Source organism: Leptolyngbya sp. BL0902 (assembly GCF_016403105.1).
In the GTDB taxonomy this organism is placed as follows: Bacteria; Cyanobacteriota; Cyanobacteriia; order Phormidesmidales; family Phormidesmidaceae; genus Nodosilinea.
On sequence record NZ_CP046155.1, the window covers coordinates 3,668,229 to 3,725,321 of the forward strand.

Here is a 57,093-nt window from a genome sequence, read left to right on the forward strand (position 1 = left end):
GCTAGGGCACGCTGGGCAAGGCCAGAGACGACCTGTTGGCCCATTGTTTGGGTTTCGGGCTTGAACAAAACGGCGGGAATGCGGGTAGCGACCTTAGCGGCATCAAACCCCTGGGTATCTTTCACGATCTCCAGAATCCGCAGCAGGTGGCTGAGGTCACTGTTGGGATTGGGCGCGACCGCAACCGGGGTCTCCTTGGGTTTGAGGCCGAGGCGGCGCTGTACCGAATTGGTGACGGTTTGCAGGGTGTTTTGACCCAGCAGATCCAGGCTGTTCACCAGTTCCGATACGATGCGATCCCGCAGGAAGGAACCCCGGTCGGAAAACAGGAATTCTAGGGTTTGGTCGAGGACTTGATCGAGATCGTAGTCGTCGTTGCCCCGGGCGTTGCGGAGCAGGTTTTCGAGGCGGTTCCAGCGGAAGCTGCCGTCTTTAAATAAAAGATCTTGCAAGGATGACCGCAGTTCGGGGGAGGGATCCGTCAGCAGGCGCTTGGCCACGTAGGGATAGGCTTTGCTGAGCACTTTGAATTCAGGATCCACGTTGATGGCGATGCCCTCCAGCGTCACCAGGGAGCGGATGATTAGGGCGTAGTAGGCAGGAACCCGGAAGGGATATTCGTACATCAGGGCAGAAAATTCGTCGGTGATGCTCTTAAAGTTCAGCTCCGCCACGCTGGCCCCCAGGGCGTTACTAAACACCTCCGACAGGGCGGGGATGATCGGCGTGAGGTCGGTGTCGGGGGTGAGGAATTCCAGTTTTACGTAGTCTCCCGCCAGCCCCTCAAAGTCGCGGTTCACCATGTGCACCACCGCTTCGATCAGGCCATAGCGCTGCTGGGGTTTAACTTCGCTCATCATGCCGAAGTCGAGGTAGGCGAGTTTGCCATCGGCCATGGCCAGCAGGTTGCCGGGGTGGGGATCGGCGTGGAAAAAACCGTGCTCTAGCAACTGCCGTAGGGAGCACTGAACCCCCACGTCGATCATGTGGGTGGCGCTGATGCCGAGGCGATCCAACTCGTCGATGCGGGTGAGCTTGATGCCGTCGATCCACTCCATCGTCAGCACCCGCCGCCCGGTGTATTGGGGGTAGATGTGGGGCACGTAGATGTCGGGCAGATGGCCGTAGAGTTGGCCGAAGCGCTGGGCGTTTTCCCCTTCGTGGGTGTAGTCCATTTCCTCGAAGATGCGCTCGCCAAATTCGTCCATGATGGCGACCAGGTCACTCCGCACGCGGGATACCCGACGGGTGACAAACTGGGCCAATCGGCGCAGGATGAAGAGATCCAGCGTGATCCGGCCCGCCAAACCAGGGCGCTGAACCTTCACAGCCACGGCTTCCCCGGTTTTCAGGCGACCTTTATACACCTGTCCCAAGGAAGCGGCGGCGACGGGATCGGGCGACAGTTCGGCATAGATTTCGTTGGCGGGGGCACCCAGTTCCACCTCAATAAAATGGAGGGCGAGGTCGTTGGAGAAGGGCGGCAGTTGGTCTTGCAGGCGGGTGAGTTCCTCTAAAAACAGGGGCGGCACTAGGTCGGGCCGGGTCGAAAGGGCTTGGCCAATTTTGATGTAGGCGGGGCCAAGGCGGGTCAACATTTCCCGCAGTTGAGTGGCCCGCTGCTGTTGGCGTTCTTCACTGCGTCCGCCACGCCGATCTAGCCAAAGCTGAGCAAAAAAAGTGATTAACGGCAAGAAAATCGCCACAAACCGCGAGATCACCTGAAACGGACGCTTGCGGTAGTAGGCGGCGATGGTATCGGGGTCGTAGCCCACCCCCTCGAAGGGATCCTGGCGGTTGGGCCGTCCGGCGTTGGCATAGCTGGCATTCTGGGATCGCTGGGCCAAGGACAGCACCTCAACCACGGGTTCGCTGTCTACGGTAATGGTGGCTACCGCATCTTCACGGCCACGAATCTTCCCGATGGAAGAGGTTTCTGCTGCCACGGTCTCTGCTGCCACGTTAGAAGTCATAGTTAACCCAGTGCTAGAGCCAGGAGATGCGGAGCTAGGGCAAATCAACTCCGAAGTCTTCCCGTAAACTATTGTAACGGTGTCTTGGCAGGCGGACAGTGTAGAGTACCCAACCATGGGTCGGGCATATCCGCCCTAATGTTCTGAATAATTGAGCCCAAAGTCCCTGATGGCCCTCTCCATAGTCCCTGCTGGCCCTCTCCCTAAATCCCTCTCCCAATTTGGGAGAGGGACTTTGAAAGGCTTCTGGCTCCCCTCTCCTCCCTGGGAGAGGGGCTGGGGGTGAGGGCCAATCCCAGCCAAATCGCCTGTTTATGACCTGCACGATCCCCATCCAAAGTACATTCGCACTAAGTATTCGTACTAAAATCAAGGCTTAGCCTCTCCGTGGCCCTATGCTGACCGCCCTTCGTATTGAAAACTTTGCCCTCATCGACGCCCTGGAAATTCCGCTCCAGGCGGGGCTAACGGTGCTGACGGGGGAAACTGGGGCGGGCAAGTCAATTATTTTGGACGCCATCGACGCAGTGCTGGGGGGCAAGGTGAATGCCCGATTAGTGCGCTCCGGCAGTGATAAAGCTGTCCTAGAAGCCCGCTTTGCCCTGTCGGTGGGGTTAAAGGATTGGTTTACGCAGCAGGAGTTACCGATTCCTGAACAGGCCGTCACCTGTCGGCGGGAAATTACCCTGGGCAAGGCGTCCGTCCGCAGTCGTTCGTTTTTGAATGACCAAGCGGTGACAAAGGCCCAGTTGGAATCCCTGCGGCAGCGCTTGGTGGAAATTACGGCCCAGGGCCAGACGGTACAGATTGGGTCGAGCGACCGTCAGCGGGAATGGCTGGATGGTTTTGGCGGAGAAGCCATCGCCCAACAGCGTCAGCGGGTGATTCAGTCCCACGAAGCCGCAATCCAGGCCAAACGTCGCCTAGAGGCCCGTCGCAAGGCGGATCAAGATCGGCAAGATCGTCTGGAACTGCTGCAACTGCATCAGCAAGAACTCACCCAGGCCGCCCTGGACGACCCCGCCGAACTGGAGCACCTCCACCAAGAGCAGCAGCGCCTCACCCACAGCGTTGACCTGCAACAGAACAGCTACCAGACCTACCAAATCCTCTACGACAGCGACGCCGGGGCCGGAGCCTGTGCCGACCTGCTGGGCAAGGCCGAGGGCATTCTCATCGATATGGAGCGCTACGATCCGGCCATTACCCAAATCCTGACCCTAGTCAGCGAAGCCCTCACCCAGGTGGAGGAGGCCGGACGCGCCATCAACGCCTACGGAGCCAGCCTAGAGGCCGATCCCCAGCGGTTGGAGGAGGTGGAGGAGCGCATTCGCACCCTGAAGGGGCTGTGTCGCCGCTTTCACCGCACTCTGCCGGAGCTGATCGCCTACCGAGATGAGGTGAATCAAGCGCTGGGGGAACTGTCTGGCGAAGGACAATCTATCGAGGCATTGGAGGCGGACTATCAAAAACGTCAGGAAACCCTGATAAAAGCCTGCGCCAAGCTGACCGACCTCCGCCAGAAAACCGCTCAAGCCTTGGAAGCCCAACTGATCGCCGAACTGAAGCCCCTGGCCATGGAGCGGGTGCAGTTTCGGGTGGATCTCCAGCCCGCCGCCCCTGGCCCCACCGGAGCCGATGCCATTCAGTTTTTGTTTAGCCCCAATCCGGGCGAACCGCTGCAACCCCTGGCAGAAACCGCCTCTGGGGGGGAGATGAGCCGTTTTCTGCTGGCCCTAAAAGCCTGCTTTTCTCAGGTGGATGCGGTGGATACGCTGATTTTTGACGAAATTGATGTGGGGGTTTCCGGTCGGGTGGCCCAGGCCATTGCCGAAAAACTGCTGCAACTGGGCCAGCGTCATCAAGTGCTGTGCGTAACCCACCAACCCATGGTCGCCGCCCTGGCCGATGATCACTGGCACGTCAACAAACAGGTGATTGGCGAAGAGGCCACCGCCCCAGATCCCAAAACCGCCAAGTCCCGAAAATCTCGTCAACCCAAGGGCAAAACCAAGGAGAGTGCGGCAACGAAGGATCATGTTCAGGACGCCCTCAACGATCCGAATCCACAGAATCTTGACACCAAAACGAAGGCTGACTCCAAGGCTATCGATCCAGCAAGCGCCAGCGACGAAACCGCGATTCGTACCGTGGTGAGAATTGCGCCCCTCAGCCTCGACCAACGGCGGGAAGAACTGGCCCAACTGGCGGGCGGTGCCACCCATCAAGACGCCCTTTCCTTTGCTGAGGCGCTGCTCTCCCAGGCGTCGCAAATTCGCGCCAAAGTCTCCAGAAACCCGATTCAAGACAAGGTGTGAACTGGGCTACTGCCATTTCAAAGGTGATGGGCTATTATGTCAGCAAATGTTTTGCAAGGATTGTGGAAGGGGTGCATCCTACCCCGGAAGCCGTGCAACATTCACCAACCTGCGACGTTTTGGTTCGGAGAGACTCGTGACTATTTACATTGGGAACTTGTCCTTTCAGGCTTCTGAGGACGATATCAAGGACGTATTTGCCGAATACGGCGAAGTCACCCGCATCAGCCTGCCCATCGACCGGGAAACCGGACGCAAGCGCGGCTTTGCCTTTGTAGACATGGCCGACGAAGCAAATGAAGACAAGGCTATCTCTGAACTTGACGGGGCAGAGTGGCTGGGTCGGGAACTGCGGGTGAACAAAGCTCGCCCCCGCACCGATGACGGTGGCAGCGGTGGTGATCGGCCTAACCGCAGCAACCGATTCTCCCACAATCCGCTCTAGTCTCTGGCCCTAGGGCCATCCTCACACAAGGTCGGGAGTTTTTGGGAAAAGCAGAGGCGTGGTGGATGCGTCTCTGTTTTGTAGTACCAATATGAAACGATGGCGATGGTTGGCGGCGGGGGGCGTGCTGCTGGGGCTGCTGCTGGCGGCGCTGGTGTTGCTCGATTCCCTCTCCCGCATTTATGTGACCCTAGGGGCGGTATCACCTGTGTTGGCCCAGGTTGCCCTTTGGGTCTTTGTTTTGGTGGTGATTGCCTTGGTAGGGCTGGGGATCTACTCCCTTTGGCCCTTTTTGCGTCCCCGGCGGCGGCGGGTGGCCCCTCCCCAACCCCGCAGCGCCACCGAAGCTGCCAGCCTTAACCTAGAGGCGGTGCAGCGACAGGTTGAGCAGCTTCAGGATCAGGTGGCACGGCAAGCAATTTTAGAGCAAACCCAAGCCCTCCAGGACTCCCTCTACCAGGGCGACTTGACCCTAGCGGTGTTTGGGGTGGGTTCAACGGGCAAAACGTCGCTGATCAATGCCTTGGTGGGCGAAACCGTCGGCAAAGTTGGCGCAACCCTCGGCACCACCCAAACGGAACAAACCTACGACTGGCAACTGCCCCAGGTGCCCCGTCCTCTGCGGTTGATTGATACCCCCGGTCTTTCGGAAGCCGGAGTGGCCGGAACCGAGCGGGAACAGGCCGCCCGTGCCACCGCCGCCCGTGCGGATTTGATCCTCTTCGTCGTCGATGACGACCTGCGCCAAAGCGAATACGCCATCCTGCAAGGCTTGCTGAGCCTGGGCAAACGGACTTTAGTTGTTCTCAACAAGGCGGATCGCTACCCTCGCCAGGATTTAGAGGCGTTGCTAGACCGATTGCGCTCTCGCCTAGTGCCGCCCCTCAGCGAAGACGACGTGGTGGCCATTGCCGCCCAGCCCCAACCCTTGCCCCAGGTGGGCGGTGGAGTCGTGCAAATGCGGCCCAACTTTTTCCCCTTAATGGCCCGTTTAGCGGACGTGCTACGCCAGGAGGGGGATAGTCTCATTGCCGATAATCTGCTGCTGCAAAGCCAACAACTGAGCGACCAAGCCCGTCGCCTGCTGGAACAACAGCGCCAAGCCCAGGCCGACGCCATCATCGACCGCTACCAATGGCTTGGGGCCGGAGCCATTGCCCTGACGCCCCTGCCGGGATTCGACTTTTTGGCCACCGCCGCCATCAACGCCCAAATGGTGGTAGATCTCAGCCGCGTCTATGGCTGTGAGGTGAGCCTAGAGGAAGGCAAAGCCCTGGCTCTTTCTCTAGCTAAGACGCTGACCGGATTGGGCTTGGTGAAAGGCACAGTGGACTTGCTGTCGTTGGGGTTGCAACTGAACTTGGCCACCGCTGTCGCCGGACGGGCTTTGAAGGGAGCCAGCGGCGCATACCTCACCCGCATTGCCGGAAAAAGTTTTGTGGAATACTTTCGCCAAAACCAAACCTGGGGCGATGGCGGCATGGGGGCGGTGATCGAAGAGCAGTTTCGGCTGAATCAGCGGGATGCGTTGCTGAAAGCCTTTGTGCAGGAAGCGACCAGCCGACTGGTGCCGCTGATTCAGCAGATGCCGATGGGGAGAGGGGGGGAGTAGGGAGTAGAGGGAGTCGGGCGTAATCGCGCTGGGTATTATTCGTCGCTCGATGGCTCGATTTGGGAGCGGTGGCGTTCGGCCAGTTGCAGCAGGATTTCTTCGTGCTTTTGGCGGGTGATCGGGTAGAAATAGGCCAGCACCAAAGCCAGCACCAGCAGCACCATGGGCACGGGGCCGATGAATACCCGAATGGCGAGCAGGGCCGAATCGGGTTGGATCACGTCTCCGGCCACCTGAGTCACATCCGGGGAAACAAAGCCCGATAGCTCTAGGGCATAGCCCACTAGCAGCAAGCCCCCGGCAAGACCCACCTTTTGCAGCAGAGTCATAAAGGCGTAGAACACCCCCTCGCGCCGTTGCCCAGTTTGCAGTTCGTCCAGTTCAATCACATCGGGCAGCATGGCCCAGGGCACCACGTAGGCCGCTGCGACGCCAAAGCTAATCACCACGCAGAGCAGGTAAAGGGCCGCCACCTGACCGGGCTGTACCAAGAAAATCGCAATCTGAGCAATGATCCACGTACCGATGCCCGCATAGAACGCCTCCTGTTTGCCGTAGCGACGGCTGAGCCAGTTGATCGCTACCATCATGGCGATGGCCGTTCCTTGCACCAGCAGCGCCGCCAAAAAGTAGGACTCCATACCCATCCAAAACGTGGTGTAAAAGGGGATAACGCTGGCAGTCATTTGCAGGGCCAGCCACGCGAACAGATAGATCCCCACCACGTACAAAAAAGCTCGGTTGCTGAGGACGATTTTGATCTGCTGAAGGAAGGGCAGGTTTTCGGCGGCGTTGGGGTCGGCGGCGGGCTGCAAGGCACCCCGATCTGCGGCGTAGGGATAGGTGCCGATCACACACCACAGCAGCGGCAGCACCGACAACACGCTGCACACCGCCGCCAAAACGAGGTACTGCTGGCGAGAATCCTGAATTAGATTGGAGATCACCAACCCCAAGGCTAGGGCCGAAATCGCCCCGGTGAGGGAGGATCCCAATCGAAAGGCGGTGAGTTCCGTGCGTTCATCGTAGTCCTTGGTGAGTTCAGCGGTGAGGGTGGTGTAGGGCAGATTCACCACGGTATAGAACACCTGGAACAGTAGGGACATAATCACGTAGTACCAAAATCGTGCGGCCTCGCTCTGGAAACCGGGGACAATCCACGTCAGGAAAAACGTGAGGCCAAAGGGCAAAGCCCCCAGGGCAATCCAGGGATAGCGGCGTCCCCAACGGCTGCGGGTGTTGTCACTGAGGTAGCCGATCAGCGGATCATTGATGGCATCCCACACGCGGCCAATGGCCAACACCGACCCCGCCGCCACCGGGCTAAGCCCCGCCGTGGTAGTCAGAAAAATTAGAAATGAGAAGGCCAATAAATTTGCGGTCATCCCAGGGCCAATATCCCCAGCCCCAAAGGCCAGCTTCCCCGCCAGGGAAAAGGGCCGAGGCGGTGAGGGTAAATCCGTTGGGTTAGAAAGGTCAGAAGCCATAGCCGCAGGTACCACGCTAAAGAACAGATCCAGAGCGGATCAAGACACCGATCACGATGCAGATTAAGACAGCGACCTCAGTGTATTATTTCCCCATTGCCCGTGGTCGCTGCGCCTGCCAGATTCAAAACCGTCGTCTGGCCAAGGATAGCCAAGTCCGGCGGGAATGACGACCTCATTTTGCTCAACGACTGTCTCGGCAATTAGCTTGACTGACCTGCGCGCAGATCGCCGATCTAGCCCTGATTGTCTTCTTTCTCTGACGTTTTTCTCCGTATCTTCCTAAGCAACGGCCATGGCAGACTTTTACGTAAGTTGGGACGATTATCACCGCGACATTGAAAAACTAGCGATTCAGATCTACGAATCTGGCTGGGACTTTAATCAGATCGTCTGCTTGGCCAAGGGCGGGCTGCGGGTGGGCGATACCCTTTGCCGCCTGTTTGATGTCCCCCTGGCGATTCTCTCCACCGCCTCCTATGGCGGCAGCGATGGCCGCACCCGAGGCCACATCACATTCTCCCGCGACCTCAGCATGACCACCGCTGGCCTGGGCAACCGAGTGCTCGTGGTGGATGATCTGGTGGATTCGGGCCATAGCCTAGATCGCTCCCTGGCTTGGCTAAATGCGAAGTACGGCTTTTGCATCGAAGAAATGCGCACGGCGGTGCTGTGGTACAAAGCGGTCTCCTTCGTCAAGCCCGACTACTACGTGGAGTATTTGGCCGACAATCCCTGGATTCATCAGCCCTTTGAACGCTACGAAATGATGACTCCAGAAGACCTAGTCGCCAGCTACGCCAACCCCGCCGAGCCCACCTAGATCCGCCTCCTACTGCGGACTAAACCACCCCCAGATCTCCCTGCGGAGAAGAGAGAAGAGAGGTCTAGGGGGTACGCTTGGTGCCTGGGTTTAACGCTGCCCTAAGAAAAATCTGGTTCTGAAGGGCCTTAATCTGGAGCGTGCTGCAATACTACTAAATCCGGCTCATGTGCCCCCGATATTATTAGCGAGCCAGGAGACCTTGTCCCTACCGTTGGCGGGGTTAGGAATCGGGGTTCCTAACTCGGATTTGGTAGGACGCCCCAGGTTAAGGCCATGCGTAGATTGAATGCATGACTGTGAAATCCTGGCAATAGGGAAACTTAGGATATTGCCTGAACAAAGCTAAATTCTTTCTGTGGAAGAGCTGCCAGCTTTATGAACGTCTGTTACAATGTGTAACATAAAGCTTCCATAGATAATCCTTTACGCAAACAGCTTAACCTTGCTCTCCATGCTTCTCCTCATCCTGGCTATTGTGATCGCCCTTGTGGCCTGGGCCCTCCGCCTGATGGAGCAAGCCGTTAAAGGTCAGGAATTTTCTTTGATGCTGGCAGGGTTTCTGGTCGCCTCCTCAGCCGCCGCCATGATGGCCGTCTACTTTCTCATGGGCAACTACATGGTCTACCTCCACCAAAGCCCCCTCTCTGCCGCCCATCTAGACTATATCTCCACCGCCTTCGTGGATGGGGACGGCACCATGGCTCCCCTGTGGCTGGTCGAGGCAGATTAGTATCTGTAAGTTAGCCCAGAACGGCCATCCCACCAGGCAATTCTCCCCACCAAGGTAGCCAGCGGCCCCAGGTAGACCCCTGGGCTGGCAAGAGCCCTGTGGGCGGTGTAGGATGCCCACAGGGTGATGCCGTTTATCCAACTTCCCCATGCCCATTGCCGCTACCGTTAAACCCGCCACGATTAAATTTTTGGTAGAACCCACCCGCATGGAATGGGTAGATCAAGCCCTGGCAAACTTTGACACCATCCTGCTAGATCATGCCCAGTGCGAGCGCAAGGCGGCGGGGGTGGCCCTGAGTTTGATTAACCGCTATCCCTCGGATCGAGAACTGATCACCGCCCTGACGGAGATTGCCCAGGAGGAACTGGCCCACTTTGCCCAGGTGCATCAATGGCTGGAGCGGCGTGGCGTGCCTCTGCGGCCCCTGCATCCGCCGCCCTATGGGGCCAAACTGCGGGAACAGGTGCGCCCTGGGGAACCCCACCGTCAGTTAGATATTCTGCTGGTGTCGGCCCTGATCGAAGCCCGCAGCCACGAGCGTTTGGGGCTGTTGGCCCAGCACTGCCCCGATCCGGCCCTGGCGGGGTTCTATCGTAGTCTCATGGCTTCCGAGGCGCGGCACTACGGAGCCTACTGGGTGCTGGCCACCGGGCGCTTCCCTAGGGCTGAGGTGGACGCCCGTTTGGTGGAACTCGCCGAGGCCGAAAGCGCCATCCTCGCCACCCTGCACCCCGAACCCCGTATCCACAGCTAAGCCCAATGTCCCACGATTCCTTAATCCCTGATCCGTCCCTAGTGCCCAGTCATTCCGAACGTTCCAGCGGCTCCGAGGCGTCCGACTATCCCCCAGTACCCGACTATCAGGATCAGTTTCGGCAGTACCACATTCGGAGTTGGCAACCGTTGGATCGCCAAGCTGCCGGATCGGTCATCGCCACCGTGTTAGCGGAATATGGCCTCGGCTGGGAGCCTGAAGGCAGCGACCGAGATGCCCTGGAGGTGGAAGCCCACTATTGGCAAACCGGGGGCGAATTTTGGGTGGTGTTTGACGGCGAAACCCTGGTGGGCACGGCGGGCTACTATCCGGCGCACCGGGGGGAAAAGGCGGTGGAAATTCGCAAAATGTATTTGCGACCCTCGGCCCGTGGGCAGGGTTTGGGGCGATACCTATTGCGCCAACTGGAAGCCCGTATTCAGCAGCGAGGCTTTCGGCACATTTGGGTAGAAACGGCGTCGGTGCTGAAGGAGGCCGTGCAGCTTTACGAAACCAGCTACTATCTGCCCGCCGAAGGGGTGGAAACCGCCCGCTGTGACCGCATCTATCAGAAAACCCTGACCTAACCCCAAGGCGTGGCCCCCTTTTCTCACCCGTCCAGCGCTTCGCTATAATCGCTGCATCGACATTGAGACCGTGCGTTGATTGCCATTTATCCCGGCAGTTTTGACCCCATCACCCTGGGGCATCTGGACATCATTTCCCGTGGCAGTCGGCTGTTTGAGCGGGTGATCGTCTTGATCTCCCACAATCCCAACAAGGTGCCGATGTTCTCCATCGCCAAACGGATTGACCAGATTCAAACCTCGGTGCGCCATCTGGGCAACGTTGATGTAGATCACTTTGAGGGGCTGACCATTACCTATGCCCACCAGCACCAAGCCCAGGTGTTGCTGCGGGGGTTAAGGGTCTTATCTGACTTTGAGAAAGAGCTACAGATGGCCCATACTAATAAAACCTTGGCCGAGGACATTGAAACCCTGTTTTTGGCAACGTCTACAGAGTATGGCTTTCTGAGCAGCAGCCTAGTCAAAGAAATTGCCCAGTTTGGTGGCCCCATCGATCACCTTGTTCCTGACCATGTAGCGCGAGACGTTTACCAATGTTACGTCCAGACCCCACCGCCCTCAGCTCCGGCCAAAATGGATCCGCCGCCGAATCCAGCGCCAATGGCAACGCCGCCCACCTCGTCCCCAGCATCGGAGATGTAGATATTCAGCAGGAGCTAAACAAGCTGGAGGAGCTGATTTTGGGGAGCCCCCGCGTCCCCTTCAGTGGCCGCACCCTGGTGGATGAAGATCAACTGCTGGATCAACTGGATGCCGTTCGGCTCAATTTGCCCCCGGCTTTTCAGCAGGCGGTGCAGATTTTGCAGCAGCGCGACAATATCTTGGCCGAGGCCGATCGCTACGCCCAGGACTTGATCCAAGCGGCTGAACAACAGGCCGCCCAAATTTTGGATGAAATGGGCATTGTGCAGCAGGCCGAACAAATTGCCCGCCAGGTGCAGGCCCAGGCCCAGGCCGAATGCGACCAGTTGCGATCCAGCGTGCGGTCTGAGATCGAACAGTTCAAGCGCCAGTCCCAGCAAGAATGGGATGCCCAGCGCCAAAGTGCCCTCCAAGAGCAGGACATGATCCAACAAGAGGCCGACGCCTACGCCGACCGGGTGCTGTTCCAGGTAGAACAACAGCTCTCCCAAATGCTGAACATCATCCAGCATGGCCGAAGCCAACTCCAAACCGCCCAGCCCCCGGCCCCCGTGCCCAAGCGTCCCAAGGCGATTAAATCCACCTCTCCCCTGGATGCCCGCGCCCGTTCCAAAGGCCCGAATCCCAATCCATGATCAGCTACCTGAAGGGAATCCTGGCGGAGGTTCACAAGCCCGGAAACCACAAAATTATCGTTACCCTAGAGGTGAGCCACATCGGCTACGAGCTTCAGGTGCCTGCCCGTCAGTTATCTACCCTGCCCATCCTAGGCGAAACCACTCAGTTGTTTTGCCATCTGCAAGTGCGCGATGACCAAATGGTGCTGTTTGGCTTTGGCCAGCGACGTGAGCGAGACTTGTTCCTCCTGCTGACCGGGGTCAGCGGCATTGGCCCTCAAATGGCCTTAGCCCTGTTGGACACCCTGGGGGATCAAGACCTGGTACAGGCCATCGTGGCCGGAAATACCCGGCTGATTTCTAAGACCCCCGGTGTGGGCAGCAAAACCGCCGAACGGGTTGTCCTCGAACTCAAAACCAAGCTCCAGGACTGGCAAACTCAGGCGGGGTTCTCCCCCGTGCCCACCGGAGGCCCCATCGCCTCCATCCACGAGGAGGTGGAAATCACCCTCAGCGCCCTCGGCTACACCCAAGCAGAAATCCTCAAGGCCATCCAAACCGTGGCCCGCCACAGCACCGCCTCCAAAAGCAGCGACCCCGAAACCTGGGTGCGCGAAGCCATTACCTGGCTTAGCCAGCAGTCCTAGCCCTTCCTGGCCATTGCGCTTCTATGACCGCAGGGCGATCTATCGGGCTGCTGTGCTATAGTGAAAAATCCTGGCACAAATTCATTCTTAGAGAAGCATCCATCCCATGACTCTGTTGCAAGCGCGCAAGCAGGAACTCATTTCCGATTATCAAGTTCACGAAACCGACACCGGATCTGCCGATCTTCAGATCGCCATGCTCACCGAGCGCATCAACCTCCTCAGCGCTCACCTGCAAAAGAACAAGAAAGATTACTCCTCCCGCCGTGGTCTGCTGAAGATGATCGGCCATCGCAAGCGTCTGATGGCTTACCTGCAAAAGCAAGACAGCGAACGCTACCGGGCACTGATCCAAAAGCTCGGCATTCGCGGCTAGATTCATCCCGGCTCCGCCCTCAGCAACAGGAGCTTGGATACTGGCTAGGATCTAAACTAGGTCAGGAGATAGGTCTCTTGGCCTAGTTTGTTGTAGTTACTCCCAGCGTTAGGTTTTGGTTCGATATGGCTCCAGATTCTTCCTCCCGCCAGCGTCTTCCCTTTGAACCGGGCAAAAAGGGAAAGGGCGCAAAGCTTGATGCCGACGCCCCCAAGGCTTCTACCACCACACCCCCAGGAAAGCCAGGTTCAGGGAAGTCTAAGGCCACCCCTAGCCGCGATCCAAACGCGATTTCCCCCGCCGCTGCGGCCAAGGCCAAAGCCATCAGCAGCAAAGCCAAGGCCAGGGCCGAGAAAAAGACCCAAGCCCAACAGCGGGCCGCCGCCACCGCCATTCCAGAGGTGGTCAGTCAGCGGATGCTGCGGCGAATGCTGGCGTTTTCCGGCGTTCCCACCTTTCTTGGGGTGGCCACGTTCTTTGTCAGCTATGGGCTGATTGTGAAGGGCAATGTAGAACTGCCGCCCTACGCCGTTCTGCTCGTCACCCTGGGCTGTTTTGGCCTGGGCGTGGTGGGCCTTACCTATGGGGTACTGTCGGCCTCCTGGGATGAGGATCGCCCTGGTGATTGGCTGGGCCTAGACGAATTTCAGGTGAACTTTGGCCGCATGACCAGCGCCTGGGGCCAAAAAACTAAGGGATAGACCGATAGACTAGATCCTCAGGGCGAGTCATCCAGGAGGGCCATCCGGGGGAACCGTCGGAGGAACCGTCGGAGGAAAGCCCTTAGCGGGGATCTCGGTTCTCCTGCGCCTGGATGAGTTGATTGATTTGGGTTTCCATGGCCTTGAGCATATTGCTAACGGCCAAAAGCGTGGCGGTGGGCGTTTTGTCGATAGCAAGGTTTTCCTGGGCGCGATCACGAATGGCATGAATCCGTTGCTGGAGGGTTTGGGCAATGCCGAGGGCGTCGCGGCCTAGTTGCTCGATTTGTTGCTGCTGGTAAAACTTCAGCGCCGCTCCCCGAAGCACCTGGAGCGTGGCCTCCTCTCCGTGCTGCCCAGCCATAATGCGGAGGCGCAGCAGCACTCTTTCTTGCCGATATAGTCGCTCAATCTCCACCTGGCGGGTATTGGCTACGGGCAGCAGGGGCAGGTGGGTCAGCCGCTTTAGCTCGTTGATTACGCTTTGGAACATGTCTAGGTTGAGGTCTTCCAGCACAGCCTGCAAAACCCCATCCTGGCTGCGTAATACTCGGCCAACCTGGGCCTGTCGCTCAAAATATAGACGACCAATGCCCTCGCTGAGCACCTGCTGAACCAGTTCCTGCATGAGGGCTTTTGGCGATAGAGCTGTGAGGTTGCTGGCTGCACCACGGGGGAGGGTGGCTTCACTGAGGTCGAGCTGAAGCGGAGGATCGTCTTCCGGAGAGCTGGGTCTGGGCAGCGGATTCGGTGAAGCAGATTCGGCCTTAGGCGAAGCAGATTCGGCTTTAACCGAGGTAGGCGCGATGGGAATTTCCGTAGGGCTATCAACCACTAGGGTGGCCGAATCGTTGACCGCAGCGGTAGGCCATGCTGGAGTTTGGCCCGTGATCAACCAATTTTTCTTTTGTTTGAGCTTGGCGGCATAGCTGAGATACTGCGACAGGGTTTGTCGATGCCAGTCGGAGGCTACGGGCCACGGCACCACCGAGTAGTTAATGTAGGAAACCTGGCGGCGTACATAGTCTAGGGCCACCGTATCCGCTGGATCTACCATGCCCAAGTTCAAGTACCCAGCCTCAATGGAGAGGGGAATTACCTGGTGAAACAAACAGGCTTCAAAGGGGAGAATGCTGTCTACCAAGGACAGCATTTGGTCTATATTCAAACGACGATGGGCTACCGCATCATCACGATTAGCCAAAAAAGAGGGGTTCTCAGACGGCTCCGGGGTATCGGGTTCCGGCATGGCTCTGGTAAGGGGGATTCGGGGGTGAGGAGGGATGCGGTCTATCCTTGAGGCACACCTCTATCCTAGAGGTCGCACCCCAGGGTGAAGAGGATTGCACGCGAAACGTTACTTAACCCAGCGGGGCCTTGACCTAGGTGAAGCACCCAGCCGTCTAGCCTCTTCCGCTGTGCAAAACACTAGGTTCGCAGATCCTGGGTTCGCAGATCCTGGGCTTGGAGATAGATCTTGACCCATTGCCCCTGCACCTGTTTTGGTTTTAACCCCAGTTGCTGCGCCACATCGGACACAGACTGGCTCGACCGGGTGGCTTCAATGATTTGCTGCTGCTCTAGGCTGAGGGTTTGCCAAAAGGCTTGCCACTGGCTGGAGGTGAGGCCAAAGCTGTGCTCCTGAAGGGACGTTTTAAGCCAGTGCAGCACCAAGGTAGGTTGCTCCTTGAGGGCAAAGATTTTGAGGGCGTGGTAGCTGATTTTCTCCCGCAGGCGGTAGACCTGCTGCACAGGGAGGTTCATGGCCTGGGCAATTTGCTCTTGGGTGAGGCCCTGTAAATGCAGTTCTAGCCAGCGCACAGCCTCTTCACTGAGGTGGCGTCGGAGGTAGGTCGATAGGGCTTCCTTCACCTGCTGACGCTGCACCTGCTGTTCTAGGGCTTGCTGCTCCTCCTGATACTGGCTCCAGGCTTCACTGTCTAGCAGGCTGAGGGCATCGTCATCACCGTCGGGGGTGATCTCATCGGAGACTAGGCGCACCAACGTCCCGATGGGCACTTGGGTCATACCGCCCCGCTGGCTGCGACGCAGGTAGTTGACAAAGCGGTACATGATCAGGGGTTGGTTGCGAATGGGCCTTAGGCAGTATTCCTCTAGGCTAGCCAGCATCAGCAGGTTGCGCAGCCGGGGCTGATCGGTACAGATGCCAATCCACTGAATCTCATCCCCCAGGTAGCGATCACTACGCATCATTTCCTGGATGACTTCCTGCACCACGTCCACCACCGTGCGACGGCGATCCCGGCTGAGGGCAATCCATGTGCTAATTTTGCTACGAATTAAAAAAAGACCACTGAGGCGCTTGACCAGGCGACGATAGCCCTGCTCTGGACTCACCCCCCAATAGCGATCCTGCAAAATCCGATAGCGGTAGTCCATCGCCTGCTGGGCCATAGCCCATTGCTCCGGCGCTAGATGCTCTAGCCGTTCCGGCGGATGTCCTACCAACCACTTCGCAACCCCTTGATAAACCACATCCGGCTGATCAGGATAATCTGTTCGCATTCGCGCTAGCCACTGATCCGCCGTCTTATCTGTCATGCTCATGAACCCGCGTTCCTTCCTGCGCTGCTAAGCGCTGACGGTAGGCTTTCATCTTAATCGCTGTTTTGCCCAATGCTGCTTTGATTCCTAGGGCTGAGCCAACAGCGCTGGAATGAGCTTTGCGAACTTTACAACCTTTATTGAACCTTTATACTACCAGCTACCCTTCAAAGTTTTAGCGAAGCTGAGTGATATCACGGCCATCAACAGGGGCAAAACTCGATATCCTCACTGCATCGTATGTAGATATACGGTAGCTTTTCCGTATATATCCATGCGGAGCATCCACAAAATCACGTAAGTCACCATTCCATTGCTGAGTTGCTGTCGGCGGTATCGCCGTGATCCACTTTAGCTACGCTTGCACTACAGGGGCTCTCACCTATGCTAACTCTCCCACACGAACCACTTTCGCAACCCTCCTGGACTCGCTCTCATCCCTCCGTCACCTGCGCCATTAAGCGAACCCTCGATATGCTTGGAGCTATCGTCGGCCTTGCTGTCTTGGCGCTGATTAGCATCCCCATTGCCATCGCCATTAAACTCGATAGCCCAGGCCCGGTGCTCTATTCCCAAACCCGCTATGGTTTGCGAGGCAAGCCCTTCAAAATTTGGAAGTTTCGCTCTATGGTACCCAATGCCGATGATCTCAAGGCAACGGTGACGAATGAGGCCCAGGGGCTAATCTTCAAAAATGAAGCCGACCCCCGCATTACCCGCGTTGGTCGATTTCTCCGCAAAACCAGCCTGGATGAATTTCCCCAGTTTTGGAACGTGCTACGCGGCGAAATGAGCCTGGTGGGCACCCGCCCCCCCACCGCCGATGAAGTCTCCCGCTATCTTCCCCACCACTGGAAGCGCCTGAATGTAAAGCCCGGTCTCACCGGACAGTGGCAAGTCAGCGGACGATCTGCCATTAAGGATTTTGAGGAAATCGTGAAGCTCGATCTCATCTACCAGCGCATCTGGTCGCCCTGGTATGATCTCAAACTGATTCTGCAAACCGTGACGGTTTTGCTCAATCGCAAAGGGGCTTACTAGGGCCTGAACGCCAGATCTAACCCAAGCCCAGAACCCCGGTTTTGCGTCCCCTATGGCATGATGCCGCAGGAGGCGATCCCACAGAAACCGGGGTTTTCCTGTGGTTGCTGGCGGGGTTAGGCTCACCCCATTAAATGAGATCTCGGATTGAGGCTTTCCATTTGGCGCAGTTCTTCGTAAAGCGCCTTTTCTCGATCACTCAACCGTGTCGGAATCACCACCTCCAGCTCAATAATCAAGTCCCCTCGTTCCTGACCGATAGGATAGCCCCGCCCCACTAGGCGAATCCGCTGTCCGGTTTGGGCACCCTGGGGCAGCGTTGTCCGCTGGCGACCATCGAGGGTGGGAATGTCGATGGTGCTGCCGAGGGCGGCTTCGCTGGGGGTGATGGGCAAGCGGCAAAACACATCGCTGCCCTGAAGTTTGAATAACGGGTGAGGCTCTACCTCAATCCGCAGGTACAGATTGCCGCCGCCAACCCCCTGCCCCCGCAGGCGAATCCGCTGTCCGGTGATCATCCCCGCAGGCATTTGCACCTCCAGGGAACGGCCATCCTCTAGGCGAATCCGTTCCCGTCCACCCCGGAAGGCTTTTTCTAGAGGAACCGTAAGGTTGGCTTCGGCATCGCGGCGTCCACCCCGGCGGGGTTCCGGTGGTGGCTCCCGATAGTCGGCCTCGTTGGCATAGGCGGGGGCATCCACCGTTGACTGGGCCGAATCCCCACGACGGTTCAGGAGTTGGTCAACGAAGTTGTTGAAGTCTGGAAATTCCCCAAAGCCAAAGTCTTCTAGGGAAATTCGGCCCCCGCTGCGGTTGGGGGGGGCTCCACGGGTGGCGGCGGCTTCGGGCTGGCGCTGAAATCCCTTTTGCTTCCAATACTGGCTAAACCGCTCGTACTGAGATCGTTTGTCCGTATCCGACAGGATTTCGTAGGCTTCCCCCAGCAGCTTGAACTTTTCCTCGGCTACTTGGTCGCCGGGGTTGAGGTCGGGGTGATACTGGCGGGCTAATTTGCGGTAGGCCTGCTTAATGGTGCTAAAGTCGGCCTCCCTGGAAACTCCCAGAATCTCGTAGTAGTTCCGAAAGTTTTGCATATCGAGCGCTTAGGGATAATTAGGTGATCACAATGATTTGTAGAACGCATTTCGACTTCGCTCAATGCCCCTGCGCAACATAGCCAGGGGGTTGAGCCCAGTCGAAACCCAGAGCCAACATTAATTTTAATTTAGCCATTCTCTTGCGTAAGGATAGGTGATCGGGAAAGACCTGACCTAGAGCCATTCGTCGCGGCTGGCCCAATCGCTGCCATAGTCGGAGTCGGGCGGCGGGCTGGGGCGGCGGCTGGGCGGTTCGCGCCAGTCGGATTCTGGTGGGGTAGGGCGACGTTCTGGGGCATTGCCCTCGGCCCAGGGGTCGTCATCCCAGTTATCAGAACTTTGAGGGTGGTTGGGTGCAGGGCGGGATGGACTCGCTCCGTTGGCGGGGGGCGTTTGTCCAGAGGAACCAGAACCAGGGGCACCGGGGCCGTAGTCAGCCGTAGGTCTAGGGCTGAATCGTTCTTCCCTGGGGCGATCTTCCCTAGGATCCGGGGGCCGATTGGCTGGAGTGGAACCGTACCCGACCTCTGGTGCTAGGGGACGATTGGCAGGGGCGTTGTAGGGACGGTTGTCGTAGGAACGATCCGCGTCTGGGTTGCTGTAGCCCGGATTCGCAGGACGATTACCGTAGCCTAAATCCTGGCCAGGGCGGGCGTCTTGATAGCCCCGACGGCCATAGCCCGGATTGTCGTTAATGCCGGGGCGGTTATCAACAGGGCGGTTCTCGGCAGGGCGGTTGACCGGGGGCTGATTGGTGTAACCGGAAGGCTGGCCGTAGCTGGGACGATTATCGGCGGGGCGATTATCCCCAGGCCGATTGTCATACCCCTGGCGATCCGCGTTTGGATTGCGGTAGGTGTCGTAGGCTGCGCCGCCGTAGGTGGGTCGGTTGCCGCCATAGCTCGGCGGGTTGTAGCCAGAGGGTTGACCGTAACCAGAAGGCTGACCGTAGCTCGGTGGGGTGTAGTTAGAGGGCTGACCGTAACTGGGCGGCTGGCCGTAGTTTTGGCCCCCTCGGCTGCGGCTGTCGTAGTCCCAGTCGTCGTCCCAGTTGCCCCAGGAACCGCCCTGGTAGCCGTAGTTGGGGCGGGCGTCGAGGTCGTCGTCGAAGGCAAAGGTTTTCTTCAGGGTGTTGCCAATTTGGCCCAGAATGCCGCCTTCCTGGTCGTCCTCGGCTTCGTAGAGGTAGGCTTCGCGGTTGAGGTCGTAGAGTTCGTCTTGCAGTTCGGTTTGGGCGATGTCGATACCGCGCTCGTCCCCGCGTTCTAGGCCATCGCGCAGTTCTTGCACCAGGCTTTCGATGCGGCGGCGACGCTCACGGGCAAACTGCATCCCAAAATCCAGCGCTACCTCCCGCAGCAGGCGTTCGGCCTGGAAGGTGAGGGCTTCGGCGCGATTGCGTTTTTCCACCCGTTCCCGCTGCAAACGGTCGGTTTCGGCAAATTCCTCCGCCTCCTGGATCATCCGCTGCACTTCGCTTTCCTCCAGGTTGGCCGCGCCTTGCACCGTCAGGCTTTGCTCGCGCCCGGTGGTTTTGTCCATGGCCGACACCTGCAAAATGCCGTTGGCATCAATATCAAAGGACACCAACACCTGGGGCACCCCACGGGGAGCCGGGGGAATGCCCATCAGCTTGAAGCGGCCTAGGGACTTGTTATCCGCCCCCATTTCCCGCTCGCCCTGGAGGACGTGGACTTCCACGGAGGTTTGATTGTTCTCTGAGGTGGAGAAAATATCCGAACGCCGCACCGGAATGGTGGTGTTGCGGGGGATCACCTTTTTCATTACGCCGCCGATGGTCTCCAATCCCAGGGATAGGGAAGTTACATCCAGCAGCATGATGTCCTGCACCTCCTGGGTGAGGATACCCGCCTGGATCGCCGCCCCCACCGCCACCGCCTCATCGGGGTTGACGTTTTGGCTGGGTTCTAGGCCAATCAGCGACCGAACTAGGTCTTGGGCCATGGGCATCCGGCTACCGCCTCCCACCAGCACCACCTCGTCAATGTCGTTGGGCGACAGGTTGGCATCGCTGATGGCCTGCTTGAGGGGGCCGCGCAAACGGCTGATCAAATCTCCGCACAGCCCCTCAAACTGGGAACGGCTGAGGCGGGTTTCGATGTGCTTGGGGCCGTCCTTGGTGGCGGTGATGAAGGGCAGGCTAATTTCCGTCGTCGCCACGCCGGATAGTTCGATTTTGGCCTTTTCCGCCGCCTCGGTCAGCCGTTGCAGGGCTTGACGATCCTTCCGCAGATCAATCCCCTCCTGCTCTAGGAACTCCTCCGCCAGCCAGGTGACGATTTTTTGGTCAAAGTCGGCCCCGCCCAGTTGGGTATCCCCAGCGGTGGATCGCACCTCAAACACCCCGTCGCCCACATCCAAAATGGACACGTCGAAGGTGCCACCCCCCAGGTCAAATACCAGGATGGTTTGGTTGTAGGATTCATCGAACCCGTAGGCCAGAGCGGCGGCGGTGGGCTCGTTTAAAATTCGCTTCACATCCAGTCCGGCGATACGTCCGGCATTGCGGGTGGCTTGGCGCTGGGTGTCGTTAAAGTAGGCAGGCACCGTAATCACCGCCCCGGTGACGGGCTGGCCCAGGTAGCGGCTGGCCTCATCCGCCAGTTTCCGCAGCACCATGGCCGACAGTTCCTCCGGCGCAAAGTCTTTTTCCAGGCGAGGACAACGCACCTTCACATTGCCCACCTCGTCGCGGCGGATGGTATAGGGTACTCGCTTGGCGGCGTCATCCAGTTCCGCATACTTGCGGCCCATGTAGCGCTTGACGCCGTAGAACGTATTTTGAGGGTTCAGCACCGACTGCCGCCGCGCCAACTGCCCCACCAGACGCTCCCCTTCCTTGCTAAAGGCCACCACCGAAGGCGTGGTACGCATCCCTTCCGCGTTGGCAATCACCACGGGCTTGCCACCTTCCATGACAGAAACAACCGAGTTGGTGGTGCCTAGGTCGATGCCAACTACTTTTCCCATTCCCTTTGGCGTCTCCTTCGTGGTCGGTCTGCGAGGTGTCAGTCTGCAATCGGTCAGTCTGCAAGGTGCTGCCAGACTAGCACCGCAAAGGCACGGCATCTGCTGCCTGACTTACATCTTTCTTAATGATAGTCTGCCATGACCTAGCCTCACATTTTATCGCTTGCCCCACGCATTCGCGCTTCCCGATGGGCCAAAGGCTATCCGCGCCCAGTCCTTGGGGCATTCCAGCCAATTTCCCCGCCAGGGACTCCCCAAGCGATCATTATTTTGCTATGATCAGTCATCGACACGCGGATGTGGCGGAATTGGTAGACGCGCTAGATTTAGGTTCTAGTTTCGCAAGAAGTGAAGGTTCAAGTCCTTTCATCCGCATGACTGAATACCTCATTGGCCCAAGGCGTGAGGCGTTCCAAGACTCGTGATGGGCTAGTCAGGCTGGCTTTGGATAAGGCTGCTGCATTCTTTTAGCGATTGGGCCGTGGGCCAGTTCGGAGTATAAGAAGTCGTCTCTCCGGCTAGGTGGGAGAGATCGCAGCTTCTAGGGGCCATTTTGGCTAGGATCAACAGCCGATGCTGGGGTAAACATAGCGCCCGAACCTAGGGCCGCTGAATGGTGGTTTCCATCACCCGCCGTTTAGCGGCATCTATCCCAAACACTCGTACATAATGGCCCCGATGGTCGTTGAGGCAATCGGCAAGTTGGGCGAGGGCATCGGTAGGTGAAGTGGGGGCAATGGTGCGGCAGCTTTGCCAAGATCCGGTCTTAAATCGACGGGGCTCCACATACTCGACGCCGATGGCATGGCCTTGGCTGACGAGGGTTTGCACGTGCTGGGCCACGGTTGGATCGAGGGCAGGCTGTGATGCGAACTCCGTCGAACGATGCGCGTTGGCGGTGGGCTGGGATGGTTCGATGGGCACGGCTGGGGCATACCCATCGGTGGTGGGCTGGGGTTGAGGGATTGGACGAGGATCGGCGGGGGGCGCAACGGCGGCGGGTGCTGGCGGCGAAAAACGGTCTTGGGAAAGGACTTGGTTATACTCCCGCACGAGGCGCATATCCCGCAGGCGCTGCTGTTCCTTCACCATGAGGTTGCCCTGTTCGATCAGGTGGGGCAAGCTGAAGTTGGGTGGGCGAAAGGTGGGCGGCTGGGTCGTATTCACCACCGAGGGGCCGACCTTGGCGATGCCCACCCGGTCGATGAAGGCTTCGATTTGCTCATCAAACAGGCGCGACCGCAGCGCCCCATAGAAATCCACCGACTGATCTAAAAAGTGATCGACGAGGGTGGTCACATCCTGGGGTGAGAGGCCATCTTCAGAAAAAATGCCGCCCACGATGCCGATTTTGTCTTCGCGGCTGGGTTCCCAGTAGAACTTTTCCATCCGCCCATCTCGCACGAGGGGCGCGTAGAGGGTAGCGAAGTCGTTGCCCGTGACCACGATGGGTACCCGATGGAGGGGGGTGTCGTCGTAGCTGCCGGGAAGCTGCACGTTGGTGGGGTTATCGGCAATGTTCATCAGCGTGGCGTTCACAAGCTGGGTATTCACCGTATATTGCGTGCCCGCATCCACCCGGCCCGCCCCGGCATCGAGGTCGTTGATCATCAGCACGGCCATCTTGCCCCGCACCCGAATTAGCTCCGCCGCCTCCCGGTAGCGCAGCCGAATCAGACGGGCTGGATCGCCTGCGTCGGGGCTTTCTAGCTCCCCGGCTGAAATGTGAACCACCTCCACCCCCATGGCCTGGTAGACCAATTCGCACTGGAAGGTTTTGCCCTCGCCCTTGCGCCCGTGGATGCCCAAAATCAACGGCACCTTCACCTTGGGCAGGTCGATAAAGTTTTTGGTGATGTGAACCGCCAGCTTTTTCAGAAAACGGGGCGCAATATAAAAGGTCATGGGGTCACAATCCGGCGAGGAGAAGCTATTTTGTACTCTACTACACCACCGATATGCCCATGACGCTACCCCCGATCACCCTCGTCAGCCTTCAGGTGGGCCAGCCCCAAACCTTGGGTCAAGCCGATGCCACCGACCCGATGGATCACCCTTGGACGACGGGCTTTTTTAAGCAGCCTGTTTCTGGGCCAGTTTGGCTCGGTTCCACCCATTTAGAGGGCGATGGTCAAGCTGATTTGAAAAACCACGGTGGCGTCGATAAGGCGGTGCTGGCCTATAGTGCGGATCATTACGACCTCTGGAAGTTGCACCTAAACTTGCCCCACCTGCCCCCCGGAGCCTTTGGCGAAAATTTCACCATCACGGGACAAACCGAAGCGGAGGTCTGTGTGGGAGATGTTTATGCCATCGGGGATGCCGTTGTGCAGGTGTCGCAGCCGCGCAAACCCTGCTGGAAGCTGGCCCGTCGCTGGCGCATCGCAGACCTGACCCAGCAGGTGTTAGCCAACGGTCGTACGGGCTGGTACTTTCGGGTGCTGCAAACCGGGCTGGTTGCTGCCGGACAAGCGGTGGCATTGCGGGAACGCCCCTGCCCCGAATGGCCCATCACCCGCGCCCACCAGGTCATGCACCACGATTTAAACGACAAAGCCGCCGCCCTAGCCCTAGCCGATTGTGCATTGCTATCCGACAACTGGCGCGACAAACTGCGGCAGCGCATCGGCGGGTAAATCGTGACCCAGGGCTAGGTCATCGCAGGTTCTAGATCGCACACGGGGGCCGTCTGGCGCGAAATAATACGCAAATTATGGGGATAGCGCGGACGCGGATCGCCCTTGAGCCAAATGGGCGGCACCATCGTGGCTTCATAGCCTTCAATTTCATACAAAATGCCGGGTTGTTCGACCAGCTCTACCACCGTGCCGGGTAGATACTCAAACATTTCATCCCAGTCAATCGCAGAGAGATGATCCGTGGAAACGTTATCCATTGCCATCGGTGTTAGCCAATCCTTCAACTGTGAAACGATGTCGAACGGTGGGGTTATGCCAGACGAGCCCAGACAAGATCGCTAACGATGGGCGAATGCCTAGCACCAAAACTCACTGCGATCCAGCACCACTTCGCCATGGTTGGGTACCCACACCACCCAAGCATGGCCCGCATCCCGGCACAGCAGCTTGGCTTCATCGGCGGCATAGGGGTTGGGCGTTTGCCGCAGTTTGACCCAGGTGTCGCGGGTATAGTTGAGCTGGCAGGTGGGGTAGTTCGGGGCGGCGATAGCCCCTGAACCCCAGGACGGCAAAGACTTGAGGACAGGGTTAGCCATAGGAAAAACTCACTTCGCTAAGGGGCAAGACAGCGGGTTCAGGGATCTCCCGGCACCTGTTACGCCTGAAGGTCAAGAAATCCTTTCTGTAGCTGATGATACAGAAATCTGGCTTTGTGAGCAAACGATTACTTAAGTCATGACAAATTTCTTATCATTTTTCTAAAAACAACTTATCGGTACCAGCCATGCTCTTCAAGCTTCTGATCATCCTCCACACCCTCGGCGCAACGGTGTGGGCAGGCGGACACCTGGTACTGGCGGCCACCGTGCTGCCCACCGCCCTCAAGCAAAACGACCCCAAACCCATCCATCAGTTTGAGGAACACTTCGAGAACTTTGGCCTCAGCGCCCTAGTGCTGCAAGTCGTCACCGGGCTGTGGATTACCTGGATTTACTTCCCCGGCTTCCAAACCTTTTGGGCCTTTGATTCGTTTTTGTCGGTCTATATTGGCATCAAATTGCTGCTGTTGCTGGGCACCCTCGCCCTCGCCCTCCACGCCCGCTTTTTCATCATCCCCAACCTATCGGCGGATAACCTCAACTCCCTGGCGTTTCACATTTTGGGCGTCACCACCCTTGCCGTTCTCTTTGTGGTGCTGGGGGCTGGCATTCGCCTCGGTGGGCTGACCTAGGCCCTAGGCATTGCCAAAAGGGACAGCGCTCAGCCGCCGCATCTCCAAAATAACGGTGGCCTAGTCCCTCGTTGGGCCATAGCGAGCGACGGCATAGGCGTGGGCTTCTAGTTCCTCAGTGTCGCTTAGGGGTGGCAGGGTGAGGGTGGGGTCTTGGTATTTGCGGCGCAGGGCAAGGCCGATGAGATAATCCGCAAAGTGAGGGTTTTTGGGCAGCAGCGAACCATGCATGTAGCTGCCAAAGACGTTTTTGTAGCGGGCACCTTCGTAGTCGGCAGCGGCATTATTGCCAAAGCCTGCGATGGTTTTGGCGAGGGGTTCTACACCTTCGCCCAAGAAGGTTTGGCCAGAGTGGTTTTCAAAGCCGACTAGGGTTTTGGGGATAGTGTGGGGTGCGCCAGTCCGGGAATCCGTTGTCCGGGCATCGGTCGTCTGGGAATTAGCCGTTTGGGGATCGGCGTAGAGGCTCTGAATGTCCTGGTACATGGCATCGGGAATTTCCGCCACTAGGTTGCCAATGCAGCGCTGTTTAACTTCGGTTCCGGGGGCTTTGGTGTTCACGTTGATGATCCCCAAACCGGGCGTTTCCTGGCCGTTGCCCATCAAAAAGGTGTTGCCCATCAGTTGATAGCCGCCGCACACGCCTAAAAACACCACCCCCGCCTCGGTATCGGCTTTGATGGTGTCAGCCTTGAGCTGATGGAAGTCTTCTACTACCGCCACTTGGTCGTTATCTTGGCCACCGCCCATAAAGTACAGGTCGGTTTGGCCCGGTTTGGGTCTATCGCCCATGGTCAGGGGGGTAATCGTACAATCTATCCCCCGCCACTGGCAGCGCCGCCGCAGGACGATGAGGTTGCCCGTGTCGCCATAGAGGTTGAGGTGGTCGGGGTAGAGGTGGGTGAGGGTGAGGGAGTAGGGCATGGGGGGAGTCGGGAATCGGGGGTCGGGAGTGGGGAATCGGGAGTCGGGATCAGACAATATCCAGGGTTTTGCCCATGAGTTTGCGAAATTCCAGCATGGCGGTGTAGGTGGGCATCACAAAAACGGTGTCGCCGGGGAGGGCGTGGGCGAAGGATTGATCGATGGCGTCCTGGATGGATTCCACGGTGGGGATGGTGGCGGGCGGTTGGTCGAGGGCGTACTTCAGCCGTACCCGCATATCCTTGGCGCGAATGCCGCTGCACAGCACCCAGTCCAAATGGGCCTGGTTGAGGCGTTCCAGTTCGCTATCCCACAGCCAGGAGACATCTTTGCCGTCGGCGGTGTTGTCGTTGATGGCGAGGATGAGCTTGAGGGCGGGAATGTGGCGCAGCAACTCTAGGCTGAGGCTGAAGCTGGCGGGATTTTTCACCAGCAGCAGGCGATAGTGAACGGTTTTGTCGCCCACCTGACGGCTGAGAATTTCTCCTCGGCCAAAGGCGGGTTGGAAGGTCTGGAGTCCCTGAATGGCCAAGTCTGGGGGGAGCCCCATCAGGGTCGCCATCGTCAGCGCAGTGAGGGCGTTGTAGACATGGAAAAATCCAGGGGAGGCGGTGCGGGCCTGGGCAATCTCGATGGTCTGATCCGCGACGGTGCCGTGGATGGCGAAGTCTGTGGTGAGGTCTTCGTTGATGCGGATGTCGGTGGCCTCTAGCCCTGGGGTGCCGGGTTCGCGGTGGTGTAGCTTTCCTTCGTAGGGCAAAAAGCGGGCGTATTCCTCCGCCAGGGAGACAAAATAGGTGGGGTTGGGCAAACCCTGGGTGAGGCGGGAGGTGCGGGGATCGTCGCCGTTGACGACCACCTGGGCCTGGGGGCACTGGGCAATGCCGTCGCGGATCAGCTTTTCGGTGCGGTCAATTTCGCCGTAGGCATCGAGCTGATCGCGATAGAGGTTTGTTACCGCAATCACCTGGGGTTTGAGCAGGGCGGCGATGCGGGGCAGGGTGGCTTCTTCCACTTCCAAAATGGCATGGGTAAAATCCAGTCGTCCGAGGGCGTTGCTCTGTTTCAGCAACTCCGACAAAATGCCCTGGCTGAGGTTGGCCCCGGCTTTGTTCCGCAAAATTTTGATGCCATCCCCTTGGCTCACCATGGCATCGAGCATGGTTTGGGTGGTGGTTTTGCCGTTGGTGCCCGTAATCGCCACCACGGTAGGGATTTGCTGCACCAGCACCCCCAGGGCAAAGGGAAAATACTTACCGACGAGGTAGCCCGGTAAAGCCGTCCCCGATCCCCGCCCTGACAGCCGCAACACCACGGTCAGCACCTTGGCAAAGGCCACAATGGGAATCAGCAACAGTTGGTTCATGGCAGACCGCAGGGTACCGGGACTTCCCAACGACGGGGAATATTCTGTCCAAGGTACCGCAAAGGTATCCCCCCCGATCAGCCCATCCTGAAATGGAGAAGGGCTAAGCCTTGAGGGGGCTGAGGATGTGGCTGAGGCGGCGCAGTTGTTCGGTGGCTCCCATGCTGATGACCAAGTCCCCTGGGCAGAGCAGAGTATCGGCGCTGGGGCCAACGATCAGGTGATTATCGGCGCGGCGAATAGCCAAAATCAACGCCCCTGATTTCTTGCCCAGTTGGGCTTCGCCTAGGGTGCAGCCAATGATGGGGCAGGTGGTGGGGGTGAGCAAAAATTCTTCTACATAAACGGTGCGGTCGGATCCGGTGAGAATGCCGTCGATGAAGTCTACCACCTGGGGCCGTAGGGCCGCCGCCGCCATGCGTTTGCCGCCGCTAATGTAGGGCGACACCACCACATCGGCCCCGCCCCGCTCCATTTTTTGGATGGCCTCTTCGCTGCTGGCGCGGGCAATGGTGCGAATGGTGGGGGCCAGGGTTTTGGCAGACAGCACGGTATACAGATTCTCGGCATCGGAGGGCAGGGCTGCCACCAGGCATCGCGCCCGCTCAATGCCCACTTGCAGCAGCACTTGGTCTTCGGTGGCGTCGCCTTGGAAAGTCATGTAGTCAAAACTTTGGGCCAGTTGAATCGAGGCATCGTCGGAATCCACCACAATGAAGGGCACCTTTTCCGCCGTAAATTCCAGGGCAATTTGCCGTCCAGTGCGCCCAAATCCGCAAATAATGTAGTGACCCGTAAGAGATTCCATAAATTTCCGTCGTTTTTGTAAGCGCAGGCCCGCCTGCAAATGCCCCTGCACAATAGACTCTGTGAAGTTGTTGAGGATGTAGGCGATCACCCCCACCCCCGCCAGCAGGAAGACCATCGTGAACAGCCGCCCCCGCGCCGTCAGTGGGTTAATTTCCCCAAAGCCCACCGTAGTGAGGGTAATCACCGACATATAGATAGCGTCAATCCAGTCCCAGCCCTCCACATATTTGTACCAAAGCGCCCCTGTCAGCAAAATCAGCGCCAAGGCCACCCCCCCCCGCATCAAGTGACGGCGAGAGCGACGATAGTTTTCTTCGATGGCTCGTTCAGCGTAGCGAAACCGTTTCAGGCGATCAGCCATAACCCTCTATGTGACAGCGCAACCGCAATGCTACGCCGCATAAATTGTAAAGGCTGATGTTAGGGGTAGCTTGACCGCCACCGTAAAGGGTGGATTAACATCCCCCCAGGGTCGATGCGACCGCCCTACCGCTTTTAGGGGCGGCTGGTATGATTTCAGTAATTTCTCAATGGCCTCGTTCTCAGCAACCGGGCCAGTCGCCCCATTCCCCTACCCCGTTCTGAGTACCCCCTATGTTCTTCGATCCTATCTATCTTGTGCTGATGATTCCCGGCATGGCCCTGATGTTCTTGGCCCAAAGTAAGGTCAAGGGCACCTATCGCCGCTATTCCCAAGTGCAATCCACCATGGGGATGACCGGAGCCCAGGTCGCCCAAACTATCCTGTCCAAGAAAGGTGTCAGCGGCATCCGCATCGAGCCTGTTGCCGGAGAACTCACCGACCACTACGACCCCAGCGCCAAGGCCGTGCGCCTGTCTGAGGGCATCTACAACTCCACCTCCCTCGCCGCCGCCGCCGTGGCCGCCCACGAATGCGGCCATGTTTTGCAGGATGTGGAGGGCTACAAATTTATGAACCTCCGCGCCGCCCTGGTGCCCGCCGTAAACCTGGGATCTCGCCTCGGCCCCATGCTGATTATGGCGGGTCTGATTCTATCTAGCGCGAGTCAGGTCTGGTTAAACCTCGCCTGGGTTGGCATCTTCTTCTTTGCGGCGGTGTTGCTGTTCCACGTTGTCACCCTGCCCGTCGAGTTTGACGCCTCTGGCCGTGCCCTGCGCCTAATTGACGAACTGGGCATTCTGCAAGGGGAAGAAAACAAAGGAGCCAAGGCCGTTCTCAGCGCCGCCGCCCTCACCTATGTGGCCACGGCCTTCTACGCCGCCCTCAACCTGCTGTACTACATCATGTTGGTCAACCGCCGTCGCTAGACCTCAGTGAGGTCGCCCATTGTCTCCACTGGTGGGTTAGGTTACTCATGGCTGGGCCGAGCCCATTTTTCTGGGCTGGACTACCCTCAAAGGCCACACCAGACGGTCAAACCTGCGGGTTCAAGAGGTCGTTTCACGGCCCGATTGGGTACCCTAGGCAAGAGTCGCCATCTGTCTAGTCAGTACTGATCCTTCAAACCCATCTCATCACCATGCGAGCCTTCAACTATCTCTTGGGCCTAGCGCTTATCCTGCTGGGCATCTATTTTCTGGGCAAAAATATCATTTTCACCACCTCTGCCTATCCCTGGTGGCGGGGCATTGCGGCTGATCTATCGGTCATTTCCCTGTGCATTGGCGTCTTTGCCCTCGTTTTCCTCCCGCCACCGATGCGCCCCTTCGGTTGGGTCGCCGTCGCCTTTGGCGTAATCTGCGTTTTTGCCAGCAGTCGGGCCATTCTCAACCCCACCAGTCTGTGGCAATTTTTTGTGTCCCTCATGGCCATGGGGTTTGGCTACAAACTTCTCTCCCGCCGCCGATCTTTGTTTTGAGGCAGCAGGTTAAGAAGACCGCTTTAGCAGATAGCTTTTGAGCAGACGGCTGGGGGAACGGTGAAATCTCCGCCATCGCCCTCTCTCAGAGCCCATCCCCGGAGCTAGCGCATCGTTCTAGGATATTGGGTGTTGCGGCTGCCTTCTCAATCGGCCCCAGCCTATTCACCCCAGCATCCAGATTTTTGGTTTACCGATCCAGCGAATCATACTGTTCGCCCATCCAGGGTTGGTTTGCGAGGTCTTCAAAGGTGACTTGACGTTCCTTATCCAGGGCTTCGATGCGGCGTTTTTCGGCGTAGATTTGGCTTTGGTAGTAGGCGAATTGTTCCGAATCGGCGGCGCAATCGGTCTTTTCCCAGAGGTTGAGAAAGTGACGATAGCGCTTTTCGCAGAGGTTTTTCTCCATGCAGGCGGCGGCGGCACGGATGATCAGCGGGGCACGAATCACGTCCCGTTTGGTCTTTTCACTGAGGTTGAGCAGGGCTTGGAGGTGAGGATTGGTGACTCCGGCATCGGCAAACTGGTTGCGGAGGATGCCCACCAAATCGGCAGCAGACGAGTCTGGGTAATCAGGGCTGGGCGTTAGCAACCGCTGCATTTGTCGCCACAGGGCGCGATGGTGGGAGTAGCTGAATTGCAAATCGCGATCTTCCAAAACCTGGCGGATTTCGTCGCGGCTGGTGGGGTGATGGAGGAACACGCGCAGCAGGGCGGCTTCGGCTTGCTCTAGGGAACTGCCGCTGGCGGTGGCGCGGGGCAGGGAACGGGCCGGGGGCGTATCGCTGGAGGTGGCGCGGCGTTGGCGGCGCACTTGGGTAATCAGGTTTTCCGCCAGCAGGGGCACCAGGCGGCTGTCGCCATTGCTGAAGATTTCGGCGCAGTAGCGGACGTAGTGGGTGCGGGTGTCGGCGTTGGCAATGTCGCTCAGCAGCTTCACCACAGATTGGGTGGTTTGCTGAAACTGGTCGGCCTGCCGCAGGTCTTTGCCCTGGATTAGGTTGTGGATTTGCCAGTCGATCCACAGGGGCGCGTCGTTGACCAAATCACGGTAGTCGGCGGGGCTGTGGTGGCGCAAAAATTCGTCCGGGTCTTTGCCGTCGGGGATGTTCAGCACCCGCAGTTGCACATCGCCGCGATAGGCCATTTCCTCCACTTCGCCGATGGCCCGCTGGGCGGCCTTCACCCCGGCGGCATCGGCGTCAAAGTTCAGCAACACTTGTTTGGATTCGGTGTAGCGCAACACCTGGCGCACCTGGGCGGCGTTGATGGCGGTGCCCAACGCCGCCACGGCGTTTTCAATGCCAGCGGCGTGGAGGGCAATCACGTCAAAATAGCCTTCCACCACAATGGCGCGATCCTGTTTGGCGATGGCGGCACGGGCCAAATCTAGGCCGTAGAGGGTTTTGCCCTTGTCGAACAGTTCCGTATCCGGCGAGTTCAGGTACTTGGGTTTTTCGTCGCCGAGGGAGCGCCCGCCAAAGCCAATCACCCGGCTCTGGGCATCGCGGATGGGGATCATTAGCCGTTCTCGGAAACGGTCGTAGTAGCCCTCGCCCTTTTTGCGCGGCACGATCAAGCCCGCTTTTTCGACGAGGTCAACGGGATAGTTTTTTTGCTCAATGAGATAGTCGTAAAGGGTTTGCCAGCCCCCCGGCGCAAAGCCCAGTTGAAATTTTTGAATCGTGGCGTCTTCTAGTTCCCGTTTGTCCCGCAGATAGGCTAGGGCTGCGGCCCCATCGGTTTGGTGCAGGGCGTGTTCATAAAACCGGGCGGTGAGGGCCAGAATTTCGTAAAGCTGTTCCCGCAGGGTGAGCTGGCGCTGAAGTTCCTGACGCTTGGCGGGTTCCAGGGTGGTAACGGGCACCTGGTAGCGCTGGGCCAAATCCAGCACCACATCGGCAAAGGAGCGCTTGTTCAGCTCCATCAAAAACTTGAAGGCGTTGCCCCCCGCCCCACAGGAAAAGCAATAGTAAAACTGCTTGCCGGGACTGACGCTAAAACTGGGGGATTTGTCCTCGTGGAAGGGGCAAAGGCCGACGAAATCCTTGCCCTGCTTTTTCAGCACCACATGCTGCGACACCACATCCACAATATCGACGCGATCCCGTACCGCTTCGATGGTGTCGGGGTGAAGACGAGGGGTGTCCATGGGCGGGATGATCTGGGGAGGCTAGACGGTGACGCGGATCGCAACCGCCAGGAGGCCGGAAAGCCAGCGGTGCCCCTAGTGTAGCCCGCTTTTTTGGGCAACGGCGGCACTCTCAGCCATAGCTAGCTGAGGTGCGTGGTTGACGTCAGCGTTGTGACCTACGTGTCATCCCGAACCTGGCGACCTTGCAGGGCTAACTTGGGCACTCGGCCTAGGCGTCCGGTCATCAATCGCAGGGCGAGGTGGCGCAGGGGAGAAACGTGGTTCAAAACCCACAACCCTAGGCGGCGCAGGGCGACGATGGGCGGAATTTGGTTAGAAAAGCTGCGGGTGAGGGTGTCGGTAAAGCTGAGGATGACCCAGTTTTCCCAGCGTCGCCAGCGTTCGTAGCGGCGCAGGACGGTCACGGCACCCAGGTCTTCACCCTTTTGGTGGGCAGCGGTGAGGACTTCTGCGAGAGCCGCCGCATCCCGAAGACCCATGTTTAAGCCCTGTCCGCCGACGGGGTGGCAACTGTGGGCGGCATCCCCCACCAGGGCGAGGCGGGGCTGAATGTAGCGGTCGCACTGCATCAACTGCACCGGGAACAGGGCAGGCGGGGTGAGGCGCTTGAGCTTGCCCATGTGGGAACCGTAGCGGCGTTCTAGCTCGGCCATAAATTCTGCTTCGGGCAGGTTCAGAATCGCCTGGGCTTCTTCATGGGGCGATGTCCACACCACCTGACAACGGCCACCGGGCAGGGGCAGGATGGCGAAGGGGCCGCTGGGCCAAAACCGTTCGTAGGCGGTGGCTTGGTGGTCGCCCTCTGGTTCCAAAACGGTGGTGATGCAGGACTGCCAATACTGCCAACCAAAGGCATCGATATTGGCCTGCCGCCGCAGGGGCGACTGTTTGCCATCGGCGGCAACAACCAGGGCTGCCTCCAACGTGCGGGTTCCCTCCGGCGGCGTCAGGGTGCCAATCACCCGTTCCCCGTGGCGTTCCGTGACGGTTAGGGTGGTTTCGCTGAGGTAATGGATATTCGCTGCCGCCTGCACCGCCCCTTGTAGAGCCTCCATCAACACGCCATGCTCGGCCCCATAAAACACCGACTCATCGCCCAAATCCTGGGGCGAGAACGTCACGACTTCGGGGTGGTCGCCATCGGAGAGGCGAACCTGGCGAAAGTGAGAAATTCTTGGCCCCACCTGCGGCCATAGTCCCAGCCCTTTCATAATGTCCGCCGAGGTGGGCGAAAAGGCATAGGCCCGCTGCCGAGAGGCGGCGGCGGCTGGGGTTTGGGCTTCAATCACCGCCACCCGCAGCCCAGAGGGCCGCAACGCCGCCGCTAGGGTTAATCCCACAATGCCGCCGCCCACGATGGCGACATCGACGGTGAGGGGAGATAGAGAGGAGGATGGGGTAGTGGCGGGTGTGGGGTGGGTGGCGGTCATGGGGACTTGGGGAGTGGGGAGTGGGGAGTGGGGAATTGAGAGGGTGTAGGGTGCATCCGTGAAACGATGCACCAACGTCGGGATGCAAGGTCTCTTTATCAGGGCTTCTTTATATTGTGGCGTGGGGCTTTGGGCAAAATCAAGGTTCCAGGGTATAGGGTGCATCCTTAACACGAGGTACCAAGGTCTGCCACCGAAGTGCTAGTTAGTCTGCTTTGCTGCTTGTTAGGTTCTCTAAAGACTCCTGAAGATATGCTGAGTCAAAGATGTAAAAATTCACTTTCTCCTTACCGCAAGGATGGGCAGAACACTTGTTCTTGTGGCCTTGTGGTGTGGTAGTCTTGGCGGCAAGCCTTGGGGTTGCGATGCTCGTGACAGCAAGGTATGATGACTATAAGTACCATGAGCTGCCAAGCATGACTGTCTCCTTAGATCGCATTACTGGGAATCTTCCTCTATTTATGGGGGAAGGCAAAAAACTGATAATTGGGCTAGAAGATATTCATGAAGCTGACTTCAATCAAGCTAACTTTGTTCTAAACGGAGAAGCATTAGAGGTTTTGAAGAATTTTCCAAGCTCGATAGTGCAAACAGTAGTCACCAGTCCCCCCTATTACGGGCAGCGTGATTATTGTGCGGACGATCAAATTGGTATGGAGCAAACACCAGAAGAGTACATAGAGCGTCTTGTTAATATTTTTGACGAGGTGAAGAGAGTTTTAAGAGAAGACGGTACGCTTTGGCTTAACATCGGGGATAAATATATCAATGGTAATCTAGCTGGGCTTCCTTGGAGGCTGGCAATCGCTTTGAAAGAACGAGGTTGGCTTTTGCGCTCTGACATTATTTGGCATAAACCAAATGCAATGCCATCCTCTGTGCAAAATCGTCCAACTACTGATCACGAATATATATTCCTGTTTGCCAAGAACTCAAAATATTTTTATGATGCTGACTCTATCCGTGAACCTCATGTAACTTTTTCGGAAAAAAGCAAAATGAAGGGCGGACGCAACCATCTTGGCAAAGAAGGTGGAACGCCAGAACAGGGAAAAAATTCTGGCAACTCAAATCTTCACCGAGGTCGGTGGGATCAAGCTTTTCATCCTAAAGGAAGAAACAAAAGAACTGTCTGGGAAGTACCCCTCTCTAAGTTTAGAGAAGCACATTTTGCAGTTTTTCCGGAAAAACTAATAGAGCCTTGCATTCTAGCAGGATCCTCCGAAGGTTCAGTTGTTCTTGATCCTTTCTTTGGCTCTGGGACTACCGGGCTTGTATCTCTTATGAAAGGACGAAAATTTATTGGAATTGAGTTAAATAAGCACTACTGTGAAATAGCAATCAAGAGAATTTTCTCGTCCTAGCTCATTTATTATGTGAGAGCGCGAAAAACGTGTATTAAGCTTTCAAGCTTTTGAATTAAAAGGGGCTCTACTTCATTCACTTGATTTGGATTCTTATTAATGTAAATAAACTCTTGACAATCAAGAGTCGATAGATCTCCTGTCCAGGATTCGGCAATCACAATTGGTATACAGTTATATCCAGACTCACTTGCTACAGATATTGCTTTATGAATATCTCTCGTAAATAGCAAAGCATGCCCACCCCCCATTGTTTCACGAGTCTTAACGGGTATCAGAATAGTACCTTGTCCTCCACTTACTTTAACGTCATAAGTTTCACCCCCAATTTTAATTTGCGTCTTATCAATTGAGAGGTTAATTTCATTTTCCTCGAATATATTGCTGAGGCTACGTCGAACAATTTCTTCAAATAAGTTTCCTTTAATGGAGCGGCGACTGCCTTCTAAACGATCAACCATTACTTCAAATATTGGTAGCCAATCCCATCTTTCACTGTCAGGCAAAACACTAGAGGCATACTGTCTAACTTGATTAAGTAGTTCAGCTTTACGTTCGTTTGGTGTTCCACTCAAGTTTTTCAAAAAGCCTTCTAGCCTTTGTACAGGAGCATCTCTAAAAATCCATCCTAACAATAACCACTTAGCTTTATCCTCAGAATACGGACGAGCTATTCCATCGTATAGTTTCAGATCGCTGGGTATCCTTCGATCTAAATACTTCTTAATTGTTGCCTTCGCTCTAGAACTATCATTTTCAACAACAAAGTCATAGAGTTCGGCATATCCCTCTGCTCTTAAAAAGTTAATAAAATCATCAAAAAAAGGCTTATTCAAGTTGGCAACAATTACCAAATCTTTTAGGCGGATATTTTCTGGAATGTTACTCATCAAAAAACTCTCTGGGTGAAACACATAACGCATCTGCAATTTTCTTGATATTCAGAAGACTGACATTTCTTTGTCCACGTTCAACTCCTCCGATATAGCTCCTGTCTAAGTTGCACAAGTGTGCCAAGTCTTCTTGGGAGAGTTTACGGATACCCCTTAGGTAACGAAGACGTTCACCAAATTGTTTTCTGATATCTTTCTCACTAGATACTGCCATGAGTCCAGTAAAGACGATTTGAGGTTTTTAAGTCCACAGACTTTAAGTACCTTATTTTGGATCACAAAGCTGAAGGCACAGGCTAACAACTTCAATGCACCCAACCGCCGAAAAGTTATCTGTGGGAGTTCGAGGTTATCTGCGGCGATTGATTGGGAACAATAGACCGCCGGAAGAACCTTGGGATAGGGGTATTGGCTTAGTGAAAGTAGGACGCGCCGTTGACATCGAAGGTGGCTCCGGTGGCGTGGGGGGCAAGGCCAGCGGCGAGGAAGGCGACCAGGTTGGCGATGTCTTGGGGATCGGCAGGCGCACCCATGGGGATGTCGCGGGTGACGTACTCATCTCCCCGTTCGGCCATCACTTGCTCGATGCGGTCGGTGCGGACGAAGCCGGGGGCAATGGCATAGGCCCGAACACCGTCCTTCGCAAAGCCCTTGGCGAGGGTGCGGGTGAGGCTAATCACACCACCCTTAGAAGCGGCGTAAGGAGCAAATTCTGGGCCATCGCCCCGAAAGGCGGCGCGGCTGGCGAGATTAACCAAGGTGCCGCCGCCCTGGGTTTGAAAGTGGAGGACGGCTTCTCGGCACAGATCCGCCACGGCGATCAGGTTGACCTGAAGAGTTTGCTGCCAAGCATCGGCCCAGATATCCCAGTTTTCCTCAATGGGAGCGGCGGGCATGGTAGCGGCATTGTTCACCACGGTGGCGATTGACCCACGCCACGCCACGGCTTTGGCCCACAAGTCCCTAGCGGCACCGGGTTGGGACAAATCCGTCTGAACTAAATACACCCGCTCGGAGGGCACCCCATGGGCACCGAGGTCAGCGGCGATGGCTTCGGCTTCGGTCTGCCCCTGGCCATAGTGCAGCACTACCGAGGCTCCGGCCCGATGAAGGGTTTTGACGATGGCTTGGCCAATGCCGCGAGAGCCGCCCGTCACCAAAATCGTTTGGTTTGCTAAATCAATCATCGGATTGCGTCCCGTTGGTTCCTACAATGGAATGATTAACTATTGGTTATACAACCCTGGAGGAATGCATGGTAGGCCGTCCAATTATTCTTGGCATCGTGGGCGACAGCGCCGCTGGCAAAACCACCCTAACGCGAGGCATTGCCCAAATTTTAGGCGAAGACCAAGTCACCACCATCTGCACGGACGACTACCACCGCTACGACCGCAAGCAGCGCAAGGAAATGGGCATCTCCGCCCTCCACCCCGACTGCAACTACATCGACATCATCCAGCAGCACCTGGGCCTACTGCGGACGGGACAGCCCATCCTCAAGCCGATCTACAACCACAGCAGCGGCGAATTTGACGCCCCGGAATATATTGAACCTCGCCGATTTGTGATTGTGGAAGGGCTGCTGGGCTACTCCACCCGTGCCTGCCGCGATGCCTACGATGTGAAGGTCTACCTTGCGCCGCCGGAAGACCTGCGGGCCAACTGGAAGATCAAGCGCGACACCCGCAAACGCGGCTACACCCCCGAAGAGGTGATCGAGCAAATCAAAGCCCGGGAGGAAGATTCCGAAGCCTACATTCGTCCCCAGCGCCAATGGGCCGACGTGGTGGTGTCTTTCTATCCCCCCAGCGACGAGCAAAGCACCAACGAACTGATGCTGAACGTGCGCCTGGTGATGCGCCCCACCATCCCCCACCCCGACTTTAGCCACCTGCTAGAGACCAAACACGGCGGCACCCTCAGCGATGCTGTGCGCCTAGAGCTAGATCGCGACATGGGCAAACCTGTGGACGTGCTGGAAATCGACTGCCACGCCACTGAACAACCCGTACAGGAACTGGAGCGCACCCTCTGCGGCGAAATCCCCTATCTGGGCCGTTTTTGCAGCATCGAAGGCAACACCGATATCGGTAAAGTCATCGGCACCACGGGCGAAACCCTGCAAAGCTATCCCTTGGCGCTCACCCAGTTGTTGATCACCTACCACATGCTAAAAGCCGCCAACATCTACGACTAGGTCTTTGGAAATCGGGAATCCTGCCCAATGTCTAACGTTCTAGGGCGTGACCTCGATTTCCAGCCTACTATGCTGTAGCAACCTTCCTAAGACATCTTTTCCCTAGGGTTTTCTCATCTTTCTAAATCGCTTTTCTAGGTCGCTCTCCTGAGTTAGGGATGGGTAGATCGTCCTGGATATTACAAAGGACTGACGAGCGGCGGCATTCACCCTAGGGGGAAGTCCCTACCAAGATTGACAGCAGGAAGGGGAACCCAGCTTGGTATCCTAGAAAAGCCCTAGTTATTCTTGGGCCTTGGTTTCCCTTTTCCTATCGTTTATTGCTGGCTATGGCCCCTAACGAGCGCAAGTCGATTTTGCTGTCCTTTGAAAAGCCTCTTGCAGAGCTAGAGGGACGCATTGCCCAAATCCGCGACCTGGCTGAGAAAAATGATGTGGATGTCTCGGCCCAGTTGCGCCAGCTAGAGGCTAGAGCCGCCCATTTGCGCCAGGAAATTTTCTCCAGCCTCACCCCGGCCCAGCGGTTGCAGGTGGCCCGCCATCCCCGCCGCCCCAGCACCCTAGACTACATCCAGGCCATCACCGACGAATGGATTGAACTCCACGGCGACCGCAGCTCCGGCAAGGACGATCCGGCCCTGGTGGGCGGTGTGGCACGGCTGGAGGGGCGACCCGTGGTGATCTTGGGCCATCAAAAAGGCCGCGACACCAAGGACAACGTAGCTCGCAACTTCGGCATGGCCTCCCCCGGTGGCTACCGCAAGGCCATGCGGCTGATGCGCCATGCGGATCGGTTTTCTATGCCGATCATTACCTTTATTGATACCCCCGGTGCCTATCCCGGCTACGAGGCCGAAGAAATGGGCCAAGGGGAAGCCATCGCCTACAACCTGCGGGAAATGTTTGGCCTGCGGGTGCCGATCATCTGCACCATCATCGGCGAGGGCGGTTCCGGCGGTGCCCTGGGCATTGGCGTCGGGGATCGGCTGATGATGTTTGAGCATTCTGTCTACACCGTGGCCAGCCCCGAAGCCTGCGCCGCCATTCTCTGGAAGGATGCCGGACGTTCCGCCGAAGCCGCCGAAGCCCTAAAAATCACCTCCTGGGATTTGAAAAACCTGGGCATTCTCGATCAGCTTTTGACCGAACCCGTGGGCGGTGCCCATGCCGACCCCATCCAGGCGGCGGACATTCTCAAGCAAGCCCTGGTGGAAAACCTGGCAGAACTGTCGCGGCTCACCCCCGAAGCCCTCCAGCAGATGCGCTACCAGAAGTACCGCAAAATTGGCGTGTTTGCCGAAGCAGCGGCCTAGGATCACAAAGGATACCGGGGTGCAATAATAGGGTATCTGCAAGAATAGCCATCAAAGACTTTTATGGTGGCGATTTCCGAGAGAAGTGCTTTACGTTTGTTAACATATAAACGGGCCTGACCTTGTTTGCACAACCGCCCCGATCCGGGAACGCTAAAGGAAGCGAGCTTAGCAGCCCTCCACCCATAGGTCTCGCCTAGCCCCCTGGTTCGTTCGTTGTTGGTTTTTGGTATTCCGTTTTGGACAATCCCCCCCGTTCCGACCTGCCGCGTCGCGCCCTGATTACGGGAGCCAGTCGCGGTATTGGTAGAGCCACGGCCCACGCCCTTGCCCAGGCGGGGTTTGATGTGGCCCTGTTAGGCCGTTCCCTCGACCGATTGCAGCCCGTAGTAGATGAACTGGCCGAGTATGGCGTAGTGGCGAAGGGCTATGCCATTGAGCTAGCCGATGTTCCCCAGGTGCAGCCCCGCATGGCCGAAATCATTCAAGACTTCGGAGCCTTTAGCGTGTTGATTAACAACGCAGGCATGGGCTATACCGGAGCCTTGGCCACCATGCCCCTGCACCACTGGCAGCAGGTCATGGATCTCAACCTCACCAGTATTTTTCAGTGCATTCAGGCGGCGCTGCCCGGTCTGCGGGCGGGGGGGGGCGGCACCATCGTCAACATTTCCTCCATTGCGGCCAAGGCGGCTTTTCCCGATTGGGGAGCCTATACCGCGAGTAAGGCTGCCCTGGTGGCCTTTTCTAAGGTGCTGGCGGTGGAGGAGCGGGCCAATGGCATTCGGGTGGTGATGGTGACGCCTGGATCGGTGAACACTCCCCTGTGGGATACCGAGACCGTCCATGCCGATTTCGACCGCAGCCAAATGCTGACCCCCGAAATTGTGGCCCAGACCATCCTCAGCACCGTGCTGTTACCCCCCCAAGCGGTGATCGAAGATATCGTGCTGATGCCCGCTGGAGGGGCCTTGTAGCAAGCTGAGGCATCGCCCAACGCAGCTAAGGGTTTACGAAGTTTTTTACCGTCTGCGAGTTTGACCGTCTCAGAGAGCGGTCTCCGTTTTGTTGAACACCTGGAGTTTAGTTGAACCCTATGACTATCGCATCCTCAAATGGCCTGAATGACAAAGTCGCCCCCAACGGCATCGGCACCTTGGGCAATGCTCCTTCCGTTCTGCCCGACCGTGCCCTGCGCCACGGCAGCGAAGCCCAGTCCTATGCCATCCCTGAAACCAGCCACGACGACATGAAGGAAGCCGTGCGCACCATGCTGCTCTCCGTGGGCGAAGATCCCGACCGGGAAGGGCTGCTGAAGACCCCCAAGCGGGTGGCCGATGCCATGCGATTCCTCACCAGTGGCTATCAGCAATCCCTGGAGGAACTGGTCAACGGGGCCATCTTTGACGAAGGCCACAACGAAATGGTGCTGGTGCGCGACATCGACCTCTTCAGCATGTGCGAACACCATATGCTGCCCTTCATGGGTCGCGCCCACGTCGCCTATATCCCTAACCAGCGGGTAGTGGGCCTCAGCAAACTGGCCCGAATTGTGGAAATGTACTCCCGTCGCCTTCAGGTGCAGGAGCGCCTCACCCGTCAGGTGGCTGAAGCCATCCAGGAAATCCTAGAGCCCCGTGGGGTGGCTGTGGTGGTAGAAGCCAGCCACATGTGCATGGTAATGCGCGGCGTGCAAAAGCCCGGTTCTTGGACTGTAACCAGCGCCATGCTGGGCTGCTTCCAGGATGACCAAAAAACCCGCGAAGAATTCCTCAGCCTTACCCGCCACCAGCCCGCCTTCTTCTAGGACTTGGCTGATCCCTTCAGAAACCCGGCTTCTTGCTTAGGTAGCGCACAGAAATTGTGACTTTTCCGAAGTTGAAGCCGGGTTGTTTGTCTAGTTGGGCAGCAGAAACTTGGCGATCTCCGGAGGCTAGGTAATCACCGTGGGCTGGTCGCGCCCGGTGAGGGGTTTGATTTGGGCGATCTCGTCGGCGAGGGCGATCAACTCGGCCAGGGCCGCTTGGGTGTCTTGGTCGTGCTTGGCCACGTCGGGTTCGTAGCTTTCCACATACAGCCGCAGGGTAGCCCCAGAGGTGCCTGTGCCGGAGAGGCGGAAGACCATCCGGGAGCCATCGGTGAAGCCAATCCGCACGCCTTGTTTAGCCGACACGCTGCCATCGACAGGGTCAGTGTAGGCAAAGTCATCGGCATACTCCACGGTGTAGGATCCGTAGGTTTTACCGGGCATTGCACTCAAACCCTGGCGCAGGTTGTCGATTAGGGTGTTGGCGCGATCGCTGTCCACCCCTTCGTAGTCGTGGCGGGAGTAGTAGTTGCGGCCATAGGTAGCCCAGTGTTCGCGGACGATGGTTTCCACGGACTGCTGCTTCACCGCCAGGATATTGAGCCAGAACAGCACCGCCCAGAGGCCATCTTTTTCGCGGATATGGTTCGACCCGGTGCCGAAGCTTTCTTCGCCGCAGAGGGTGGCTTTGCCCGCATCCAGCAGGTTGCCGAAGAACTTCCAGCCCGTGGGGGTTTCGTAGCAGGGAATGCCCAGCTTTTCCGCCACTCGATCCGCCGCTTGGCTGGTGGGCATGGAACGGGCAATCCCGGCAATGCCCTGACGATAGCCCGGAACCAGGGTGGCATTTGCCGCCAGGATGGCCAAACTGTCGCTGGGGGTAACAAAGAAGTTCTTGCCCAGCACCATGTTGCGGTCGCCGTCGCCATCGGAGGCGGCCCCAAAGTCGGGGGCGTTGTCGCCAAACATCACCTCCACCAGGTCGTGGGCGTAGACCAGGTTGGGGTCGGGGTGTCCACCGCCAAAGTCCTCTAGGGGAATGCCGTTCACCACCGTTCCGGCTGGGGCGTTGAGTCGCCGCTCAAACAGCGCTTTGGCGTAGGGGCCAGTGACGGCATGGAGGGAATCCATGCAAAACCGAAACTTGCCGCTGGAGAGGAGTTGCTGAATTTGGCCGAAGTCAAACAGGGTTTCCATCAGCGCCCCGTAGTCCGTCACCGAGTCGATGACCTCTATTGTGGTGTGGCCGAGGGTGTGGGTGGCGACGCGGTCTAGGTCGATATCGGAGGTGTCGAGGATTTTGTACTCGGTGATGGTCTGGCTGTTGTTGAAGATGGCGTCGGTGACGGATTCGGGCGCAGGGCCACCGTTGCCGATGTTGTACTTAATGCCAAAGTCTTCGTCGGGGCCACCGGGGTTGTGGCTGGCAGACAGGACAATGCCGCCGAACGCCTTGCTCTTGCGAATCACGCAGGAGGCCGCTGGGGTGGAGAGAATGCCCCCCTGCCCCACCAGCACTCGGCCAAAGCCGTTTGCCGCCGCCATTTTGAGGATAATCTGCACCGCCTGACGGTTGTAGTAGCGGCCATCGCCCCCCACCACCAGGGTTTGGTTTTGGTAGCCCTCTAGGCTGTTAAAAATCGCTTGAACAAAATTTTCTAGATAGTTGGGTTGTTGAAAGACCTTCACCTTCTTCCGCAACCCGGAGGTGCCGGGTTTTTGGTCGCCATAGGGCTGGGTGACAATCGTTTGAATACTCATCGGATGATAAATCGCTCCACGGTTAACCAGGTGCAACCCCAGAATAAAGCGCAAGCTCACCCAGAAACGTAACTCCATCCACAAGTTATGGCTAAAATGGTGGCGCTGGATGGAATGCCGCACAAGCGCCGATTCTCTGAAGAACTGTTACACTTCCTCAACAATCGGTATTACTGCCTGCGCTTGCGATGATAGGATTCCCAACAAACGGTTGAGAGATAGGAATTCATGACTGAAACGCTTACAGGTCAAACACCTATTTTCGGGGGCAGCACCGGCGGCCTTCTGACCAAAGCCCAGGTAGAAGAAAAATACGCCATCACCTGGACAAGCTCTAAGAAGCAGGTTTTTGAAATGCCCACGGGTGGCGCGGCCATGATGAACGAAGGGGAAAACCTTCTGTATCTGGCTCGCAAAGAGCAGTGCCTCGCCCTAGGCACCCAGCTCCGCACCAAGTTCAAGCCCAAAATTGAAGATTACAAAATCTACCGCATCTATCCCAGTGGCGAGACCCAATATCTGCACCCCGCCGATGGCGTCTTCCCTGAGAAGGTGAACGAAGGCCGTACCGCTGTGGGCAGCGTGGCTCGCAATATCGGTTCCAACCCCGATCCCGCCACCGTCAAGTTCAGCGGCAAGGCTCCCTACGAAGTCTAGGTTAGACGTCTAGGTCAGCCCTTTTGCTCAGAACTTTGCTTTCGCGGTAATGTTCTACTCCTTTTGGTTGTTCTCTCTGTTGCAAACATCTATATCCTGATACCTAGGGCATGGCATGGCTATGCCCTTTTTACTTTTCTCGGTCTATAGAATCGCCCCATGATTTCCCCGTCCTTCGAGCAGTTTCAAGCCTACGCCAGCCAGGGTAACTTCGTTCCGGTGTACCAAGAGTGGGTGGCCGATTTAGACACCCCCGTTTCTGCCTGGTATAAGGTGTGCGCGGGGCAACCCTACAGCTTTTTGCTGGAGTCGGTGGAGGGGGGCGAAACCCTAGGGCGCTATAGTTTCCTCGGCTGCGACCCGCTGTGGGTGATGGAAAGCCGGGATGACATCTCCACCCAAACCCACCGAGACGGCACCGTGAACCGCTTTGAGGGCAACCCCTTCGAGATTTTGGCGGACTGCCTCGATCCCTACCATCCCGTCAAAATTCCGGCCCTGCCATCGGGCATTGGTGGCCTATTTGGCTTTTGGGGCTACGAGCTTATCCGCTGGATTGAACCCACCGTCCCCGTCCATCCCGCCGCCGAGGGCGACCTGCCCGACGGGTTGTGGATGCAGGTGGATAGCCTGCTGATTTTTGACCAGGTGCAGCGCAAAGTTTGGGCCATCGCCTACGCCGATCTGCGCGATCCCAGCCGCGATTTACGCGAAGCCTACGAGGAAGCCTGTGGCCGAGTGCGCCAACTGGTCGAAAAGCTCACCCTGCCCTTGTCGGAACAACAGGGACGCCTCCCCTGGGTGCCGCCCGGTCTCCAATCCGCCGACTCTCTCACCTTTTCGAGCAACCGCACCCCAGAAGAGTTCTGTGGCTGTGTGGAGCGGGCCAAGGGCCACATCCAGGCCGGAGACATTTTTCAGGTGGTGATCTCCCAGCGGCTTTCCACAGAGTATGCGGGGCAACCCTTCGACCTGTACCGCTCCCTGCGGCAGATCAACCCCTCTCCCTACATGGCCTATTTCAATTTCCAGGATTGGCAGATCATCGGCTCCAGCCCGGAGGTGATGGTGAAGGCCACCTTGGATAATGGGCCAGATTCCCCCCGCATCGCCACGGTGCGCCCCATTGCCGGAACCCGCCCCAGGGGCAAAACCGCCGCCGAAGACAAAGCCTACGAGGAAGACCTGCTGGCCGATCCCAAGGAAATTGCCGAACACGTCATGCTGGTAGATCTAGGGCGCAACGACCTAGGCCGCGTCTGCACCAGCGGCACCGTGCGGGTGGATGAACTGATGGTGGTGGAACGCTACTCCCACGTCATGCACATCGTTAGCAACGTGGTGGGCGAACTGGAACCCAGCAAAACCGCCTGGGATTTGTTGAAGGCTTGCTTCCCGGCAGGTACCGTCAGCGGTGCCCCCAAAATTCGCGCCATGCAGATCATCCACGACCTCGAACCCTGCCGCCGTGGCCCCTACTCCGGCGTCTACGGCTACTACGACTTCGAGGGCCAACTCAATACCGCCATCACCATCCGCACCATGATTGTGCAGGGAAATCCCAACGGAGGCCACACCGTTAGCGTCCAGGCCGGGGCAGGTCTAGTCGCGGATTCTGTGCCCCAAAGCGAGTACCAAGAAACCCTCAACAAAGCCCGTGGCATGCTGGAGGCCATCCGCTGTCTGCAATCCGGCCAGTAGTCGATCCTAGAGGGATGCCGCCTTAGTATGGCATCCCAGCAACCCAGTTTTTCTTGACCTGTGGTGATCCTCTAGGGCATCCGGCAAGCCGCCAGCAGGTCGTGATCGAGGGGAGAAAGCTGGGCAATGGGGCTCATCCCTTCCAGGGTGGGCAGGGGTGCGCCGCCATTCATGCCCGCCACGGTCGCTTCTCCGGGGAGCAGGGCCACGCGGTGGGGCCATTCAGTTTGGTCGTAGGCATCCACAATGGTCAAATCCAGGGCGCTGGGGGTGACGGTGCCGTAGACACAGTCAAAGGACGAGGAAACCTGGTAAGCGGCCCCCGTGAGCTGGGTACCGGACACCTCAAACACAAAGTAGGTCGCTCCCACAGTTTCGGCCACCGGAGACTCGCCGTAGAGGTAGGTGCCATCGGCCAAACCAGGCACTTGGCTAGAGGCTTCTTGGCTGGCCATGGCCCAAATCCCGACCAGGGCGGCAAGGGCCGTGGCAATGCGGGAGAGATAAAGCGGCATGGAAGGCCGAGAGGCGGCACCGTGATCAGAGGTAGCGGAGAGAAGCAGGGTGGCCATGGCAAGATAGGGGGTTGCTATGTCCCTACTATCCTGCGAAACGCCACTATGCACAGTGACACCTTTACGGAAGTGGCGTGATCCTAATCGTCGAAGGGAGTGACTAGAATCACGCAGAAGCGAAGTATTAAGAAGTGCTGCGCTAATTATAACGAAACTTTGCGACAACGGCGCTACGTTTTCCCCTCGGATGGGGGATGAGGGCAGATCCCCCGTCCGAGGGGTTAGGCTAGCCTTGGCCTATCCCGCCGTTCAAGTCGTGGGGTCAGTCGCTGGGGATGTGGTTGGAGAACACATAAATCCGCTGGGTTTCTAGGTTGTCGGCCAAGGCGGAGGGCTTGACGTCCGCTGCCGAATCGCCGCGATGGAAGATCTGGCGGTCGAGGTTGACCTGAAGACCATTGAAAGGGTCGCTGCCATTGGAAATCAGAAAGGCCATTTGACTGAGGTCGGGCCAGGTGGCGAGGGCATCCAAAATGGTGGTGATGGCCCGGAGTTGGGGCTGGCTGGCTTCGGTATACCAATCGGGGTGGACGGCCTCGGCAGACTCTAGGCCCAGGTGGATAATTTGGTGGGGTTGGCTAAACAGGGCCGACGCTACGGATCGGGCTTCCTCTTGCAGCAGTAGCCCATTTTCTTGGGCCAGGTAGCGCAGTTTTTCCAGCTTCTCGTAGCGGTCTTCGGTGGATAATGGCCCCCGCTGCCAGTGAATCGCCACCGTGGCCAGGTAGGTTTGCAGCATTAGGTGGCCCAGCTTTTGGGCCTTGGTGGAAAGGTAGTTGGAGTTGTAGGGGGTGGCTTCAATGATCAGCGGCACTCGGTCTACCATATCCAGACCGTAGCCCTTGAGTCCGGCGATTTTGCGGGGGTTGTTGGTAATCAGGCAGAATTTTTTCACGCCGATGTCGTTGAGGATTTGCGCCCCAATGCCGTAGTTGCGCTGATCCACAGGCAGGCCCAGCTTTTCGTTGGCCTCCACGGTATCGAGGCCCATATCTTGCAGGGAGTAGGCTTTGAGCTTGTTGACCAGGCCAATGCCCCGGCCCTCCTGGCGCAGGTAGACGACCACGCCACGGCCAGCGGATTCAATCATTTTCAGCGCCGCCTGAAGCTGCATTCGGCAGTCGCAGCGCAAAGAACCAAAGGCGTCCCCGGTGAGACACTCGGAATGCACCCGCACCATGACGGAATGCTGATCAAAGGTAGCTGGATCGCCTTTTACCAGAGCAACGTGCTCGGAATCGTCCAGCAAATTGCGGTAGGCGTAGATGTGGAAGAGGCCAAACTGGGTGGGCAGTTCCGCCACCGCTTCCCGCTGCACAAAGCGCTCGTGTTGCAGGCGATAGCGGATCAGGTCGGCAATGCTAATCAGCTTGAGGCCAAAGGTTTTGGCGTAGTCCACCAGTTCCGGCAGTCGCGCCATGGAGCCATCGGGGTTTTGGATCTCGCAGATCACCCCCGCCGGATACAGCCCCGCCAGCCGCGCCAAATCCACCCCGGCCTCGGTGTGGCCCGCCCGCTTCAGCACGCCCCCTTCCTTGGCCCGCAGCGGAAAAATATGCCCCGGTCGGCGCAGGTCGCTGGGTTTGGCCTTGGGGTTGATGGCCACCTGAATGGTTCGCGCCCGGTCTTCGGCGGAAATGCCCGTGGTCACACCCCAGGAGAGGGCCGCATCAATACTGACGGTGAAGGCGGTTTGCTCGTTTTCGTCCTCAAAGGCGCTGTGGCTTACCATCAGGGGCAAATCCAGCTCGTCCAGCCGCTCCCCAGTCATGGCGAGGCAGATCAGCCCCCGCGCCTCCACCGCCATAAAGTTGATGTTGTCGGGGGTGGCAAACTGGGCGGCGCAGATCACGTCCCCCTCGTTTTCCCGGTTTTCGTCATCCACCACCACAATGGATTTCCCTGCCGCCAAATCTTGCAGGGCCGATTCGATGGAATCAAACTGAAAGTCGGGTGGAGAAGCGTCGGTGGAGGGTTGAGCAGCGGACGACCAATTCCCCGATTCTGGGTTAACCACAATACCAATAAACCTGCTAAAGAAAAGACGAAGGACATAGGGTTGGAGTCTTAGACTCAGCGGATTGCCGACGGATCGGTTCAGCCTGTTGCCCCTCGAAGCTATCACCAATCATCTATTATACGAGGCTCTGGCTTACTGATTGGCCAGGGGCGGGCGGTGGTGCCAGGGGTAGGCAGATTCAATCTGGTGGGCAAGGGCAAAGAGGGTGGCTTCATCAGCAGGACGCCCCACCAACTGCACCCCCACGGGCAACCCCAGGGGCGAAAGTCCGGTGGGAATGGCCAGGGCGGGTTGACCACTGGCATTGAAGGGCGGACAGGGGGCCACCCAGTTGATTACATTTTTGAGAATTTGGGGCGACTGGAGCGAGCGCCACGCCCCCACAGGGATGGTTGGGTGCATGAACACGGGCAAAATGAGCACATCGTAGGGGGCACAGAAGCAAACGATATCGCGGGCCACCTGTTGCAGCTTAGACACGGCCCGCAGGTAAGCGCCGCTGTTGATCCGCCAAGCCCGCCAGTAGAGCCAGCGGTTCATTTTTTCTAGCACAATCCAGGGAACCCCGGCCTCCGCTAGCACGCACTGCCACACCACAGTAAAGGGTTCGATCAGCTCATCCAACCTGGGGAAGGTGACTTCTTCGGCGGTGTGCCCCAGTTCCTCCACCCGCTGCACCGTTTCATAGATGGCTTGCCGACAGATAGGATCCGCCTCACCAATGGGGTCTAGACGGGTGGTATAGCCAATCCGTAGGGCATTGGGCGGCGTGTTGAGTCTGGCCAGAAAGCTCGGGTCAGGGTCGGGCAACCAGTAGGGATCTCCCAGTTCGTAGCCGCTGAGGGCATCCAACAGCGCAGCGGCATCGGCGGTGGTGCGGCCTAGGGGGCCATTCACCGCTAGGCCGTTCAGCCGTTCTCCCACCGGGGAAAAACTCACCCGTCCCCGCGAGGCTTTCATCCCCACCAGGCCGCAGCAAAAGGCTGGCCCCCGCAGAGAGCCGCCGCCATCGGATCCTTGGCTGAGGGCACACAACCCCGCCGCCAGCGCCGCCGCCCCACCGCCGCTGGAGCCGCCAGGGGTATAGTCCACATTCCAGGGGTTTCGTGCTGGCGGGAACCCCGGCGGTTCGGTGTAGGGGAGGGAGCCCATCTGGGAGGTGGCGGTTTTGCCCAGGATGATGAGCCCCGCCTGCCGCAGCTTCGTAACAATGTAGTCATCCTGGCTGGCAATGCGATCACAGGCGGCTTTGATGCCGTAGGCGCAGGGCACCCCCGCCACCGCATTCAGGTCTTTGACCGACACCGACACCCCAAACAGGGGCGGCAAATCCGCCGGATCGGTGGTCATCACCTGGTCGGTCTTGGCCTTGGCCTCGGCTAGGGCTTGGTCAGCCATCACCGCCACGTAGGCCCCCAGGGTTGGGTTCAGCCGTTCGATGCGCTCCAGGTAAAGTTCCACGAATTCCAGGGGCGACACCTGACGCTGGCGAATCAGTGCGGCCTGGGTGGTGGCGGGCAAAAAAGCAAGGTCAACGGAATTCATAGACGACCGCTCTGGGACAGCGCTCCCCAAACCCAAGACAGGGGAGACTGCTGCCTATCCTACAGGGTATCTATGGCGGATCTATAGCGGCAGGGCGGCTTCTTCCCAGGCTTGGGGGTTGCCGGGGGTGAGAATCGTGGCCTCGTAGGGAATAACGCCCACCTGCACACTCCCCAGACAGCGGGCCGCCGCATAGGATAGATCCAAAGATCGCTCTCCCACGTAGGGGCCACGGTCGTTGATGCGGACAACCACGGTTCTGCCGTTGAGTAGGTTTCGCACCTCTAGGTAGGTGTCAAAGGGGAGGGTTTTGTGGGCAGCGGTGAGGGCTTCCTGGTCAAAAATTTCCCCGGTGGCGGTTTGGCGACCGTGGAAGTACGGCCCATACCACGAGGCCGTACCCTGGAACTGGGTGGAGGTAGGATCTAGACCATAGGCCACCCGCTGTACCTGGCCGGGGTTCAGGGGTTCTGCCCCTAAGGCCAACCGGAGGTTATTCACCCACTGGGCCGTGGTGAGGGCCATAGAGTCAGCGTCTCGGATGGCTTCGGGGGGCAGGGTAAAAATGGCCTGGTTTTCAAGCTGACCAATGCCCGTTTCATCGTCAAGGGTGGGGGTGAGGGCCTGGGGATGTTGGGCCAAGGTCGGAAGCGCTTCCCGCAGGTCGGTGGCCACCTCTTCGGCTACCGCGGCTGAGGCCACCTGGCCAATGGCTACCCCTTTTACCCGCACCACAAAGGTGGCTGCGTCTGCGGTCGTCTCGTCTGCGGCTTTTCCCTCCGAGTTCCCTCCCGGCTTTTCGCTAACTGGAGGGCTGACCTCGGGAGTGGCGGGGTGGGCGGCGGGGCAAGTGTCGGAGGCCAAAACGTTGGGGAGCATGGCCTCAACCGCCGCTTCCTCCTCGGCGAGGGCAGCGGTATCCACCACCGTCACCGTGGCGGTATTGATCCAGCGCTGCCAGTTCACCGTCGCGGCTAAGCCCCGTATCGGCGAAGACCCTAGCCCTTGTAGGGCCACGAGGTTAGGCGGCGACGAAGACCCCTCAGCCGCTGGCGAAGCGGCATCCGACGGAGAGAATTCTGACGAAGCCAACAACGACGGGGACGAGGCCGTCTGAGCGAAACGCAGCGGTAGCTGAGTCGAGGTGGCCTCTTCCAGCAAGGCCACCGAAGAAGGGTGAGGCATCACTCCCAAGGAAAGAGGGAGATGGGCCACCCAAAACATTGCAAATAAGGTCATTGGCGCGTGTGCTGAACTCAACGCCCAGATCACTCGTTAAACTCTTCCCGGCGGGAGAGGTTAGCGGCAAGCTTGTGATCTGCGCGGCAATAAAAACGAAAGACCCAGCAGGACTGATGGCGCTTGCTCAACCCGTCATTGCATGGGGCGTCTTTGTTTTTGATGATTTTTTGCTCTTGCTGATCACCATATCACGAACATTTGGTATCAGCAATGACATTTAATAAGACCCAGACCCAGTAAAGGCAACAACCATGGAACATTTTTGATGCCTAGAACCTCTGCCTAGAGCCCACGGTTTGTCCTAGGGTTCGTCCTAGCCCTGCCGCTCTTGGTGCTGGAAGTCGTGGCGGTCAGTCTGGGGGCTTGTCCGGCGGGTGATATGTCCCACCAGCTGCCTCCATTAGTGAGCCGCCCTCCCATAAGTAGCAGCCCCGTCGTATTGACCCCCATAAAGGGAGTCAGGCGGGGCTGGAGACGCAGTTAGGAGGTATCTTGGCTCCAGCATATCGGCCTTCTCCGCCGTGGGGCGCAGCCTTAACAAGTTTTTAAGGTATGGGGGACTGGGGGCAGGGGGCGGCGCTTAGTTCAGGCCATGGGACATCCGGACAATGGGGCCACCATAGCGGAGGATTTTACCTAGCCATAAAGATCAGGTAAATTCTTGGCCAACGGATAGTTGAACGCGCTACCCCAGTGAAGCCTAATCTCATCACCTGGGTAGGGTGCTCCAATTATAAGGATCCTGTCTTGCCCAGGGAGATGTTCCTGTATGGGGCCAGGATGCCCGTTGTATAGATGACACCCACCCTGAAAATCGCACTGATTCGTCTGTTTCTCCGACCCAACGGTTTGGCTAGTATTATTATCCTTGCTCTGTTGGGTTTGATCGTAGCCTACGGGCTGCTACCCCCTGCCCCAATTACCATCTACCAAGAACGTGATACCTTTCCCCATCCGTGGCAAGGGGTGTCGCCCACTAGACTGATGCCTAGGATGATATGGCTTAATAGGGCCATCGCTAAATAGGTGCGGTTTAGTATGCAGAGAAGATTGGCCCTGTGGTGGGGTACGGAGATAGTTTGGCAAACGGTGTCTTCTCCGGAGATGGCCCCCTTGAGTCTGTATAACGCAGTGTCTAGGGACCTGATGCAGGGACTTTGAGCTAGCCCCCATTCCTCACTGTCTACCGACCTACCCCCTCTAACTTCTATGGCGTATTTCTGGCCCCGGTCGTGGCGACCACAGATGCGGCTGTGGGCTACCCGCTGCCCCCAGCCCTTCCATTTTGGTCGTCGTGCGATTCTTGTCTCAGTTCTGATCGCCTTTACGAGCGTTGCTGTAGGAAAGCGATGGCTGATGTTTCAGCCCCTAGAGGTGGCAAGCTTTGATCGGCTTAGCCGCCTTCAACCCGCCCAGGATCTCGATGAGCGCCTGCTGATTGTGGCGGTGACAGAGGAAGATTTATCTCGCTATGGTTGGCCCCTGGGCGATCCCCAGGTGGCGGATCTGATCGCCCTGCTGCAACGCCACGACCCAGCGGTGATTGGGCTAGCCCTCTATCGCAACCAGTCTCCAGCGACGGCCTTTCCAGATACGGCAGATCGAGGTGATCCCCCAGGGATCGCCATCGAGGGCCAGACAGAGGCTACCGCTGCCGAGTCTAACCCGTTGGCGCTGGCCTTTCGGTCGCCTATGGTGATTGGCTTGATGAATGTGGGCACCCAGCCCAACGACTATGAGGTGCCAGCCCCAGCGGCATGGCCCGCCGACCAAGTAGGCTTCAGCGATCTTGTCCTCGACCCCGATGGGGTGCTCCGGCGCAATCTGCTGTTTGTGGATCATCCTACCCAGCCCTACTATTCGTTCCCGCTACGGATGGCCCTGGCTTACCATCGTGACCAAGTCCTAGCGGTCGATCCGACCGATGACGACCTGCGCCTAGGGGCCACCCGGTTGCCTGCCCTACAGCCGGGGGACGGAGGCTATACCGCCATCGATAGCCGGGGCTACCAAATTCTGCTGCGCTACCGCAACCCCCACCGTTTAGCCCACACAGTAACGCTATCCCAGGTGTTGGCGGGGCAGGTGCCCGCAGACTGGGTGCGTGGGCGGGCGGTGCTCATTGGCTCCACCGCCCCCAGCATGAGGAACGGCTTTTTAACCCCCTACAGCAGTCAGACGGGGGATCGTGTCAGGCTGTCGGGGGTAGAAGTCTACGCCCAAGCCCTTAGCCAGTTACTCGATGCCCTGGAGGGACGCCCCGCCCTCTATCGGTTTTTGCCTCAGTGGGGGGAAGTCCTGTGGCTGCTGGGGTGGATTGGGCTAGCGGGTGGGCTGGGTTGGTATGTCCGGCCTGCCCTTACCTGGGTAATGGTGATGGGATCGGCGTTCCTGGGGCTGTGGCTGGTGGGTGGGTGGGCCTTAGCCTACGGCTGGTGGTTGCCCCTTGTTGAACCCACGGCTGGTTTTCTGGTGGCTACGGGCTTTGTGGTCATCCAAAGGGCGCTGTACCGCACCAGTTACGATCAGCTAACGCGGCTACCCGGTCGGGAATTGTTTTTGATTAGCCTTCAGCGAGAATTGAGCCGCTACCGCCGCACCGATGGGCCGCCGCCTCTTACGGTGGTGTTTTTGGATATTGATCGATTTCGGCTGATCAACCAATCCTTCAGCCACCGCGTGGGCGATCAGGTGTTGCAAACCATGGCCCAGCGATTGAGCGAGATCCTGCCAGAGTCGGCTCACTTAGCGCGAATTGGCGGGGATGAGTTTGCCTTTGTGCTGCCCTTTAACGATCCGGCCACCGTTGATGCTGCCTTAGATCACATCCAGGCTGGGATCTCCGCACCCCTGACCATTGCCAACCAGCGGCTAGCGATCACGGGCAGTATGGGGCTGGTGATCAGCCAGGAAGACTATGCCCTTCATCCCGAAGACTGGCTGCGCGATGCCCACACGGCCATGTATCGGGCCAAGGCCCTGCACGAAGACCGCTACGAGGTGTTCTCGTCTACCATGCGCGAAGAAGCGATGCGGCGGCTGGAGATCGAGAGCTGTCTGCTAGAAGCCCTAGAAAAGGATCAGTTCTTGCTGTACTACCAGCCCATTATGTGCCTAGAAAGCCGCAGGCTAGTAGGGTTTGAAGCCTTGATTCGGTGGTGCCATCCCCAGGAAGGATTTGTGTCGCCGGGGCAGTTTATCCAAATTGCCGAAGAAACCGGGCTAATTTTGCCCCTGGGCCAGTGGATTTTTCGCGAGGCCAGCCGTCAGCTCAAGCGCTGGCAGAATGCCTTTCCCCAGCAGTCCCTCAAAATGAGCATCAATCTCTCGCGCCGCCAATTTCACCAGGCTGACCTAGTCGAGCAGTTTGCCCAATGCCTGCGGGATCTGGACCTCGACGGTCACTATATTCAGCTTGAAATTACCGAAAGTATCATTATGGGCAATGTGGAGGGAGTCCGTTCACTCATGCAGCAGCTCAAGGAACTGGGCCTGCAACTGGCCATCGACGACTTTGGCACCGGATATTCCTCCCTCAGCGATCTGTACCACTTTCCCACCGATACCCTCAAAATTGATCAGTCCTTTGTGGGCCGCATGGACAACAGCCGCGACGACCGCGAAATCATCCATACCATCATCACCCTAGCCCGCAAGTTGGGCCTGGGCTTGGTCGCCGAGGGCATTGAGGATAACACCCAGGCCGACCTCCTGATGGAAATGGGCTGCGAACAGGGGCAGGGCTACCTCTTTGCCAAACCCCTCAACGCCCAGGAAGCCACCGCCTTTGTTGCCGCTACCCCCCGCTAGCCCTTGGGGGCACCCCCTCCCCGCGCCCCCATCCAGTTTCAGGGGCGACAGACCCTAGGCCGTTGGGATGCCGCGAGGATGCCGTTAGGATAAAGCTTGGCCCCTCTGGATAATCTGGTGTCTCCATGTCCACCTCCCTCACGGAAACCCTGCTGGCCCCCTTGGCGGGCAACCCCCTGGCCGGATTGGCTCAGGCCGACGACCTCTGGCTGCGCTACCGCACGGGCAATGTGCCCCAGACGGAGGTGGTGCAGACCTCCGCTGAGTCCTTGGGCGCAGTGGATTGGGATGTGGTGATCGGTGGCGGCACCCTGGGGGTGTTGCTGGCGGCAGGGCTGGCCCAGAGGGGCTGGCGGGTGGCGCTGATCGAGCGGGGTGTTTTGCGGGGGCGAGACCAGGAGTGGAATATCTCCCGGCGGGAACTGGGGGAGTTAGTGAGCCTGGGACTGCTCACCGAGGCAGAACTGGAGCAGGTGATCGCCTCAGAATACAACCCGGCCCGGATTCAGTTTGGAGAGGGCGATCCGCTGTGGGTGCGGGAGGTACTGAATGTGGGCGTCGATCCGGTGGCGCTGCTGGAGATCCTCAAGCAAAAATTTCTGGCGGCGGGGGGCAAGCTCCTAGAAAACACAGCCTTTGCCGGGGCGGTGGTGCATCCCGATGGGGTGCGGGTCAACGCAGGGCCAGGGTTTACCACGCGGCTGATGGTGGATGCCATGGGACATTTTTCCCCGGTGGCGCGGCAGGCTAGGGGCACCCAGCGACCCGATGCCGTGTGCTTGGTGGTGGGCACCTGCGCCGAGGGATTTCCCCACAACGACAGCGGCGATCTGATCGTCTCCTTCACGCCCATTCAGAAGCAGTGCCAATACTTCTGGGAAGCCTTTCCGGCGCGGGATGGCCGCACCACCTACCTGTTTACCTACGTAGACGCCGACCCTCGACGGCTAAGCCTGACGGAACTGTTTGAGGACTACTGGAGGCTGCTGCCGGAATATCAGCAGGTCAGCCTGGATGACCTGACCGTGAAGCGGGCCTTGTTTGGCTTTTTTCCCTGCTACCGCCACAGCCCATTACGCTATCCCTGGGGCCGCACACTGGCCGTGGGCGACAGCAGCGGCCTCCAGTCTCCCCTCAGTTTTGGCGGCTTTGGGGCCATGGTGCGCCATCTTCAGCGGCTCACCCAGGGCATCCACGAGGCCCTCACCAGCGATTGCCTGGGGGCCAACGCCCTCGGCCAGCTTCAGCCCTACCAGCCCAACCTGTCAGTGACGTGGCTGTTTCAAAAATCCATGAGTGTGGGGATGGATCACCCCCTGCCCGACCAGCGCATCAACACCCTGTTGTCCACTATTTTTGCCGACATGGCCGGACTGGGGGACGCCACCCTCAAACCCTTTTTGCAGGATGTGGTGCAGTTTCCGGCCCTGGCCAAAACCTTGCTAGTAACGGGGTTCAGGCATCCGGCTCTGGTGGCGAACATTATTCCCCAGGTGGGCCTGCCGACCTTGCTAGACTGGCTGCGGCACTACGGTAGCCTCGCTGGATACAGCGCCCTAGCCCCCCTTCTCCAGGCCATCCAGCCCGCTGCGGATGCACTCTCCCCCGTTCAGCGATACTATATCCATCGTTGGATAGAGGCGCTTTCCTACGGCAGCGGCCAAGACTACCACGGCTAGATCCGTCCAGAAACCGGGTTTGGGCCTGGTAAAGGCCGATTTTGGGGTGCTATTCGCTACAGCACCGGGGGGATCCCCGCCAGGCCCATGCTCTCGTGATTTCTAGCCTAAATGCCCCACTGAACTCTTCCCTTGATGTAGACGGCTCCTTGATGACTCACCCGACCCACCTCCGCGAACTTTTAGCCCAGGAGCTGAAAAAAGCCCCTGACCAGGTGAACTTGGCGAAGGCAGCGCTCTACATCGCCCAGGAAGAGTACCCAGATCTAGACCTGGCAGCCTCCTTGGCTTTGCTCGATCAAATGGCGGAGGCGCTGAAACGTCGCCTACCGGAAACCGCCTACCCCCTCAAAATTATCCGCACCATCAACCAATTTTTGTTTGAGGAGCTAAACTTTCGCGGCAACAGTGAGAACTACTACGACCCCCGCAACAGCTTCTTCAACGATGTGCTCCAGCGCCGCGTGGGCATCCCCATCACCCTCTCTCTGGTGTATCTAGAACTGGCGGGGCGGATTGGCTTTCCCATGGCCGGGGTGGGGATGCCGGGGCATTTTTTGATTCGGCCCACGGTGGCAGACATGGCCATTTTTGTCGATCCCTTCCATCGGGGGGAGGTGTTGTTTGAGCAGGACTGTCGAGATCGGTTTCAACAGATGTTTGGCGATGGAGCCCAGCTCCAGCCCGAACACCTCAACCACATTTCGCCCACGGC

49 protein-coding genes, 1 tRNA gene and 1 pseudogene (2 of these 51 running past the window's edge) are annotated in these 57,093 nt (G+C 58.0%); 29 read left to right on the forward strand and 22 right to left on the reverse strand.

The features are described from left to right. On the reverse strand, window positions 1–1,973 hold the 5' portion of the coding sequence (locus GFS31_RS16295; protein WP_225907460.1) for an ABC1 kinase family protein. It extends 79 nt beyond the left edge of the window; the window shows 1,973 of its 2,052 coding nt (coding positions 1–1,973); it begins with the start codon at window positions 1,971–1,973; its stop codon lies off the left edge, out of view. Between the two features lie 395 nt (window positions 1,974–2,368). On the opposite strand from GFS31_RS16295, the gene recN reads away from it, so the two are divergent. The 3 genes from recN (at window position 2,369) to GFS31_RS16310 (ending at window position 6,348) form a co-directional block, all read left to right on the forward strand. After that, entirely contained in the window at window positions 2,369–4,291 is a 1,923-nt protein-coding gene (gene recN, locus GFS31_RS16300) for a DNA repair protein RecN (protein ID WP_198805823.1), read from the forward strand. 136 nt (window positions 4,292–4,427) lie between these two features. Continuing rightward, window positions 4,428–4,736: an RNA recognition motif domain-containing protein gene (locus GFS31_RS16305; RefSeq protein ID WP_198805824.1), complete on the forward strand. Its 309-nt coding sequence runs from the start codon at window positions 4,428–4,430 to the stop codon at window positions 4,734–4,736. A 91-nt stretch (window positions 4,737–4,827) separates the two neighbouring features. Next, the gene (locus tag GFS31_RS16310) at window positions 4,828–6,348 is read left to right on the forward strand and encodes a YcjF family protein (RefSeq protein ID WP_225907461.1); all 1,521 of its coding nucleotides are present in this window, start codon (window positions 4,828–4,830) and stop codon (window positions 6,346–6,348) included. A 35-nt stretch (window positions 6,349–6,383) separates the two neighbouring features. On the opposite strand, the gene GFS31_RS16315 is transcribed toward GFS31_RS16310, so the two are convergent. Then, window positions 6,384–7,835, reverse strand: coding sequence for an MFS transporter (locus tag GFS31_RS16315; RefSeq protein ID WP_198805825.1), 1,452 nt, complete (start codon window positions 7,833–7,835; stop codon window positions 6,384–6,386). A gap of 295 nt (window positions 7,836–8,130) precedes the next feature. Here GFS31_RS16315 and GFS31_RS16320 point away from each other — a divergent pair, with 295 nt between their 5' ends. The 9 genes from GFS31_RS16320 to GFS31_RS16360 all read left to right on the forward strand — a co-directional run bounded on the left by GFS31_RS16320 (window position 8,131) and on the right by GFS31_RS16360 (window position 13,721). After that, window positions 8,131–8,658, forward strand: a complete 528-nt coding sequence (locus GFS31_RS16320) for a phosphoribosyltransferase (protein WP_198805826.1) — start codon at window positions 8,131–8,133, stop codon at window positions 8,656–8,658. A gap of 454 nt (window positions 8,659–9,112) precedes the next feature. Further along, window positions 9,113–9,391 (forward strand): hypothetical protein, encoded by a 279-nt coding sequence (locus GFS31_RS21090; protein ID WP_225907462.1) that lies wholly within the window; start codon window positions 9,113–9,115, stop codon window positions 9,389–9,391. Between the two features lie 148 nt (window positions 9,392–9,539). Next, window positions 9,540–10,148 carry a tRNA-(ms[2]io[6]A)-hydroxylase gene (locus tag GFS31_RS16330; protein WP_198805827.1) on the forward strand — a complete coding sequence of 203 codons (609 nt, stop codon included), beginning with the start codon at window positions 9,540–9,542 and terminating at the stop codon, window positions 10,146–10,148. A 5-nt stretch (window positions 10,149–10,153) separates the two neighbouring features. Next, on the forward strand, window positions 10,154–10,735 hold the full coding sequence (locus GFS31_RS16335; RefSeq protein ID WP_198805828.1) for a GNAT family N-acetyltransferase: 582 nt from the start codon (window positions 10,154–10,156) through the stop codon (window positions 10,733–10,735). A 75-nt stretch (window positions 10,736–10,810) separates the two neighbouring features. Next, complete coding sequence (gene coaD / locus GFS31_RS16340; protein WP_198805829.1) at window positions 10,811–11,380, forward strand: pantetheine-phosphate adenylyltransferase; 570 nt, start codon at window positions 10,811–10,813, stop codon at window positions 11,378–11,380. Beyond that, window positions 11,272–12,015, forward strand: coding sequence for a hypothetical protein (locus tag GFS31_RS16345; protein ID WP_225907463.1), 744 nt, complete (start codon window positions 11,272–11,274; stop codon window positions 12,013–12,015). The genes coaD and GFS31_RS16345 overlap by 109 nt, the downstream gene beginning before the upstream one ends. Then, window positions 12,012–12,644 carry a Holliday junction branch migration protein RuvA gene (gene ruvA, locus GFS31_RS16350; RefSeq protein ID WP_198805830.1) on the forward strand — a complete coding sequence of 211 codons (633 nt, stop codon included), beginning with the start codon at window positions 12,012–12,014 and terminating at the stop codon, window positions 12,642–12,644. Before GFS31_RS16345 ends, ruvA begins: the two co-directional genes overlap by 4 nt. A 106-nt stretch (window positions 12,645–12,750) precedes the next feature. Continuing rightward, window positions 12,751–13,020 (forward strand): 30S ribosomal protein S15, encoded by a 270-nt coding sequence (rpsO, locus tag GFS31_RS16355; RefSeq protein WP_198805831.1) that lies wholly within the window; start codon window positions 12,751–12,753, stop codon window positions 13,018–13,020. Between the two features lie 125 nt (window positions 13,021–13,145). Next, the gene (locus GFS31_RS16360; RefSeq protein WP_198805832.1) at window positions 13,146–13,721 is read left to right on the forward strand and encodes a PAM68 family protein; all 576 of its coding nucleotides are present in this window, start codon (window positions 13,146–13,148) and stop codon (window positions 13,719–13,721) included. 82 nt (window positions 13,722–13,803) lie between these two features. Here GFS31_RS16360 and GFS31_RS16365 read toward each other — a convergent pair whose 3' ends face one another. Further along, window positions 13,804–14,970, reverse strand: coding sequence for a hypothetical protein (locus tag GFS31_RS16365; protein ID WP_198805833.1), 1,167 nt, complete (start codon window positions 14,968–14,970; stop codon window positions 13,804–13,806). Window positions 14,971–15,149: 179 nt separating this feature from the next. Continuing rightward, a complete protein-coding gene (locus tag GFS31_RS16370) occupies window positions 15,150–16,289 on the reverse strand; it encodes a HetZ-related protein 2 (protein WP_198805834.1) in 1,140 nt (379 codons plus the stop codon). A gap of 381 nt (window positions 16,290–16,670) precedes the next feature. Between GFS31_RS16370 and GFS31_RS16375 the strand changes: the two genes are divergently transcribed. Beyond that, entirely contained in the window at window positions 16,671–17,327 is a 657-nt protein-coding gene (locus GFS31_RS16375) for a sugar transferase (RefSeq protein WP_198805835.1), read from the forward strand. 122 nt (window positions 17,328–17,449) lie between these two features. Here GFS31_RS16375 and GFS31_RS16380 read toward each other — a convergent pair whose 3' ends face one another. Together GFS31_RS16380 and dnaK are read right to left on the reverse strand one after the other, a co-directional pair. Further along, the gene (locus GFS31_RS16380) at window positions 17,450–18,421 is read right to left on the reverse strand and encodes a DnaJ C-terminal domain-containing protein (protein ID WP_198805836.1); all 972 of its coding nucleotides are present in this window, start codon (window positions 18,419–18,421) and stop codon (window positions 17,450–17,452) included. A gap of 1,029 nt (window positions 18,422–19,450) precedes the next feature. Further along, window positions 19,451–21,415: pseudogene (gene dnaK / locus GFS31_RS16385) on the reverse strand (molecular chaperone DnaK); the annotation flags it as partial. A gap of 293 nt (window positions 21,416–21,708) precedes the next feature. On the opposite strand from dnaK, the gene GFS31_RS16390 reads away from it, so the two are divergent. After that, window positions 21,709–21,790, forward strand: a tRNA-Leu gene (locus GFS31_RS16390). 225 nt (window positions 21,791–22,015) lie between these two features. Here the strand turns inward: GFS31_RS16390 and GFS31_RS21515 are convergent. Continuing rightward, complete coding sequence (locus GFS31_RS21515; protein WP_198805838.1) at window positions 22,016–23,320, reverse strand: ribulose bisphosphate carboxylase small subunit; 1,305 nt, start codon at window positions 23,318–23,320, stop codon at window positions 22,016–22,018. A gap of 59 nt (window positions 23,321–23,379) precedes the next feature. On the opposite strand from GFS31_RS21515, the gene GFS31_RS16400 reads away from it, so the two are divergent. Next, entirely contained in the window at window positions 23,380–24,051 is a 672-nt protein-coding gene (locus GFS31_RS16400; RefSeq protein ID WP_225907464.1) for an MOSC domain-containing protein, read from the forward strand. 14 nt (window positions 24,052–24,065) lie between these two features. On the opposite strand, the gene GFS31_RS16405 is transcribed toward GFS31_RS16400, so the two are convergent. Together GFS31_RS16405 and GFS31_RS16410 are read right to left on the reverse strand one after the other, a co-directional pair. Next, window positions 24,066–24,317 (reverse strand): hypothetical protein, encoded by a 252-nt coding sequence (locus GFS31_RS16405; RefSeq protein ID WP_263974859.1) that lies wholly within the window; start codon window positions 24,315–24,317, stop codon window positions 24,066–24,068. 93 nt (window positions 24,318–24,410) lie between these two features. Continuing rightward, entirely contained in the window at window positions 24,411–24,650 is a 240-nt protein-coding gene (locus GFS31_RS16410) for a hypothetical protein (protein ID WP_225907465.1), read from the reverse strand. Window positions 24,651–24,838: 188 nt separating this feature from the next. Between GFS31_RS16410 and GFS31_RS16415 the strand changes: the two genes are divergently transcribed. Then, entirely contained in the window at window positions 24,839–25,285 is a 447-nt protein-coding gene (locus GFS31_RS16415; protein ID WP_198805840.1) for a CopD family protein, read from the forward strand. Window positions 25,286–25,345: 60 nt separating this feature from the next. On the opposite strand, the gene GFS31_RS16420 is transcribed toward GFS31_RS16415, so the two are convergent. The 3 genes from GFS31_RS16420 to GFS31_RS16430 all read right to left on the reverse strand — a co-directional run bounded on the left by GFS31_RS16420 (window position 25,346) and on the right by GFS31_RS16430 (window position 28,746). Continuing rightward, window positions 25,346–26,209, reverse strand: coding sequence for a type 1 glutamine amidotransferase (locus tag GFS31_RS16420; protein WP_198805841.1), 864 nt, complete (start codon window positions 26,207–26,209; stop codon window positions 25,346–25,348). A gap of 49 nt (window positions 26,210–26,258) precedes the next feature. Next, a complete protein-coding gene (locus GFS31_RS16425; protein ID WP_198805842.1) occupies window positions 26,259–27,575 on the reverse strand; it encodes a Mur ligase family protein in 1,317 nt (438 codons plus the stop codon). 103 nt (window positions 27,576–27,678) lie between these two features. After that, entirely contained in the window at window positions 27,679–28,746 is a 1,068-nt protein-coding gene (locus GFS31_RS16430) for a potassium channel family protein (protein WP_198805843.1), read from the reverse strand. A 233-nt stretch (window positions 28,747–28,979) separates the two neighbouring features. Here GFS31_RS16430 and GFS31_RS16435 point away from each other — a divergent pair, with 233 nt between their 5' ends. Then, window positions 28,980–29,675 (forward strand): zinc metallopeptidase, encoded by a 696-nt coding sequence (locus GFS31_RS16435; RefSeq protein ID WP_198805844.1) that lies wholly within the window; start codon window positions 28,980–28,982, stop codon window positions 29,673–29,675. A gap of 212 nt (window positions 29,676–29,887) precedes the next feature. Beyond that, window positions 29,888–30,226, forward strand: coding sequence for a hypothetical protein (locus tag GFS31_RS16440; protein WP_198805845.1), 339 nt, complete (start codon window positions 29,888–29,890; stop codon window positions 30,224–30,226). 190 nt (window positions 30,227–30,416) lie between these two features. On the opposite strand, the gene dnaG is transcribed toward GFS31_RS16440, so the two are convergent. Further along, entirely contained in the window at window positions 30,417–32,378 is a 1,962-nt protein-coding gene (gene dnaG / locus GFS31_RS16445) for a DNA primase (RefSeq protein ID WP_198805846.1), read from the reverse strand. 158 nt (window positions 32,379–32,536) lie between these two features. Then, window positions 32,537–33,811 (reverse strand): FAD-dependent hydroxylase, encoded by a 1,275-nt coding sequence (locus GFS31_RS16450; protein WP_198805847.1) that lies wholly within the window; start codon window positions 33,809–33,811, stop codon window positions 32,537–32,539. A gap of 341 nt (window positions 33,812–34,152) precedes the next feature. On the opposite strand from GFS31_RS16450, the gene GFS31_RS16455 reads away from it, so the two are divergent. Continuing rightward, window positions 34,153–35,175: a DNA-methyltransferase gene (locus tag GFS31_RS16455; protein ID WP_198805848.1), complete on the forward strand. Its 1,023-nt coding sequence runs from the start codon at window positions 34,153–34,155 to the stop codon at window positions 35,173–35,175. A gap of 8 nt (window positions 35,176–35,183) precedes the next feature. Here GFS31_RS16455 and GFS31_RS16460 read toward each other — a convergent pair whose 3' ends face one another. The 3 genes from GFS31_RS16460 to GFS31_RS16470 form a co-directional block, all read right to left on the reverse strand. Beyond that, a complete protein-coding gene (locus tag GFS31_RS16460) occupies window positions 35,184–36,065 on the reverse strand; it encodes a hypothetical protein (RefSeq protein WP_198805849.1) in 882 nt (293 codons plus the stop codon). Continuing rightward, window positions 36,058–36,282: a helix-turn-helix domain-containing protein gene (locus GFS31_RS16465; RefSeq protein WP_198805850.1), complete on the reverse strand. Its 225-nt coding sequence runs from the start codon at window positions 36,280–36,282 to the stop codon at window positions 36,058–36,060. The genes GFS31_RS16460 and GFS31_RS16465 overlap by 8 nt, the downstream gene beginning before the upstream one ends. Before the next feature lie 199 nt (window positions 36,283–36,481). After that, the gene (locus tag GFS31_RS16470; protein ID WP_198805851.1) at window positions 36,482–37,255 is read right to left on the reverse strand and encodes an SDR family NAD(P)-dependent oxidoreductase; all 774 of its coding nucleotides are present in this window, start codon (window positions 37,253–37,255) and stop codon (window positions 36,482–36,484) included. 68 nt (window positions 37,256–37,323) lie between these two features. On the opposite strand from GFS31_RS16470, the gene GFS31_RS16475 reads away from it, so the two are divergent. The 4 genes from GFS31_RS16475 to folE all read left to right on the forward strand — a co-directional run bounded on the left by GFS31_RS16475 (window position 37,324) and on the right by folE (window position 41,388). Further along, window positions 37,324–38,268, forward strand: coding sequence for a phosphoribulokinase (locus tag GFS31_RS16475; RefSeq protein WP_190495048.1), 945 nt, complete (start codon window positions 37,324–37,326; stop codon window positions 38,266–38,268). Between the two features lie 329 nt (window positions 38,269–38,597). Next, entirely contained in the window at window positions 38,598–39,581 is a 984-nt protein-coding gene (locus GFS31_RS16480; protein ID WP_198805852.1) for an acetyl-CoA carboxylase carboxyltransferase subunit alpha, read from the forward strand. 239 nt (window positions 39,582–39,820) lie between these two features. Beyond that, window positions 39,821–40,558 (forward strand): SDR family oxidoreductase, encoded by a 738-nt coding sequence (locus GFS31_RS16485; RefSeq protein WP_198805853.1) that lies wholly within the window; start codon window positions 39,821–39,823, stop codon window positions 40,556–40,558. Between the two features lie 119 nt (window positions 40,559–40,677). After that, window positions 40,678–41,388, forward strand: a complete 711-nt coding sequence (gene folE, locus GFS31_RS16490; RefSeq protein ID WP_198805854.1) for a GTP cyclohydrolase I FolE — start codon at window positions 40,678–40,680, stop codon at window positions 41,386–41,388. A gap of 126 nt (window positions 41,389–41,514) precedes the next feature. Here folE and GFS31_RS16495 read toward each other — a convergent pair whose 3' ends face one another. After that, window positions 41,515–43,149, reverse strand: a complete 1,635-nt coding sequence (locus tag GFS31_RS16495; RefSeq protein ID WP_198805855.1) for an alpha-D-glucose phosphate-specific phosphoglucomutase — start codon at window positions 43,147–43,149, stop codon at window positions 41,515–41,517. A 228-nt stretch (window positions 43,150–43,377) separates the two neighbouring features. Here GFS31_RS16495 and GFS31_RS16500 point away from each other — a divergent pair, with 228 nt between their 5' ends. Together GFS31_RS16500 and GFS31_RS16505 are read left to right on the forward strand one after the other, a co-directional pair. Further along, a complete protein-coding gene (locus GFS31_RS16500) occupies window positions 43,378–43,806 on the forward strand; it encodes a photosystem I reaction center subunit II PsaD (RefSeq protein ID WP_198805856.1) in 429 nt (142 codons plus the stop codon). Window positions 43,807–43,965: 159 nt separating this feature from the next. After that, the gene (locus GFS31_RS16505) at window positions 43,966–45,507 is read left to right on the forward strand and encodes an anthranilate synthase component I family protein (protein ID WP_198805857.1); all 1,542 of its coding nucleotides are present in this window, start codon (window positions 43,966–43,968) and stop codon (window positions 45,505–45,507) included. A gap of 71 nt (window positions 45,508–45,578) precedes the next feature. Here the strand turns inward: GFS31_RS16505 and GFS31_RS16510 are convergent, their stop codons facing one another. The 4 genes from GFS31_RS16510 to GFS31_RS16525 form a co-directional block, all read right to left on the reverse strand. After that, the gene (locus tag GFS31_RS16510; protein ID WP_198805858.1) at window positions 45,579–46,079 is read right to left on the reverse strand and encodes a hypothetical protein; all 501 of its coding nucleotides are present in this window, start codon (window positions 46,077–46,079) and stop codon (window positions 45,579–45,581) included. Window positions 46,080–46,344: 265 nt separating this feature from the next. Further along, a complete protein-coding gene (ribBA, locus tag GFS31_RS16515) occupies window positions 46,345–48,099 on the reverse strand; it encodes a bifunctional 3,4-dihydroxy-2-butanone-4-phosphate synthase/GTP cyclohydrolase II (RefSeq protein ID WP_198805859.1) in 1,755 nt (584 codons plus the stop codon). Between the two features lie 135 nt (window positions 48,100–48,234). Beyond that, entirely contained in the window at window positions 48,235–49,647 is a 1,413-nt protein-coding gene (locus GFS31_RS16520; RefSeq protein WP_198805860.1) for an amidase, read from the reverse strand. Between the two features lie 81 nt (window positions 49,648–49,728). Further along, window positions 49,729–50,886, reverse strand: coding sequence for a septal ring lytic transglycosylase RlpA family protein (locus GFS31_RS16525; protein WP_225907466.1), 1,158 nt, complete (start codon window positions 50,884–50,886; stop codon window positions 49,729–49,731). Between GFS31_RS16525 and GFS31_RS16530 the strand changes: the two genes are divergently transcribed. From GFS31_RS16530 to GFS31_RS16545, 4 genes are all read left to right on the forward strand, one after another. Beyond that, on the forward strand, window positions 50,886–51,110 hold the full coding sequence (locus tag GFS31_RS16530) for a hypothetical protein (RefSeq protein ID WP_198805861.1): 225 nt from the start codon (window positions 50,886–50,888) through the stop codon (window positions 51,108–51,110). The two genes, GFS31_RS16525 and GFS31_RS16530, sit on opposite strands and share 1 nt — an antisense overlap. 988 nt (window positions 51,111–52,098) lie before the next feature. Continuing rightward, window positions 52,099–54,699 carry a putative bifunctional diguanylate cyclase/phosphodiesterase gene (locus GFS31_RS16535; protein ID WP_198805862.1) on the forward strand — a complete coding sequence of 867 codons (2,601 nt, stop codon included), beginning with the start codon at window positions 52,099–52,101 and terminating at the stop codon, window positions 54,697–54,699. Between the two features lie 125 nt (window positions 54,700–54,824). Further along, a complete protein-coding gene (locus GFS31_RS16540) occupies window positions 54,825–56,378 on the forward strand; it encodes an NAD(P)/FAD-dependent oxidoreductase (protein WP_198805863.1) in 1,554 nt (517 codons plus the stop codon). Window positions 56,379–56,530: 152 nt separating this feature from the next. Then, window positions 56,531–57,093, forward strand: partial view of a SirB1 family protein gene (locus GFS31_RS16545; protein WP_198805864.1) — the 5' portion only. Its footprint extends 271 nt past the window's final position; only the first 563 of its 834 coding nucleotides appear in the window; its start codon is at window positions 56,531–56,533; its stop codon lies beyond the right edge, outside the window.

What these genes read in the sequence shown, in the direction of transcription:
- GFS31_RS16360 (WP_198805832.1), top strand. Translation starts at nt 13,146, where the DNA reads ATGGCTCCAGATTCTTCCTCCCGCCAGCGTCTTCCCTTTGAACCGGGC.
- GFS31_RS16345 (WP_225907463.1), top strand. Translation starts at nt 11,272, where the DNA reads ATGTTACGTCCAGACCCCACCGCCCTCAGCTCCGGCCAAAATGGATCC.
- GFS31_RS16380 (WP_198805836.1), bottom strand. Translation starts at nt 18,421, where the DNA reads ATGCAAAACTTTCGGAACTACTACGAGATTCTGGGAGTTTCCAGGGAG.
- GFS31_RS21515 (WP_198805838.1), bottom strand. Translation starts at nt 23,320, where the DNA reads ATGACCTTTTATATTGCGCCCCGTTTTCTGAAAAAGCTGGCGGTTCAC.
- GFS31_RS16315 (WP_198805825.1), bottom strand. Translation starts at nt 7,835, where the DNA reads ATGGCTTCTGACCTTTCTAACCCAACGGATTTACCCTCACCGCCTCGG.
- GFS31_RS16320 (WP_198805826.1), top strand. Translation starts at nt 8,131, where the DNA reads ATGGCAGACTTTTACGTAAGTTGGGACGATTATCACCGCGACATTGAA.
- GFS31_RS16535 (WP_198805862.1), top strand. Translation starts at nt 52,099, where the DNA reads ATGGCGTATTTCTGGCCCCGGTCGTGGCGACCACAGATGCGGCTGTGG.
- GFS31_RS16520 (WP_198805860.1), bottom strand. Translation starts at nt 49,647, where the DNA reads ATGAATTCCGTTGACCTTGCTTTTTTGCCCGCCACCACCCAGGCCGCA.
- GFS31_RS16500 (WP_198805856.1), top strand. Translation starts at nt 43,378, where the DNA reads ATGACTGAAACGCTTACAGGTCAAACACCTATTTTCGGGGGCAGCACC.
- GFS31_RS16470 (WP_198805851.1), bottom strand. Translation starts at nt 37,255, where the DNA reads ATGATTGATTTAGCAAACCAAACGATTTTGGTGACGGGCGGCTCTCGC.
- GFS31_RS16420 (WP_198805841.1), bottom strand. Translation starts at nt 26,209, where the DNA reads ATGCCCTACTCCCTCACCCTCACCCACCTCTACCCCGACCACCTCAAC.
- GFS31_RS16375 (WP_198805835.1), top strand. Translation starts at nt 16,671, where the DNA reads ATGCTAACTCTCCCACACGAACCACTTTCGCAACCCTCCTGGACTCGC.
- GFS31_RS16540 (WP_198805863.1), top strand. Translation starts at nt 54,825, where the DNA reads ATGTCCACCTCCCTCACGGAAACCCTGCTGGCCCCCTTGGCGGGCAAC.
- dnaG (WP_198805846.1), bottom strand. Translation starts at nt 32,378, where the DNA reads ATGGACACCCCTCGTCTTCACCCCGACACCATCGAAGCGGTACGGGAT.
- GFS31_RS16400 (WP_225907464.1), top strand. Translation starts at nt 23,380, where the DNA reads ATGACGCTACCCCCGATCACCCTCGTCAGCCTTCAGGTGGGCCAGCCC.
- rpsO (WP_198805831.1), top strand. Translation starts at nt 12,751, where the DNA reads ATGACTCTGTTGCAAGCGCGCAAGCAGGAACTCATTTCCGATTATCAA.
- GFS31_RS21090 (WP_225907462.1), top strand. Translation starts at nt 9,113, where the DNA reads ATGCTTCTCCTCATCCTGGCTATTGTGATCGCCCTTGTGGCCTGGGCC.
- GFS31_RS16365 (WP_198805833.1), bottom strand. Translation starts at nt 14,970, where the DNA reads ATGCCGGAACCCGATACCCCGGAGCCGTCTGAGAACCCCTCTTTTTTG.
- GFS31_RS16435 (WP_198805844.1), top strand. Translation starts at nt 28,980, where the DNA reads ATGTTCTTCGATCCTATCTATCTTGTGCTGATGATTCCCGGCATGGCC.
- GFS31_RS16430 (WP_198805843.1), bottom strand. Translation starts at nt 28,746, where the DNA reads ATGGCTGATCGCCTGAAACGGTTTCGCTACGCTGAACGAGCCATCGAA.
- GFS31_RS16495 (WP_198805855.1), bottom strand. Translation starts at nt 43,149, where the DNA reads ATGAGTATTCAAACGATTGTCACCCAGCCCTATGGCGACCAAAAACCC.
- GFS31_RS16330 (WP_198805827.1), top strand. Translation starts at nt 9,540, where the DNA reads ATGCCCATTGCCGCTACCGTTAAACCCGCCACGATTAAATTTTTGGTA.
- GFS31_RS16425 (WP_198805842.1), bottom strand. Translation starts at nt 27,575, where the DNA reads ATGAACCAACTGTTGCTGATTCCCATTGTGGCCTTTGCCAAGGTGCTG.
- GFS31_RS16475 (WP_190495048.1), top strand. Translation starts at nt 37,324, where the DNA reads ATGGTAGGCCGTCCAATTATTCTTGGCATCGTGGGCGACAGCGCCGCT.
- GFS31_RS16370 (WP_198805834.1), bottom strand. Translation starts at nt 16,289, where the DNA reads ATGAGCATGACAGATAAGACGGCGGATCAGTGGCTAGCGCGAATGCGA.
- GFS31_RS16310 (WP_225907461.1), top strand. Translation starts at nt 4,828, where the DNA reads ATGAAACGATGGCGATGGTTGGCGGCGGGGGGCGTGCTGCTGGGGCTG.
- GFS31_RS16480 (WP_198805852.1), top strand. Translation starts at nt 38,598, where the DNA reads ATGGCCCCTAACGAGCGCAAGTCGATTTTGCTGTCCTTTGAAAAGCCT.
- ruvA (WP_198805830.1), top strand. Translation starts at nt 12,012, where the DNA reads ATGATCAGCTACCTGAAGGGAATCCTGGCGGAGGTTCACAAGCCCGGA.
- GFS31_RS16410 (WP_225907465.1), bottom strand. Translation starts at nt 24,650, where the DNA reads ATGGCTAACCCTGTCCTCAAGTCTTTGCCGTCCTGGGGTTCAGGGGCT.
- GFS31_RS16505 (WP_198805857.1), top strand. Translation starts at nt 43,966, where the DNA reads ATGATTTCCCCGTCCTTCGAGCAGTTTCAAGCCTACGCCAGCCAGGGT.
- GFS31_RS16405 (WP_263974859.1), bottom strand. Translation starts at nt 24,317, where the DNA reads ATGGCAATGGATAACGTTTCCACGGATCATCTCTCTGCGATTGACTGG.
- GFS31_RS16460 (WP_198805849.1), bottom strand. Translation starts at nt 36,065, where the DNA reads ATGAGTAACATTCCAGAAAATATCCGCCTAAAAGATTTGGTAATTGTT.
- GFS31_RS16440 (WP_198805845.1), top strand. Translation starts at nt 29,888, where the DNA reads ATGCGAGCCTTCAACTATCTCTTGGGCCTAGCGCTTATCCTGCTGGGC.
- GFS31_RS16465 (WP_198805850.1), bottom strand. Translation starts at nt 36,282, where the DNA reads ATGGCAGTATCTAGTGAGAAAGATATCAGAAAACAATTTGGTGAACGT.
- GFS31_RS16525 (WP_225907466.1), bottom strand. Translation starts at nt 50,886, where the DNA reads ATGACCTTATTTGCAATGTTTTGGGTGGCCCATCTCCCTCTTTCCTTG.
- recN (WP_198805823.1), top strand. Translation starts at nt 2,369, where the DNA reads ATGCTGACCGCCCTTCGTATTGAAAACTTTGCCCTCATCGACGCCCTG.
- GFS31_RS16415 (WP_198805840.1), top strand. Translation starts at nt 24,839, where the DNA reads ATGCTCTTCAAGCTTCTGATCATCCTCCACACCCTCGGCGCAACGGTG.
- folE (WP_198805854.1), top strand. Translation starts at nt 40,678, where the DNA reads ATGACTATCGCATCCTCAAATGGCCTGAATGACAAAGTCGCCCCCAAC.
- GFS31_RS16510 (WP_198805858.1), bottom strand. Translation starts at nt 46,079, where the DNA reads ATGGCCACCCTGCTTCTCTCCGCTACCTCTGATCACGGTGCCGCCTCT.
- GFS31_RS16335 (WP_198805828.1), top strand. Translation starts at nt 10,154, where the DNA reads ATGTCCCACGATTCCTTAATCCCTGATCCGTCCCTAGTGCCCAGTCAT.
- GFS31_RS16450 (WP_198805847.1), bottom strand. Translation starts at nt 33,811, where the DNA reads ATGACCGCCACCCACCCCACACCCGCCACTACCCCATCCTCCTCTCTA.